Origin of the sequence: Vibrio ulleungensis, assembly GCF_016900875.1 — a bacterium.
Taxonomy (GTDB): domain Bacteria; phylum Pseudomonadota; class Gammaproteobacteria; order Enterobacterales; family Vibrionaceae; genus Vibrio; species Vibrio ulleungensis.
On sequence record NZ_JAFEUM010000002.1, the window covers coordinates 461372 to 519042 of the forward strand.

Annotated in this window: 58 protein-coding genes (2 of these 58 running past the window's edge); 18 read left to right on the top strand and 40 right to left on the bottom strand. The window is 45.6% G+C overall.

Features of this window, described 5'->3' with window-relative positions; genetic code table 11:
- The 15 genes from ybgF to JQC93_RS07020 form a co-directional block, all read right to left on the bottom strand.
- Nucleotides 1–471, bottom strand: the 5' portion of a protein-coding gene (ybgF, locus tag JQC93_RS06950) for a tol-pal system protein YbgF (protein WP_205157744.1). The gene continues 312 nt to the left of window position 1, outside the view; the window shows 471 of its 783 coding nt (coding positions 1–471); its start codon is at nt 469–471; the stop codon falls past the left edge of the window.
- 31 nt (nt 472–502) lie between these two features.
- Entirely contained in the window at nt 503–1048 is a 546-nt protein-coding gene (gene pal, locus JQC93_RS06955) for a peptidoglycan-associated lipoprotein Pal (protein ID WP_205157745.1), read from the bottom strand.
- Nucleotides 1049–1081: 33 nt separating this feature from the next.
- Complete coding sequence (gene tolB / locus JQC93_RS06960) at nt 1082–2392, bottom strand: Tol-Pal system beta propeller repeat protein TolB (RefSeq protein WP_236009425.1); 1311 nt, start codon at nt 2390–2392, stop codon at nt 1082–1084.
- A 52-nt stretch (nt 2393–2444) separates the two neighbouring features.
- Entirely contained in the window at nt 2445–3533 is a 1089-nt protein-coding gene (gene tolA / locus JQC93_RS06965; protein ID WP_205157747.1) for a cell envelope integrity protein TolA, read from the bottom strand.
- A 14-nt stretch (nt 3534–3547) separates the two neighbouring features.
- Nucleotides 3548–3991, bottom strand: a complete 444-nt coding sequence (locus JQC93_RS06970; RefSeq protein ID WP_205157748.1) for an ExbD/TolR family protein — start codon at nt 3989–3991, stop codon at nt 3548–3550.
- Between the two features lie 2 nt (nt 3992–3993).
- A complete protein-coding gene (gene tolQ / locus JQC93_RS06975; protein ID WP_084887454.1) occupies nt 3994–4683 on the bottom strand; it encodes a protein TolQ in 690 nt (229 codons plus the stop codon).
- Entirely contained in the window at nt 4673–5089 is a 417-nt protein-coding gene (gene ybgC, locus JQC93_RS06980) for a tol-pal system-associated acyl-CoA thioesterase (RefSeq protein WP_084887452.1), read from the bottom strand. The genes tolQ and ybgC overlap by 11 nt, the downstream gene beginning before the upstream one ends.
- A 453-nt stretch (nt 5090–5542) precedes the next feature.
- A complete protein-coding gene (gene cydX, locus JQC93_RS06985) occupies nt 5543–5653 on the bottom strand; it encodes a cytochrome bd-I oxidase subunit CydX (RefSeq protein WP_084887448.1) in 111 nt (36 codons plus the stop codon).
- A 12-nt stretch (nt 5654–5665) separates the two neighbouring features.
- A complete protein-coding gene (gene cydB / locus JQC93_RS06990) occupies nt 5666–6802 on the bottom strand; it encodes a cytochrome d ubiquinol oxidase subunit II (protein WP_205157749.1) in 1137 nt (378 codons plus the stop codon).
- An 11-nt stretch (nt 6803–6813) separates the two neighbouring features.
- Nucleotides 6814–8397, bottom strand: coding sequence for a cytochrome ubiquinol oxidase subunit I (cydA, locus tag JQC93_RS06995; protein WP_205157750.1), 1584 nt, complete (start codon nt 8395–8397; stop codon nt 6814–6816).
- A gap of 412 nt (nt 8398–8809) precedes the next feature.
- A complete protein-coding gene (ruvB, locus tag JQC93_RS07000; RefSeq protein ID WP_205157751.1) occupies nt 8810–9820 on the bottom strand; it encodes a Holliday junction branch migration DNA helicase RuvB in 1011 nt (336 codons plus the stop codon).
- A 3-nt stretch (nt 9821–9823) separates the two neighbouring features.
- On the bottom strand, nt 9824–10438 hold the full coding sequence (gene ruvA, locus JQC93_RS07005; RefSeq protein WP_205157752.1) for a Holliday junction branch migration protein RuvA: 615 nt from the start codon (nt 10436–10438) through the stop codon (nt 9824–9826).
- 192 nt (nt 10439–10630) lie between these two features.
- Complete coding sequence (ruvC, locus tag JQC93_RS07010) at nt 10631–11152, bottom strand: crossover junction endodeoxyribonuclease RuvC (RefSeq protein ID WP_084887433.1); 522 nt, start codon at nt 11150–11152, stop codon at nt 10631–10633.
- Between the two features lie 90 nt (nt 11153–11242).
- A complete protein-coding gene (aspS, locus tag JQC93_RS07015) occupies nt 11243–13021 on the bottom strand; it encodes an aspartate--tRNA ligase (protein ID WP_205157753.1) in 1779 nt (592 codons plus the stop codon).
- 186 nt (nt 13022–13207) lie between these two features.
- Nucleotides 13208–13927 carry a hypothetical protein gene (locus JQC93_RS07020; protein ID WP_205157754.1) on the bottom strand — a complete coding sequence of 240 codons (720 nt, stop codon included), beginning with the start codon at nt 13925–13927 and terminating at the stop codon, nt 13208–13210.
- A 245-nt stretch (nt 13928–14172) separates the two neighbouring features.
- Between JQC93_RS07020 and cmoA the strand changes: the two genes are divergently transcribed.
- Nucleotides 14173–14901, top strand: coding sequence for a carboxy-S-adenosyl-L-methionine synthase CmoA (cmoA, locus tag JQC93_RS07025; protein WP_205157755.1), 729 nt, complete (start codon nt 14173–14175; stop codon nt 14899–14901).
- 109 nt (nt 14902–15010) lie between these two features.
- On the opposite strand, the gene torA is transcribed toward cmoA, so the two are convergent.
- From torA to torE, 3 genes are all read right to left on the bottom strand, one after another.
- Nucleotides 15011–17470, bottom strand: coding sequence for a trimethylamine-N-oxide reductase TorA (gene torA / locus JQC93_RS07030; protein WP_205157756.1), 2460 nt, complete (start codon nt 17468–17470; stop codon nt 15011–15013).
- 20 nt (nt 17471–17490) lie between these two features.
- Nucleotides 17491–18675: a pentaheme c-type cytochrome TorC gene (torC, locus tag JQC93_RS07035; protein WP_205157757.1), complete on the bottom strand. Its 1185-nt coding sequence runs from the start codon at nt 18673–18675 to the stop codon at nt 17491–17493.
- Between the two features lie 73 nt (nt 18676–18748).
- Nucleotides 18749–18934 (bottom strand): trimethylamine N-oxide reductase system protein TorE, encoded by a 186-nt coding sequence (gene torE, locus JQC93_RS07040; RefSeq protein WP_205157758.1) that lies wholly within the window; start codon nt 18932–18934, stop codon nt 18749–18751.
- A 302-nt stretch (nt 18935–19236) separates the two neighbouring features.
- On the opposite strand from torE, the gene JQC93_RS07045 reads away from it, so the two are divergent.
- Complete coding sequence (locus tag JQC93_RS07045; protein WP_205157759.1) at nt 19237–19476, top strand: TIGR02647 family protein; 240 nt, start codon at nt 19237–19239, stop codon at nt 19474–19476.
- 6 nt (nt 19477–19482) lie between these two features.
- Nucleotides 19483–20337, top strand: coding sequence for an NAD-dependent epimerase/dehydratase family protein (locus JQC93_RS07050; protein WP_205157760.1), 855 nt, complete (start codon nt 19483–19485; stop codon nt 20335–20337).
- A 56-nt stretch (nt 20338–20393) separates the two neighbouring features.
- Here the strand turns inward: JQC93_RS07050 and mukB are convergent, their stop codons facing one another.
- From mukB to cmoM, 4 genes are read right to left on the bottom strand one after another with little or no spacing between them, the layout of a single operon-like run.
- Complete coding sequence (mukB, locus tag JQC93_RS07055; RefSeq protein ID WP_205157761.1) at nt 20394–24857, bottom strand: chromosome partition protein MukB; 4464 nt, start codon at nt 24855–24857, stop codon at nt 20394–20396.
- Nucleotides 24854–25582, bottom strand: coding sequence for a chromosome partition protein MukE (mukE, locus tag JQC93_RS07060; RefSeq protein ID WP_084887413.1), 729 nt, complete (start codon nt 25580–25582; stop codon nt 24854–24856). The genes mukB and mukE overlap by 4 nt, the downstream gene beginning before the upstream one ends.
- A complete protein-coding gene (mukF, locus tag JQC93_RS07065) occupies nt 25563–26900 on the bottom strand; it encodes a chromosome partition protein MukF (protein ID WP_205157762.1) in 1338 nt (445 codons plus the stop codon). The genes mukE and mukF overlap by 20 nt, the downstream gene beginning before the upstream one ends.
- An 8-nt stretch (nt 26901–26908) precedes the next feature.
- Entirely contained in the window at nt 26909–27682 is a 774-nt protein-coding gene (cmoM, locus tag JQC93_RS07070) for a tRNA uridine 5-oxyacetic acid(34) methyltransferase CmoM (protein ID WP_205158031.1), read from the bottom strand.
- 120 nt (nt 27683–27802) lie between these two features.
- On the opposite strand from cmoM, the gene elyC reads away from it, so the two are divergent.
- The 7 genes from elyC (at nt 27803) to JQC93_RS07105 (ending at nt 33201) form a co-directional block, all read left to right on the top strand.
- Nucleotides 27803–28570, top strand: coding sequence for an envelope biogenesis factor ElyC (gene elyC / locus JQC93_RS07075; RefSeq protein WP_205157763.1), 768 nt, complete (start codon nt 27803–27805; stop codon nt 28568–28570).
- 104 nt (nt 28571–28674) lie between these two features.
- The gene (gene torD, locus JQC93_RS07080; protein ID WP_205157764.1) at nt 28675–29325 is read left to right on the top strand and encodes a molecular chaperone TorD; all 651 of its coding nucleotides are present in this window, start codon (nt 28675–28677) and stop codon (nt 29323–29325) included.
- Nucleotides 29326–29458: 133 nt separating this feature from the next.
- On the top strand, nt 29459–30463 hold the full coding sequence (gene purR / locus JQC93_RS07085; RefSeq protein ID WP_205157765.1) for an HTH-type transcriptional repressor PurR: 1005 nt from the start codon (nt 29459–29461) through the stop codon (nt 30461–30463).
- A gap of 143 nt (nt 30464–30606) precedes the next feature.
- The gene (locus tag JQC93_RS07090; RefSeq protein ID WP_205157766.1) at nt 30607–31215 is read left to right on the top strand and encodes a TfoX/Sxy family DNA transformation protein; all 609 of its coding nucleotides are present in this window, start codon (nt 30607–30609) and stop codon (nt 31213–31215) included.
- A gap of 109 nt (nt 31216–31324) precedes the next feature.
- A complete protein-coding gene (locus JQC93_RS07095) occupies nt 31325–32011 on the top strand; it encodes a TVP38/TMEM64 family protein (protein ID WP_205157767.1) in 687 nt (228 codons plus the stop codon).
- Nucleotides 32008–32319: a DUF2007 domain-containing protein gene (locus tag JQC93_RS07100; RefSeq protein ID WP_205157768.1), complete on the top strand. Its 312-nt coding sequence runs from the start codon at nt 32008–32010 to the stop codon at nt 32317–32319. Before JQC93_RS07095 ends, JQC93_RS07100 begins: the two co-directional genes overlap by 4 nt.
- A 99-nt stretch (nt 32320–32418) precedes the next feature.
- Nucleotides 32419–33201: an alpha/beta fold hydrolase gene (locus tag JQC93_RS07105; RefSeq protein WP_236009387.1), complete on the top strand. Its 783-nt coding sequence runs from the start codon at nt 32419–32421 to the stop codon at nt 33199–33201.
- Between the two features lie 123 nt (nt 33202–33324).
- Here the strand turns inward: JQC93_RS07105 and glgA are convergent, their stop codons facing one another.
- From glgA to JQC93_RS07130, 5 genes are all read right to left on the bottom strand, one after another.
- Nucleotides 33325–34785, bottom strand: a complete 1461-nt coding sequence (glgA, locus tag JQC93_RS07110) for a glycogen synthase GlgA (protein ID WP_205157769.1) — start codon at nt 34783–34785, stop codon at nt 33325–33327.
- Entirely contained in the window at nt 34785–36524 is a 1740-nt protein-coding gene (locus JQC93_RS07115; protein ID WP_205157770.1) for a GGDEF domain-containing protein, read from the bottom strand. The genes glgA and JQC93_RS07115 overlap by 1 nt, the downstream gene beginning before the upstream one ends.
- A gap of 109 nt (nt 36525–36633) precedes the next feature.
- The gene (locus tag JQC93_RS07120; protein WP_205157771.1) at nt 36634–36984 is read right to left on the bottom strand and encodes a DUF3316 domain-containing protein; all 351 of its coding nucleotides are present in this window, start codon (nt 36982–36984) and stop codon (nt 36634–36636) included.
- 181 nt (nt 36985–37165) lie between these two features.
- On the bottom strand, nt 37166–37795 hold the full coding sequence (locus JQC93_RS07125; RefSeq protein WP_205157772.1) for a DUF2057 family protein: 630 nt from the start codon (nt 37793–37795) through the stop codon (nt 37166–37168).
- A gap of 69 nt (nt 37796–37864) precedes the next feature.
- Nucleotides 37865–38767: a porin gene (locus JQC93_RS07130; protein ID WP_205157773.1), complete on the bottom strand. Its 903-nt coding sequence runs from the start codon at nt 38765–38767 to the stop codon at nt 37865–37867.
- A 512-nt stretch (nt 38768–39279) separates the two neighbouring features.
- Between JQC93_RS07130 and dinG the strand changes: the two genes are divergently transcribed.
- The 4 genes from dinG to rsmS all read left to right on the top strand — a co-directional run bounded on the left by dinG (nt 39280) and on the right by rsmS (nt 42934).
- Nucleotides 39280–41352 (top strand): ATP-dependent DNA helicase DinG, encoded by a 2073-nt coding sequence (gene dinG / locus JQC93_RS07135; protein ID WP_205157774.1) that lies wholly within the window; start codon nt 39280–39282, stop codon nt 41350–41352.
- 8 nt (nt 41353–41360) lie between these two features.
- Nucleotides 41361–42134, top strand: a complete 774-nt coding sequence (locus JQC93_RS07140) for a sulfite exporter TauE/SafE family protein (RefSeq protein ID WP_205157775.1) — start codon at nt 41361–41363, stop codon at nt 42132–42134.
- A 61-nt stretch (nt 42135–42195) separates the two neighbouring features.
- Complete coding sequence (gene priC / locus JQC93_RS07145; RefSeq protein ID WP_205157776.1) at nt 42196–42753, top strand: primosomal replication protein PriC; 558 nt, start codon at nt 42196–42198, stop codon at nt 42751–42753.
- The gene (gene rsmS, locus JQC93_RS07150; RefSeq protein ID WP_205157777.1) at nt 42743–42934 is read left to right on the top strand and encodes a pleiotropic regulatory protein RsmS; all 192 of its coding nucleotides are present in this window, start codon (nt 42743–42745) and stop codon (nt 42932–42934) included. The genes priC and rsmS overlap by 11 nt, the downstream gene beginning before the upstream one ends.
- 135 nt (nt 42935–43069) lie before the next feature.
- Here the strand turns inward: rsmS and JQC93_RS07155 are convergent, their stop codons facing one another.
- The 9 genes from JQC93_RS07155 to htpX all read right to left on the bottom strand — a co-directional run bounded on the left by JQC93_RS07155 (nt 43070) and on the right by htpX (nt 50680).
- Nucleotides 43070–43609 (bottom strand): DUF3833 domain-containing protein, encoded by a 540-nt coding sequence (locus JQC93_RS07155; protein ID WP_205157778.1) that lies wholly within the window; start codon nt 43607–43609, stop codon nt 43070–43072.
- Complete coding sequence (locus JQC93_RS07160) at nt 43610–44194, bottom strand: chalcone isomerase family protein (RefSeq protein WP_236009388.1); 585 nt, start codon at nt 44192–44194, stop codon at nt 43610–43612.
- 15 nt (nt 44195–44209) lie between these two features.
- On the bottom strand, nt 44210–44749 hold the full coding sequence (locus JQC93_RS07165; RefSeq protein ID WP_205157779.1) for a DUF2878 domain-containing protein: 540 nt from the start codon (nt 44747–44749) through the stop codon (nt 44210–44212).
- Between the two features lie 8 nt (nt 44750–44757).
- The gene (locus JQC93_RS07170) at nt 44758–45969 is read right to left on the bottom strand and encodes an SAM-dependent methyltransferase (RefSeq protein ID WP_205158034.1); all 1212 of its coding nucleotides are present in this window, start codon (nt 45967–45969) and stop codon (nt 44758–44760) included.
- Nucleotides 45970–46108: 139 nt separating this feature from the next.
- A complete protein-coding gene (locus tag JQC93_RS07175; protein WP_205157780.1) occupies nt 46109–46900 on the bottom strand; it encodes a DUF1365 domain-containing protein in 792 nt (263 codons plus the stop codon).
- 15 nt (nt 46901–46915) lie between these two features.
- Nucleotides 46916–48202, bottom strand: coding sequence for an NAD(P)/FAD-dependent oxidoreductase (locus JQC93_RS07180; protein ID WP_205157781.1), 1287 nt, complete (start codon nt 48200–48202; stop codon nt 46916–46918).
- 50 nt (nt 48203–48252) lie between these two features.
- Nucleotides 48253–48996: an SDR family NAD(P)-dependent oxidoreductase gene (locus JQC93_RS07185; protein ID WP_205157782.1), complete on the bottom strand. Its 744-nt coding sequence runs from the start codon at nt 48994–48996 to the stop codon at nt 48253–48255.
- Complete coding sequence (locus JQC93_RS07190; RefSeq protein WP_205157783.1) at nt 48997–49416, bottom strand: nuclear transport factor 2 family protein; 420 nt, start codon at nt 49414–49416, stop codon at nt 48997–48999.
- A gap of 391 nt (nt 49417–49807) precedes the next feature.
- Complete coding sequence (gene htpX / locus JQC93_RS07195; protein WP_205157784.1) at nt 49808–50680, bottom strand: protease HtpX; 873 nt, start codon at nt 50678–50680, stop codon at nt 49808–49810.
- A gap of 219 nt (nt 50681–50899) precedes the next feature.
- Between htpX and JQC93_RS07200 the strand changes: the two genes are divergently transcribed.
- The gene (locus tag JQC93_RS07200; RefSeq protein ID WP_205157785.1) at nt 50900–51070 is read left to right on the top strand and encodes a hypothetical protein; all 171 of its coding nucleotides are present in this window, start codon (nt 50900–50902) and stop codon (nt 51068–51070) included.
- A gap of 84 nt (nt 51071–51154) precedes the next feature.
- On the opposite strand, the gene bioD is transcribed toward JQC93_RS07200, so the two are convergent.
- From bioD to bioB, 4 genes are all read right to left on the bottom strand, one after another.
- A complete protein-coding gene (bioD, locus tag JQC93_RS07205) occupies nt 51155–51832 on the bottom strand; it encodes a dethiobiotin synthase (protein ID WP_205157786.1) in 678 nt (225 codons plus the stop codon).
- The gene (gene bioC, locus JQC93_RS07210) at nt 51832–52590 is read right to left on the bottom strand and encodes a malonyl-ACP O-methyltransferase BioC (RefSeq protein ID WP_205158035.1); all 759 of its coding nucleotides are present in this window, start codon (nt 52588–52590) and stop codon (nt 51832–51834) included. The genes bioD and bioC overlap by 1 nt, the downstream gene beginning before the upstream one ends.
- Nucleotides 52591–52679: 89 nt before the next feature.
- Nucleotides 52680–53831, bottom strand: a complete 1152-nt coding sequence (gene bioF, locus JQC93_RS07215; protein WP_205157787.1) for an 8-amino-7-oxononanoate synthase — start codon at nt 53829–53831, stop codon at nt 52680–52682.
- A complete protein-coding gene (gene bioB, locus JQC93_RS07220; protein ID WP_205158036.1) occupies nt 53818–54870 on the bottom strand; it encodes a biotin synthase BioB in 1053 nt (350 codons plus the stop codon). The genes bioF and bioB overlap by 14 nt, the downstream gene beginning before the upstream one ends.
- Nucleotides 54871–55014: 144 nt before the next feature.
- On the opposite strand from bioB, the gene bioA reads away from it, so the two are divergent.
- The 3 genes in view from bioA to JQC93_RS07235 are tightly spaced (at most 52 nt apart) and all read left to right on the top strand, a layout consistent with a single transcriptional unit that may run on beyond the window.
- Entirely contained in the window at nt 55015–56298 is a 1284-nt protein-coding gene (bioA, locus tag JQC93_RS07225) for an adenosylmethionine--8-amino-7-oxononanoate transaminase (protein ID WP_205157788.1), read from the top strand.
- Between the two features lie 52 nt (nt 56299–56350).
- Nucleotides 56351–57265 (top strand): ABC transporter ATP-binding protein, encoded by a 915-nt coding sequence (locus tag JQC93_RS07230; protein ID WP_205157789.1) that lies wholly within the window; start codon nt 56351–56353, stop codon nt 57263–57265.
- On the top strand, nt 57258–57671 hold the 5' end (the start) of the coding sequence (locus JQC93_RS07235; RefSeq protein ID WP_205157790.1) for an ABC transporter permease. It continues 588 nt past the right edge of the window; the window shows 414 of its 1002 coding nt (coding positions 1–414); it begins with the start codon at nt 57258–57260; its stop codon lies beyond the right edge, outside the window. The genes JQC93_RS07230 and JQC93_RS07235 overlap by 8 nt, the downstream gene beginning before the upstream one ends.

Sequence of the window (57671 nt, forward strand, 5' to 3'; positions counted from 1 at the left end):
GTCATAATCGCGCTGCTTGATCACCAGGTCTACCGCGGTTTGGTACGCAGCTTTTTCAGCTTCGTTGTCGGTGTATGTTCCGGCAGTTTGTGGTTGTTCTTGAACATCGACCGGCACAGCAGCGGCTACGCCGTTTTGCTTAAGCTCAGCCAATTCTGTACGCATTTTGTCGAGTTCGATAAACAACTCTTTTTGGCGCAATACCATTTGATTTGAATCGTATTGACTTTGTTCTAATGCCCCACGTAGCTCACTGATTTCCAGCGACATATCGTCAACTTGCTGCTGTAAGTTTACTTGCAGTCGATTGCTGTTTTGTAGGAGGCGTTCGAGGCGTTGCACGGACGATTCGCTCGAAGAGCTCGCCGATGCTGATTGGGTCGTAGAATTGAGGTCCGATACTGGAGCTGGTGCAGCAAACGTAACGCTTGCTGCACTTACCAGTAACGAAAGCGTCATTAATCGCTTCATGTTACTGACTCTTATTTAAGTGTACTGAAGATTAGTATACTAGAACCGCGCGACGGTTTTTAGCGTAAGCTTCTTCAGATTGGCCTAGAATTTCTGGTTTCTCTTCACCGTAACTTACGATAGAGATTTGACCAGCTTCAACGCCAGATGCTTGTAGGTAACGAGAAACAGCCATTGCACGACGCTCGCCTAGTGCGATGTTGTACTCAGGAGTACCACGCTCATCCGCATGACCTTCGATTTTAACATCTAGGTTAGGGTTTTTGCTTAGGTAAGCTGCGTGAGCCGCTAGCATTTCTTCGTATGAAGTTTCGATAGTTGAGTTATCGAACGCAAAGTAAATCGTTTGTGATTCACGTAGAGCTTCTTCTTTTAGCTCTTGCTCAGACATTTGAGCAGACTCGTCGATTGGAGAAACGACAGTCGTGTCAGTTGTGCCGTCAGTTGCGCCAGCTTGTTGGTTAGTGGTTTGCTCTGCATCAGAAGCGTTAGCTGCGTCGTCACTTGAACTACAAGCAGTCATTGCTAGAACAGGTAGCGCAATAAGAAGCCCTTTAAGAACTTTATTAAGTTGCATTATTTTTTTCCTTTATACGTCAAGTTATCGGTATTACAAAAACGGTGACCAAGCTGGCGCTCTTACACGCCCAGTAGTGGCTGGCAGTCGTGCACTAAATCTGCCGTCAATAGAGACCATCGAAAGAACGTTTTTCTTGTTATACATTGAACTGTATATAACCATTCCACCGTTTGGTGCAATACTTGGGGATTCGTCCAACTGAGTTTTGGTCAGTATTTGAACAGCACCTGTTTCCAAGTCTTGTTTTGCCAGATTAAATCCATCACGTGACGCGTTCACCATTATGAGAAACTTGCCATCTGAAGTGATCTGACCACCAAGGTTCTGATTGCCTTGCCAGGTTATACGATTTGTCGACCCGTTCGACAAATTTACTTGATAAATCTGTGGTTTACCACCCCTATCGGAGGTAAATATGAGCGATTCGCCATTCGGATGCCAAAACGGTTCGGTGTTGTTTGAGCGGCCGCGAGTAATTTGAGTCAGTTTACGAGATTTAAGCTCCAATACGTAAGTATGGAGACTGCCGGACTTAGACAACACCATCGCTAGCGACTTTCCGTCTGGAGAGAATCGTGGCGCACCATTATGTCTTGGGTACGATGCCAATTTCTCGCGCTTGCCAGTGTAAATGTCCATTATATAGATTTCGGCTTGACCACTTTGAAAGCTTACGTACGCGAGTTGGCGGCCATCTGGAGACCAATCTGGAGACATTAGTGGTTGCTTCGAGCGAAGCACCATACGCTCGTTGTACCCATCGTAATCCGCTACGCGCAGTTGGTATGGGTATGTAGAGTTGTCATCGACAACTACGTAAGCAACGCGCGTTAAAAAGGCGCCGCGTTCACCCGTTAGGCGTTCGTACACAAGATCTGAAATGCGGTGCGCGTACTCTCTTAAACGCGATTCGGGAACCGTCGCGCGTTTAGTAAATAGGACGTGATCACGGGACAGCTCGAGCTCACCATTGGCATTAAGTGCTTTCGCATCACCACCAGTGAGTGCGCCACGCACCACATCGATCAATTGGTAATTAATTTCGTAGTCGCCGTTTGCGGTTGGCGTAATGGTCCCAGTAACAACAGCATCCACGCCTAAACCGGTCCATGCATCGAAGTTCACTTCGCTATCGGTATAAGGGGTTTGGGGCATCTTGCTCACGGCAACGGGGCTAAACTTACCACTGCGCTGCAAATCGGAAGCAATGACAGCTGAAACGTCTTGAGGTAACTCCGCACTGCCTGTCCATTTAAACGGTACAACGCCAATAGGCCTTGCCGAGTTAATGCCGTCGGTGATCACCAGTTCTAATGCTGCATAGGCACTGGGTACTGCCATGGCTACAATCAGCACAAGTGAAGTAAAAAAGTTCTTAATCACTATAACGTCCTTATTCTGGTACTACCGTCAAATTAATGTTGGTGAGTTGTTTTGCCACATCGGCTTCGGTTGGCAATGGGAAACTGCTCACTTGGCTAATGGCACTTCGTGTCGCACTGCACAACTGATTGTCCCCACTGATTACCTTAACTTGATTCACAATCGCGTCAGCCCCAGTCGGGATCAATCTAAGATTGACGCGACATTGCTTTCCCCGATAGGCGTCATCTATACGTAGTTTACTCTGGATAAGTTGCGTATAGATGGCAGAGTATCGAGCTAGCTCGTCAGCATTGCGTTGATTTCGAGCGCGCGCTGCTGCCTCGGCGTTAGCGGCGTTTTCTTCCGCCATGCCAGCAAAAATATTATTTAACGCTTCTTCTTGCGCTTTACGTTCACGTTCAAGTTGCTCAAGGCGCTGCTGTTCAATTTTGGCTTTCTCTGCAGCTTCTGCCGCGGCTTTTTCTTGAGCAATACGCTCTTGCTCAGCTTTTTCTGCGCGTTCGCGCTCTAACTGTTCTTTCTTCGCCGCCTCCGCCGCTTGTTGCTCTTTGGCTATGCGTGCTTTTTCGGCCTCTTCCGCTCGAATCCGCTCTTTTGCTGCGCGCTCTTCAGCTTCTTTAGCCGCAGCGATCCCAGCCAGTCTTGCAGCTTCTGCTTTGCGTGTCGCTTCTTCTTGTTGCTTACGCTCTGCTTCTGCTTGGCGGGTTTTTTCTTCTTCAAGTCTGCGCTGCTCTTCTTGCTGCTTACGCTTTTTATCTGCTTCCACAGCGGCTTTTTCCGCGCGCGCTTTATCTTGTTGAAGTTTGCGAATTCGCTCTTCTTCTTGCTTACGGTTCTTCTCAAGCTCCTCACTTTGCTTGCGAAGTTTGTCTAACCGATCCTGTTCAGCTTTAGAAGCTGCTTGGCGCTGCTCTCGAATTTGTGCAGCTTGTTCACGTATTGCGCTAGGATCGATCACCACCGCCTGTACAATTTGCCCCGATGGCTCTTTGGGTGACATATTAAAATCGGTCCCCCATATCAAAGCCGCCACGAGCAAAGCATGCATGACAAATGAGATAGTAATTGATTTGGTTAATTTATTGTTTTTCTTCATACAACCAACGGAAGTTATTCCTTAATATCCGTTAACAATCCTACTTTAGGAATGCCGGCTTGACTTAGTTCATCAAGCACCAATACAACTTCAGCATACGGAGTCGCGGCATCTCCACCTACCGCAACGGGTGAGTTTGGAGAAAGCGACATTTCTGCTTTTACTCTCACTATCACCTCATCCAAACTAAGACCGCGTATCATGTCTTCATCGTTTACGCTGAGTCCCAGCACACCGTCTGCTGCTATTTCGACAATGATAAAGCTGCCTACATCACTGCCATCGAGTTCTGACGCAGGTTTAGCGGTGGATGCTTGTGGCAACTCAACATCTACACCTTGCGTGATAAAGGGCGAAGTCACCATGAAGATAATCAGCAGCACCAACATCACATCGATGTAAGGCACCACATTAATCTCGGCAGTTAACTTGCGCTTTTTAGGTTGATAACCGGCCATGCTTAGTCTCTTTCTGTCGTGCTCATTGCTTGACGATGCAAGATGCTGTGAAACTCTTCAGAGAACGTTGCATAGGAATGTTCTAGTTTTGATACTTGGTTGCTCAAGCGGTTGTAGGCCATAACCGCTGGAATTGCAGCAAACAGACCCATAGCGGTCGCAATCAATGCTTCGGCAATACCAGGGGCTACCATAGCAAGCGTTGCTTGTTTCACTTCACCAAGGGCAATAAACGCGTGCATGATGCCCCAAACAGTACCAAACAGACCGATATAGGGACTGATCGAGCCAACCGTAGCCAAAAATGGCAAGCTGGTTTCGAGCTCTTCTACTTCGCGTGCCACTGACACTCGCATAGAACGGCCAGTGCCTTCCATGACGTAATCAGGAGAGTTGGGGTTGCTGCGTCGTAAACGAGCGAACTCGGTAAAGCCTGAATAGAATATTTCTTCAATACCATAAATCGAGTCTTTGCGCGCTTTTACTTCTTGATAAAGCTGCGACAACTCTTTGCCTGACCAGAATTTGTCTTCAAATTTTGCGGTTTGATCTTTGGCCGCAGAGATCACTTTACTGCGCTGAATAATCATGGCCCATGAAGCGACTGACATTCCTACTAGCGTCAGCATCACAAGCTGAACAAGTAAACTGGCTTCTAGGATAAGATCGATAAAATTAATTTCAGCTGACACTGGTCGTTAACTCCGTTACTAAATAGCTGGGTATAGCCATGGGCTTCATTTTCTGAGTGTTGACACATGCTACCTTAACTGTAGCACTACACAATACTCGCCCATTATCATTAACCATCTCCTGACAAAAAATCAGGCTGGCCTTTTTCTGTTCTTTAATCCAAGTGTTCACTATCAACGCTTCGTCGAGAGTGGCTCCTTGCTTAAAATCTATGTCCATATGGCGAACCACAAAGCCGGTGTGTTGCTCTAACAACACTTGTTGTGAGACACCTTTACTTCTTAATAGTTCGGTTCGAGCGCGCTCAAAATACTTAAGGTAATTAGAGTGATATACAATCCCACCGGCGTCGGTATCTTCGTAATAAATTCTGACCGGCCATTGAAAATGGGAAGTGCTGCTCACTTGTCATTCCTTGTAGGTTGTTAAAGCGGTTTTCACCAAATACCCCACTATATACAAAGAACTCAACATTGTGACTCTATTTACGCAAATTTTTGATTAGTGTGGAATAAATGCATGATAAATGTCCAAAAATAAGACAACCTCGATGGGGTCAGAGTCAATCTTCCGTCAAGGAACGTCAGTGGTTGCATATATTCGCGGGCAAGGTTTAACGATTTCGGACACTAAGTAACTACTGGTAAGTTGTCATATCAGCTTACAAAACAGTAGCGGGCAAGAAGCAATGAGAGGGCAATTTCGGTTAGAAACATGGCCGGAACGGATCGTTGGGTTGTTGGGGTCAGAGTCAATATTTATTCGGAACACCAAATTGAACTCCGAGCCTATTTGACTCTGACCCCACCCCCCCAACAAACCCAATAAAAAAGGCGCTTCTAGGAAGCGCCTTTTACATTACTCGTTGATGTCTTTGTCCATCATCTCACTGTGTTCTAGCCACAATGCGTTAATGATGCCAAAGGCACAGGCTAAAAGTACGCCCAAAATCCAAGCAAAATACCACATAGTGTTGTCTCCTTAATACAGTGAGTTCTTGTTGTCTTCAATATACTGGTCGTCCAAACGGCCAAACATTTTGTAGTAGCTCCACGCGGTGTAAGCCAAAATAATTGGCACCATCACTACAGCTACTGCCGTCATCAGCCCGAGTGTTAGCTCACTTGATGTCGCATCCCACATAGTCAGACTATGATCAGGGTTTAGAATTGACGGCATCACGAATGGGAACATGCTAAGACCTGCAGTAAAGATGATCCCTGCGTTTGCAAGAGACGAGGTCAAGAAAGCAAATCCAGCACGATCCATCTTCGAAAAGACAACAGCTAGAAGTGACATAGCAATACCAATAATGGGTGCTAACCACATCAACGGATACGCAGCGTAGTTATTGAGCCATGCGCCCTGCTCTACCGACACTTCCTTCAGCAAAGGATTGGACGGACCATTTGTGTCCATCACGCTAGTGATCACGTATCCGTCCATGTTTTTCACTATAAAGCCAGCCAAAACAAATAACACAACAGTCACCAGACCAAAGATCTGAGATAAGGTTCTAGCGCGTTGATGCACATCGGCCGTCGTTTTCATTTGCAGCCAAGTTGTACCTTGCATCAAAATCATCGACAAACTCACCAGTCCACACAACAGTGCGAATGGGTTAAGAAGGCCAAAGAAAGAGCCATGGTAGGTCGGCATCATAAAGTCGCTTAACTGGAACGGAACGCCCTGCAGCAAGTTGCCAAATGCCACGCCAAAAATTACTGGCGGTACAAATCCACTAATAGAGATACCGATATCCCAAGCCTTACGCCACGGTTTATCCTGAATTTTAGAACGGTAGTCAAGCCCAACAGGACGCAGCCACAATGCCGCTAGCGTCACTATCATGGCAAAGTAAAAGCCAGAAAACGACGTTGCATACACTAAAGGCCATGCAGCAAACAGCGCACCACCTGCTGTGATCAACCATACTTGGTTGCCATCCCAGTGTGGCGCTATCGAGTTAATCATGACACGGCGTTCATTGTCGGTTTTACCAATGATAGGCACCAACGCGCCAACGCCCATATCAAATCCATCGGTGATCGCAAAACCAACCAGCAAAACGCCAATCAGTAGCCACCAAATAAATCGTAGTACTTCGTAATCAAACATGTCGTACTCCCTTACGCTTCTACGGCTTTGTCGATGTTAGTTTCTGCATTACCTTCCTGCTCGAAGTGATAACGCCCAGTTTTTAAAGAGCTAGGCCCTTTGCGTGCGAATTTGAGCATCAGGTACACTTCTGCAATCAAAAGCACCGTATAGAACGCGATGATCACACCCAGCGAGCTCCAAAGCTGACCAGGCGTAAGTGCGGATGCGGCAACATCAACAGGCAAAATTTCACCAACGGCCCAAGGCTGTCGGCCATATTCTGCAACAAACCAACCGGCTTCAATCGCAATCCAAGGCAGTGGGATACTATACATCGCAGCTTTAAGCAGCCATGGTTTCTGCTCGATACGTTGGCGACAGGTTTGAACAAACGCCATGCCAAATACAAACAGCATTATGAAGCCACAGCCAACCATCAGACGGAATGACCAAAACAGTGGCCACACTGTTGGAATAGAGTCATCAGCAGCAGCTTGGATCTGTTCTTCTGTAGCATCTACAACATTGTCGGTATAACGCTTAAGAAGCAGGCCGTAACCAAGGTCTTCTTTTACCTCATCAAAATCGGCGCGCTGCTGTTCATCTGCATCACCCGCGCGAAGAGTCTCAAGCAATTGGTAAGCAACCATACCTTGGCGGATACGGTCAACGTGCTCTTCACGGAGATCGCGAAGACCCGTGACTTCCTTATCCAAAGAACGAGTTGCAATAATGCCCATCACATAAGGAATTTTCACCGCGTAATCGGTATGCATAGTTTCTTGGTTAGGGATACCAAACATGGTAAAGGCTGCAGGTGCAGGTTCGGTGTGCCATTCGGCTTCTATAGCCGCAAGCTTCACTCTTTGCACATCGCCTAGCTCATAACCAGACTCATCGCCAAGTACGATAACCGACAATATTGCCGCCATACCAAATGACGCTGCAATAGCAAAAGAGCGACGAGCAAACGCGACATCACGGCCTTTCAATAGGTAGTAGGAACTTATGCCAAGAACGAACATAGCACCAGTGGTATAACCCGAAGCAACAGTGTGGACAAACTTAACTTGAGCCACTGGGTTCATCACAACCTCAGCAAAGCTCACCATTTCCATACGCATAGTTTCGAAGTTAAATTCGGCGCCCACTGGGTTTTGCATCCAGCCGTTTGCAACCAGAATCCACAATGCAGAGAAGTTTGAACCTAACGCTACCAACCAGGTTACTGCCAAGTGCTGGCGTTTAGAGAGGCGATCCCAACCAAAGAAGAACAAGCCAACAAAAGTAGACTCTAAAAAGAAAGCAACTAATGCTTCAATGGCCAGTGGTGCACCGAAGATGTCACCAACGTAGTGGGAATAGTAAGACCAGTTTGTTCCAAACTGGAACTCCATGGTTAGGCCAGTGGCTACGCCTAGAGCAAAGTTAATACCAAATAACTTACCCCAAAACTTAGTCATGTCCTTGTAAATCTCTTTACCGGTCATTACATAGACCGACTCCATAATGGCAAGTAGAAATGCCAATCCTAAAGTGAGAGGGACGAAAAGAAAGTGATACATCGCAGTCAGCGCAAACTGAAACCGCGATAACTCCACTACATCGATCATAAAAGCTCCTTGCAGGCACCGTCCGCAGTCAACAACTGTAAATTAACTGTTATCAATAGTTAAAAATATTGTAAAATTAACTTTGGGCAGTAAAAAATTGGTGTTTTACACCGTAATTATAGCTGAAAACAATATTATAGGATTTTCAAATCGATTCAATTTGTTTCTTCAAATATTTTTGCATTGATTCAAATCAATTTGAATTACAACGAGTGCAGAAATTTTAACCAGAGATGATTTTAATCAATATATCAGGGAGGTTTAGAGAGATCGGTGGCAAAATTTGCGCCGATTTAGTGAAGTTAGGTAAACGCCGTACAAGGCTACTTGCAACAAATAGCCTTGTATTGGCGTGTGGAGCAACCCCCTTATACGGTTGCCCAACTACTGATTGAATCAGCCGTTAACTGTATTAGTCTGGGATGTCGAACCCAAAATGTTGATACGCTCTTGGCGTCGCAATTCGACCTCTCGGAGTCCGCTGTAAAAAACCTTGTTGTATTAGATAAGGCTCTAACACATCTTCGATGGTTTCACGCTCCTCACCAATGGCTGCCGCAAGGTTGTCTAACCCAACAGGTCCTCCCATGAACTTCTCAATAATGGCGAGCATCATTTTACGGTCCATATAGTCAAACCCTTGAGTATCTACATCAAGCATATTGAGCGCGCTATCGGCAACATCGACGCAGATATTACCGTCTGTTTTGACTTCTGCGTAGTCTCGTACGCGTCGTAGAAGGCGGTTTGCAATTCGGGGCGTCCCGCGTGCACGGCGGGCAATCTCGAGTGCACCTTCACCTTCAAGGTCGAGCCCTAAACAGTCGGCGCTGCGTTGGACAATATTTTGTAAATCGGCGGTCTTGTAGTATTCGAGTCGCTGGGTAATACCAAAACGGTCTCTGAGTGGTGACGTTAACGAGCCCGCCCTAGTTGTCGCCCCAATAAGTGTAAAGGGGGGCAAGTCTATTTTTATCGAGCGCGCTGCTGGGCCTTCGCCGATCATAATATCGAGCTGGTAGTCTTCCATCGCAGGGTACAAAACTTCTTCGACCATAGGACTAAGCCGATGAATTTCGTCTATGAACAATACATCATTTTCTTCGAGGTTAGTCAGCAGAGCGGCAAGATCTCCAGCTTTCTCTAAGACGGGTCCTGAAGTGGTACGAATATTCACACCCATTTCATTGGCTACGATATTTGCCAAGGTGGTTTTACCTAGACCCGGAGGACCAAAAATCAGTAGATGATCTAACGCTTCACTGCGCATCTGCGCGGCTTTAATAAAAATCTCCATCTGACCGCGAACATGATCTTGTCCTTGATAGTCTGACAGTTTTTTTGGTCGGATCGCGCGATCGATCACCTCTTCATCTTTGAATGTTGGGTTATCTGGGGCAATCAGTCGGTCGGCTTCTATCATTGTTTACACCATCGATTTTAAGGCTTCGCGAATCAACTGTTCGCTGCTCATGCCCGGTTTGGCCACTTGCGATATGACTTTGGATGCTTGCACAGGTTTGTAGCCCAACGCGAGCAATGCGCTAACCGCTTCGTCGTCGGCGCTTACTTGATTGCTTGATACTGAGTCAATTGGCGCAGCATCAGTCGCAGGCGTGAATAAGTCCCCTGCTCCCCAGCCTTTTAGACGGTCTTTCATCTCTACCACCAAGCGTTCGGCGGTTTTCTTACCCACTCCTGGCAGTTTAACAAGTGTAGAAATATCTTCACGCTCAACACAAGACACAAATTGACTGGCCGTCATTCCTGACAAAATACCCAACCCAAGTTTTGGCCCAACACCATTTGCTTTAATCACTTCGCGGAACAAAGCTCGCTCTTTCACGCTATTGAAGCCATACAGCAACTGTGCGTCTTCTCGAACTACAAAATGAGTATAGATGATGGCTTCTTCGCCGAGTTCTGGCAGCTCATAGAAGCAGCTCATTGGCATCTGCACTTCATAGCCAATGCCGTTAACTTCGATGAGAAGTTCTGGGGGTTGTTTTTCGACTAAAATGCCGCGCAGTCGTCCAATCACGCTTATCTATCCTAACCTAAAGAATGAGTAGGCTAGAATAATTGAGAACTGGATGTTTATCCAGTTCTTCACGCACATTTTGAGGTTAAAGTGACTTACTGCCTAAGTATTGTGCAAAGCTACGTGGCTTATTAATGTCAAATAGCAAGATATCAATACGCCAATACAATTTAGGAGTTGCAGCGAGTGCTATCAACGATAGCGCCCTTTTCTCGCGCTGCTCGCTTGTCCTGCAAGTGCCACCAGCGTTTTATTGGTATTGGCGTGACAAATTGCGACGCCGAGAGCGTCGGCAGCGTCAGCCTGTGGTTTTGCGGGCAGTTTAAGCATCTGTTGTACCATGTGCTGAACCTGCGTTTTGTCTGCAGCTCCGGTTCCTACAACTGCTTGCTTTATCAGCCTTGCCGCGTATTCATACACAGGTAAGTCGGCATTCACGGCCGCAACGATGGCGCTGCCTCGTGCTTGGCCAAGTTTAAGCGCCGAATCCGCGTTTCGCGACATAAACACTTGCTCTATCGCGAACACCTCTGGCTGAAACTGAGTAATGATTTCACTCACGCCTGCATAGATTTGCTTAAGACGTCCAGGGAGCTCTTTTTCAGACATTCGTATACAACCACTGCCTAAGTAGTGCAGATGTCTGCCTTGCTGCCTAATGACACCATATCCGGTAATTCGAGAGCCGGGATCAATGCCTAAAATAATACTCACTACGTTGGGTCACTCTAAGGGTTGTTCACTCAATTAAAACAAAAAACTCCCGTCAATGCGGGAGTTTTTGTTGGTTGCGTTAACGAGCGCTTATTCTGCGTCTTTCTTTTGTGCAGCAGTAACCGCTATCGCAAGCTCTTCCAATGCAGCAGGGTTAGCAACACTTGGCGCATCCGTCAGCAGACAGGCTGCAGCGGTTGTTTTAGGGAATGCGATCACGTCACGGATGTTGTCCGTACCGCACAGCAGCATCACCAAACGATCCAGACCAAACGCAAGACCTGCGTGAGGTGGCGTGCCGTATTTTAGTGCATCCAACAAGAAGCCAAATTTTTGCTGCTGCTCGTCCGCTTCAATGCCCAAAATATCAAACACTGTTGCTTGCATTTCAGCATTGTGAATACGAACAGAGCCGCCACCCACTTCATAACCATTCAATACCATGTCGTACGCGTTAGAATTTGCTGCGGCAGGGTTTGCTTTCAGCTCTTCTGGCGTTACGCCTAATGGAGAGGTAAATGGGTGGTGCATTGCGTGAAGATTACCTTCGTCGTCTTCTTCAAACATTGGGAAGTCCACAACCCAAAGCGGTGCCCATTTGCTTTCATCCGTCAGCTCTAGATCTTTACCAACTTTAAGACGAAGCGCGCCCATTGCTTCAGCAACGACATTTGCAGTATCGGCGCCAAACAAGATGATATCGCCAGTTTGAGCACCCGTGCGCTCCAAAATACCGTTAATGACCGTTTCGTTTAGGAACTTAGCCACTGGTGATTGAATACCTTCTAGACCTGCGTCCAGATCGTTCACCTTCATCCAAGCTAGGCCCTTAGCGCCGTAAATGTTGACGTACTCTGCATATCCATCGATTTGCTTACGCGTCAGTTTCGCACCACCTGGAACGCGAAGAACCGCAACACGGCCTTTCTCATTGTTAGCAGGGCCTGCAAACACTTTAAACTCGACATCTTTTACAAGATCAGCAACATCAACCAGCTCAAGCGGGTTACGTAAATCAGGCTTGTCTGAGCCAAAACGGCGAATCGCTTCGCTAAATGGCATTACCGGGAACTCACCAAGATCAACGTTTAGTAGCTCTTGCCACATTTCACGGATCATTTTTTCAGTAAGACCACGAACTTGGTCGGCGCTCATGAAAGAGGTTTCGATATCGATCTGAGTAAATTCTGGCTGACGATCAGCACGTAAATCTTCATCACGGAAGCATTTTACGATTTGGTAGTAGCGATCAAAACCAGACATCATTAGCAGCTGTTTAAACAACTGAGGCGACTGTGGCAATGCGTAGAAGCTGCCTTTGTGTACACGACTTGGTACTAGGTAATCACGTGCACCTTCTGGTGTCGCTTTGGTGAGTACTGGCGTTTCGATGTCTAGGAACGCGTTGTCATCCAAGAAGCGGCGAACAAAGCTTGATGCTTTGGCGCGCAACTTAATGCGATCGCTCATTTCAGGACGACGAAGATCGATGTAACGATACTTTAGGCGCTGCTCTTCAGTGTTAGTTTGGTTGAAATCCAGTGGCAATGCTTCGCTGCGGTTGATGATTTCTAAGCCGCTTGCCAAAATTTCTACTTCGCCTGTTGCCATATCTTTATTGATCTGGCTGTCTGGACGGGCACGAACTTCACCCGTTAGCTTAATGCAGAACTCGTTACGAAGTTGACTGGCCAATTCGTAAGCGCCAGTCATATCGGGATCCACTACTACCTGAACAATACCTTCGCGATCTCGCATATCAATGAAGATTAAGCCGCCTAAATCACGACGACGATTGACCCAACCGCACAACTCTACTGTTTGTCCTGCTAGGGACTTGTTCAGGTGACCACAATAATGGCTACGCATAGTGAATTCCCATTCTCAATTAGTGAAAAAAAACACTGCCAAATAACTGGCAGAAGAATGGTCTTTATACGCAAAAATGGAAAGAAAATCGACTAACTTAAATAGTTTTTATAGGGAAAACGCGTTTTCGTATACAAAAGCAGCGAAATGCAGAAAATCATGCATATTCGATTAGCTAGGTGGCGCTTAAACGCCGTGATACATTTTGCCCATCAACACAAAAATACCGGCACAAGCGAGATAGGGTGCTACATATTCAACCACCTTCCAAAAGCCTGGAAAGGTATTTTCTGCTGCTTTAGGTTGTTTTTGCTTTGTCTCAATGATTGTCACATCTGAAGCGTCTAAGTGAAGAGGTTCTTCTTCTGTCACTTGAGTCATTTTGGTAGCTTGGTAAGAAAAGTCATGGATCTCTTCATAGAGCTCTCCATAGCAGAAGTGCTCTTTTAACTTCGAGAGGGTGATTGTACGACCATTGAGCTTAAAGGTTACTTTGTTGCCGTTGGCGACATCCACTATTTTAGTCACACGATCATTATCAATGACTTTTTCTGTGCTCCAAGAGCGATCAGATTTATCGCGCTGAGGTAAATGTTCAGCGATGACTTCTGTACGTAGCGCGCCGCACAACTGATTAAGTTCAACTTGGTATACTGTGAGCTCGGGCAACGGTTTTGCAAAGAAAACTCGCAAAGCATCTAATGAGACTCGGCGTCCATTAAGGTAGTAGTTAGTTATGTACCCTTGACGATGCGGTCGACGGCGACGCGTCACGACATTCCCCATCACCACAATGCGATTATAAGGACTTGCGACAAAGTCTTCGAGAAAAACTTGATTGCGTGTAAGTACCGCGTCGGAGTGGCCAGAAATGGTATGGTTTTCAGATGATGTAATTTCTGTCATGGACACAACCGCGAATAGCAAACCTAAAGATTGAGATGATTAACTGAGTTGTCGGTCCGTGACAATTTGCTTCCTTAGCTCAATCATTCTAGCCATATAAAAAAAGGTAACCAACCATAAAAATTAATCAATATTAAGCACTTGATTAAAATAGGGGGCCTTTAGGTTAATTTATAAGCGAACCAATGTGACAATGACCGTGCTATCGCCTACAATCTCGCAGTTATTACTACACCTCCACCATTATGAAAAAAGATACGATATTTTCAGCACCCATCGATAAGATTGGTGATTTTACCTTTGACGCTCGCGTAGCCGAAGTCTTTCCAGATATGATCCAACGTTCTGTCCCTGGATACAGCAACATCATTTCGGCTATTGGTATGCTCGCAGAGCGCTTTGTTACACCAATCAGTAACGTGTACGATTTAGGCTGTTCACTGGGTGCGGCAACGCTATCGATTCGTCGACATATCGACTCTGTTGAAGGTGCGAAGATAATTGCAGTGGATAATTCTTCTGCCATGGTTGAACGATGCAAGCTCCACGTTGACGCTTATCGCTCACCCACGTCTGTAGAAGTTATCGAAGCTGACATTCGTAACATAGAGATCCACAACGCCTCTATGGTTGTGCTTAATTTTACTCTGCAGTTTTTGTCTCCAGACGATCGTTTTGCCCTACTAGAGAAAATTCATCAAGGCCTTAACCCTGGTGGCGTACTCATCGTGTCCGAGAAGTATGTGTTTGACGATAACCCGTCCCATGAACTGCTTATCGATTTACACCATGACTTTAAGCGTGCTAACGGATACAGCGAACTAGAAATTAGCCAAAAACGTTCCGCCATTGAGGATGTGATGCGTCCAGACTCAATTGCCCAGCACAAACAGCGTTTTGCAGAAATAGGCTTTAGTAGCGCAGAGGTTTGGTTCCAGTGTTTTAACTTTGGGTCGATGTTCGCTATCAAGTAAAAACATACCTGTACTAAGTAGCGCTAGATAAACGCTTCATTTTTTGCGTTTCCAGTAGATGCAAAAAAGCTTCGCCAAGGCGAAGCTTTTTCCGTTTTGTCCCTAGAGTTTACGATACTTCTATCGGCCCACCAAAGCTTGTGACCGGTGGCGCTTCACCCTTGAACTTCTCAAACTGCACCAAACAGGTGTTTGCCGATGTTGCTTGTGCCAGCTCAGACGACGGGATGTCTTGGGTCAGCGTATTGGGATCGCCGTAAGTATCCAGCGCCCCTATTTTCTCGTTCACAGGTCCATACCATGCGCCTTCTTCAATTCGTACTACACCAGGTGCGTAACCTTCATCTAACACGGCGCCCGCGAGTAATTGTCCACGGTCATTAAACACTCGGACTAGATCGCCATCTTTAATCCCTTTCGATTTTGCATCGCTTGGGTTGATGTAAATAGGCTCACGTCCTTGGACTGCATAGGTTGCACGATACTCTTCTGATTCACACATTTGTGAGTGCAGGCGCTTGTCTGGGTGACAAGACTGAAGCCAAAATGGGAACTTGTCGGAGCCAGGACCACCATGAGAGCGCTCTGATTTTTCAAACCACATAGGGTGTTCTTGGCAATGTTCGTATCCAAATCGTCCAATTTTACGACTGCTTATCTCGATAAAGCCTGATGGTGTGCCCAGCGCGTTAATTTCAGGATCTTCTCGGAACGCTGCATGGCGCGTCCACGGTTTGCCTTTTCCAAAGTCTAAGTGCCCTTTCTCCCAAAACTCTTCAAACTCGGGCATATCAAAGTTTGGGTTGCCTGCTTTACAGTCGTCATAGAGTGATTTAACCCACTCCATTTCACCCATTCCACGTGTGTAGTCCTTATCGCGACCCCAGCGTTTTGTAAGCTCAGTCATTATCTCGAAATCCGTTTTCGACTGAAACAATGGGTCCACAAGCTTGTGCATGGCAATGAGTCCGCGGCCAGAGTAAGCACCGTATCCATCAATATCGTTACGTTCAAACTGCGTACACGCAGGCAATACGATATCAGCGTGACGACAGGTCGCTGTCCAAGCGAAATCGATGGCGACAACGGTTTGCAGTTTCTTAAATGCTTCACGCATGCGGTTTCTGTCTTGGTGGTGGTGCCAAGGGTTGTTGCCGCTGAAAACCATCATCTTGATATCGGGTAACGTGACTTTAGAACCATTGGATTGGATCTGCTTTCCTGGCTCCAGCAACGAATCGACCCATCGAGCAACAGGTATGACGCTGCTGTATCGGTCAAAGTTTTTATTGGTATGCTTAGGCTCTTGCCCAGTATCGATGTTTAGTGGAAAGGCACCTGGCGCGCCAAAACCCGTTGAAGATACCCCAATCCCTGAATAGTGGTGGCCGTAAGAGACGCCGCCTCCTGGAAGACCAATTTGACCAACCATCGCGGCAATAACGGCGCCCATCCAATAGGGCTGTTCGCCGTGCTCTTGTCTTTGAATACACCAACCAAACAGTAACTGAGTACGCCCATTAACCAACATGCGAGCAAAATCGCGAATTTTATCTGGCGCGACACCGCAGATCTCCGACGCCCACTCTGGCGTTTTCTCCACTTTATCTTTGGTTTCACCCATAAGATAAGGCACAAACGCGTCAAAGCCTAAGCAGTAGGTTTCTATAAACTCTTTGTCGTGCAGATCCTCTGTATACAAAGTATGCGCAATGGCCAGCATAAATGACACATCAGTTTGCGGGTTCACATACAAGTGCTCGTTCTCAAGGAAGCGTTGAGTTTTATTTTTAACGGGATCAACTGAAATAACGTTGATCTTTTTCTCTGCCACTTTTTGTTTTAGTTGCTCTAAATACTCAAAACTTTCGTGCGTTTCACAGGTCCAGCCTACTTGTAGATTTTTAACCGGATCGTTTGCCCAAATGATGATGTTGTCACTGTTCTCTAGGATCAACTCCCACGAAGTACCTTGTGCATAAACCTCCGTAGAGCCTAGTACATAAGGCAAAATCGTCTGCCCTGCGCCGGTTGAATAATCGCCAACTTTTTTGACAGAATACCCGTGTAGGCCAACAGCTCGTTGCATATGGTTATTACAGCTGTGGAACTGACCGGTTTGACGCCAACCTGTTTGTCCAGCATGCAGCGCCCAAGGGCCATAGTCTTTTTGAACCCTTTCTAGCTCTCTGTAAAATAGGTCTAACGCCTCATCCCAGGTGACGCGCACAAAACGATTGTTCCCGCGACTGTCCGCGGCGTATTTGTGCTTTTTAAGCCAGTCTAAACGCACCATCGGATAACGAATGCGCGAAGGGCTGTAAATTATGCCTTTAATACCATTGAGCATGTCTGTTGGGTGCTTATCCAACTCTAATGGTTTAATTTCTTGTACTTTACCGGCCCAAACACGGGCACGAAATGCACCCCAGTGAGATCCTGACGTTTTCCATACGCCGTCGGTTACGCTAGTCTCGGCTAACGCAGACCCAATTAAACTTGGGCCAATCAGCGTGGCGGCACTGGTTGTTGCTACACCTTTCAGAAAGCTTCTTCTACTTAGTGACATCGTTTTACTCCCATCAAGATCTAGTGGTGGTCATCTGAAAAGTCAGATGAATGTTTCTGAAGGTATTTCAGTACCAATGCTTCGGTATCGGTATCAAAATTCACGAATGCGGACATACCATTAAACATCCCTGGCCAACTGTTAGTGCTAAAGTGCGCGGGTGCAGGTTGGGTGTGACAGGTTGAGCAGTTGGTTTTGTAAGATTCGCCAGCTCGGTCCCAAATAGGTTGATAGCCTTCTATTAGCGCTTCTGCTTTTAGGTACACTGTCGCGGTCACGCGCTGCCAAGGAAGACCCGTTAGATCATCTTCTTTTTCCTCGAAGCCTTCAACAATTTGATCGTTTTCAGCAGATTCTTTAAGCAAAGAACCGACGGCAATGTTCATACCAAAATCTTCTTGGAATACTCGTCCAAAGCCTTTTAGTTTACGCCACCCTGCTAGTTCAATTTTCAGTGAATCACCATCCACTTCCAATACTTTGACTTCGGATGCTGGGTTGAGCAGCCCCGCTTCCTTAGTAAGACCCGCGTCTTCATACATTGGAACATGGCGCACCGATACATAGCTGTTTCCGGCACTGTAAGAGGTGGCACTTGCAATTTGTTCTAGCTCACCCACGATCCCGCTCGCAGCTTCCATGTTTGCTGGCAACTTGTGAGCAATGCCTTTATGACAATCTACACAACTTTGATCGCGCTCAGCGGCACTTTTCATTTGTAAGCGGGCTGTTGGCCTCATTGACTCAAAGTCCATTGAGTCGTAGTTGTGACAGTTTTTACACTCTAACGATCCGTTCGAAGAGAATCGGTCCCATTCGTGCATTGCGAGGTCTAATCGTCGTGCTTCAAATTTTTCAGGGGTATCAAGATCACCGAAAATTTGCGCAAATACTTCTTTAGATGCTTGGATTTTACGGGCCACTTTTGCAGTCCATTCATGAGGGACGTGGCAGTCGGGACAAGTAGCGCGTACACCGGAGGTATTTTTCCAGTGTGGTGTGTGCTGCAATTCTTGGTACACATTGTCTCGCATGGTATGACAACTTACACAAAACTTTTCGGTATTGCTGAGTTCCATTGCGGTGTTAAACCCACCCCAGAACAGCACCCCAGCGATAAAGCCACCAAGCGTTAGCACGCCTAAGCTAATATGCACTGCTGGGCGTCTCATAGTTGCCCAAAGTTTCTTAATAAGAGCTAGCATAGTATTTCGATCTCACATCAATATGGTTGTACGCTGGCAAGACATCCAACGTGTTGAAGTTAAAAACTGACATTTACCCCAGAGGGCCGTGCGCCCCTGGTGGACCGTAAACAAAAACTTGCAGCATCCAAATTACAAAGCCGTAGCCGCCAACGAGGACAACGCTAAGTATTGGAAACAGGACAACGGCGATAAAAAAGAAAGCCCGCCATTCTAATGACTTTGTCTCGGCTGGAGAGACGTGCTCAGATTTGCTCATAGCTTGCTGTAACCTACAGTTAGAGTGTGTAACAAAACGTAAAGTGTAATTTTAGTTTATGCTGTCAAAAAGACGAAACAAAATGTGGCACATTCTTTCCACATGGATGTTTTGTAACCCATTTAATCTGTTTACAGTTAATCTAAACGTGGAAATAATTTTCCATTGAGCAACTTATCCACAATTTATGTGGATAACCGTTTTCATAAGTTTGTATTAGTGAGTTATTGTGACTCGCTCCACTGATTTCAGACCAATAAAACAGTACTGTCAGCGAAGTATTTACAAAAAGGAAAACCACTATGAAATATACACCTGAGCATTTAGCAGAGCTTAATCTACTGCGCCAATTTGACGTAAGCAGCGCTGCCACAGGGATTAAAGTGCATTCAGACGCTGCACAAGAGTTGCAAAGCGCCGCAAAAAGCCTTTTTGAGAAAGGGCTATGTACCCAAATTGATGGTGGTTACTTGACCGACGAAGGGATCGAAGTTGCAGAACATGCTGATAAAGTATTGCGCGTGCTGAGTACAAAAATCTAAAGATCTATGTCTAAAGTACTAGTTATAGGTGCAGGTTGGTTAGGGGATCCTCTGGCCAATCATTTCGCCGCACTTGGCCAGCAAGTCCTAGCCACCCATCGTTCGCGTCCCCCTTCTACTGCTCATTCAATACCTCTAAACTTACTGGAAGATCTCCCTGCTGAGGCATTACAAAGCGTTGCAAGCTTTAACCCTGACGTCATTGTTGGATGCTTTCCTCCAGGGTACAGGCATTTATCCGCTGACGATAAAGACCTAAACCCGTACATGGAGTGTTGGAAGAAGGTTTTAGTATTAGCAAAGCAGTGCCATAACCCAATAGTGGTGATGGTGAGCTCAAGCGCTGTTTACCCCGACTGTCTTGATGTCGCCACTGAACAAGATGCCAATGTGCACACGGCAACAGGTGTGAATGGGTTTTCTGACAAGTCGATGAAACTGCTCGCAACAGAGCAGCTAATTATTGAATCCTCTTACCGCTACTTAATTTTACGAAGTACTGGCCTTATAGGTCCCAATCGTCATCCATCGCGTTTTGTGGCTAAACTATCCACTGTGAGCCAAGCTGCGCCAGTGAACATGGTGCATTTAAACGATGTGATTGGTGCAATCACACATTGCATCAATTGGCTAACCACGCATCCCCATAGGCGCGGCGAAACAATAAACATCACCACCCCGAACACCTGTTCTAAAGCAGAGTTCTATCAGGCTGCGGTTGATGCTGCGGACATCGACCTACCGCTACCCACTGTATCCAACAAACCGGCCAAACGAGTCAGCGCCGGTAAACTCCTATCTATCGGATATCATTTTGAGTTTGAGCATGTTCTAGACGCGCTAAACGCCATCAAAGCGTGAGATACAAAAAAAGGCTGAAGAAATAATCTTCAGCCCTTTTATTACTTTCAAAACCTTTAAACTGGGTCTGCCACATTTTCCTCTTCAGGAAGATGGGAGCTATCCCCAATTTGCGCAAAGCCCTTTAGACCCACCACATGAACATGTTCGTGATCTTTAAATACTTTTCGCACCAGTTTGTAGGTTGTGCCTTTATCAGGGCTGATGTTCTCTGGCGCCGCAATCAATAGCTGCATATTGAGGCGGTGACACAACTCAAATAATGTCGCAATGGATTTGGCATCCAATCGAGCCGCTTCATCTAAGAACAGCAAACGACATGGCAAAATATCTTTACTGCGCAGTCGGCGAGACTCTTCTTCCCAGCTCTGAACGACCATCAATAGAATCGATTGACCTGTACCAATGGCTTCACCCGTTGACAAGGCGCCAGATTCGGCCTGTAGCCACCCGTCGGTACCACGATTAACTTCGACACTGAGCTCTAGATAGTTACGGTAGTCTAATAGTTCTTCACCCAACACCTGTGGAGAACGTTGACCTACATCCACATGCGGATTGACGCGTTGGAACAGCTTAGCCATCGCTTCAGAGAAGGTGAACCGAGCATTTTCAAACAGATCACTATGAAGGTTCTCGCTATCGTACAACCCCTTTAGCAAAGATTGATGCGACTCTCGAATCGACACATTCAATCGAACACCTTTAACTTGCCCAAAGGCAATGTTCGACAAGCCTTGGTTTAGCATTCGAATGCGATTTTGCTCGCGTTGAATGGTCTTTTTAATGATGGTTGCCACCGACTCTGAACTGATCGCCAAGCGCTGCTCACGCTGGTTAAGTTCTTCGGTTAGGCGGGCAAGTTCGATCTCCATCTCTTCAATGGCTTCAACAGGATCATCGGTATGGATAATGTCCTGACGGATACGTTGGCGTAGATACTGATACACGCTGATGTAAAACAACACTTTACGTTCAGGATGGCCCGTATCTTCGGACGCACGTAACGAATCTCTTAGGTCATCTTCGTTCGCTACTGCCAAACGCAGGGCACCCAATGATTTATCAGACATCGAGCGCAAGTCTGCTTCAGATAAATAAGCCAACTCACGTTTGTGTAAGCGGCGTTCTACATCGTGCTGTTTGGCCAGTTTAAGCACACTGCACCACCCGGCTTTTGCATTCACAACGTAAGTGCGCAATTGCTGATAGTCGGCTTGAGCTTTCTTCAATGATTTCACCAAAGATTTCAACTCTAGCTCTGTGGCTGTCGATGTACGCTCTAGTTCGCTCTTGCGTTGTCGGTAAGTGGTTAACTGCTCTGCCAACTGGTGCTTACGCGATTCGGCTTGGGTCAAACTGTGTTCATCAACCACAATGCCAATATGCGCAATTTCTTGTTTAAACTCTTGCAGGGTTTCTTGCTTCGCTTGATGAGCACTTTTCAGTGATGCCAAGATTTGGTTCGACTCTGAACAGCGCTGCTGCTGCTGTTTTTGTCCTTCACGAGCTTGAGAGCGATTATGCTCTGCTTGCGCCAATTTTCGCTTGAGCTGCTCACTCATTTCACTTTCTTTGTCTAGAAGCTCTACTGAGTCTGAATAGCCAAAGTGCGCGCGGCGCTCCAAAATATCGGATAACGCAAACAGCACGCTTTTGGTTTTTTTCAACTCACTGTCTAGCGAATTGGCAAGTGTTTGTTGTTCGTCAAACAGTTCGGGATCAACGCTTAATGAGCCCACCAGTGGTTTGAGTTTGCTAATGGATAGTCCATGCGTCTCTACAAACCGAATCTGTTCGCTCACAGTCTGTAACTGTTCGGCTATTTCTTGCTCGCGCTGTGCGAGAAGCGCTCGGTCTTCACTGTCAAAAATAGGGGCAAGTTGGTCTAGCAATCTAACTACTTGAGAAGCTCGCTCTATAGCACCTTTGCAGTTTGATTGAACAGTGCTTTGCTCTTCGAGTCGACGCTGCACGGTATTAAGCTCTCGATTTAACTCCATAATCGCTTGCTCAGGGTCGTCTTCAAACGCGACTTGAACATGCTCGGCCACAAATTGATTAAAGCTTGCACATAGACGCTGGTATTTCTGCTCATCAAACGAGGCGATTGCGTGAGCTTCTTGCACTTGCTCACGCTCGTCACGAAGCTGCTCTAATCGCGCATCACGAGCTGCTCGACCAAATATTGGAATGGCCGGGAAACGAGAATAGCGCAATTGTGAAGAAGCGACTTGAACACACACTGCACCTTCCAACTCTTCGACCGCAAAACCGCTGTCATCAAAGGCATCAACATCACCTTCTAGCAGGTATACATCGTCAGGACAGTCATCAAACTCTTGCAGCTTCTCTGCAATACCGTCTAAGTTGGAGACGACAATGGCATTTCGTGCAGGACCATACATCGCGCTGAAATACGGAGCATCTTCAATGGCAATATCGTCATAGATTTCAGACAGTAAAACGCCACCGACAGAATCTGCAATTTGCTTTAACCTTGCATCGTTGGCACCACCTGCCGCGCCTAGCTGTTCAATTGAGGTATCCAATTGTGTACGGCGCGCTTGAAGCGTTAACTTAGATTGAGCATTGTCTTGCTGCTGTTCCATCGCCCATTGCATGGTTTGCATGACGGCGTTGGCATCGGCCATCGGTGTCTCAATTTGCTGATTGAGTGAATACAGAGCATCGTTTGCTTGGATCCATTTTGGTGCCAAGGATTGATATCGCTTAACCTCAGCTTGCAGTGTTTGGCGTTTTTGCTCGAGTTCTGCCCGCTCTTCACGGGCCGATTCTAACTGCTCTTCTGCCGAATACTGCACTTCTCGTTGCTGCTCTTTTTCCAACTCCAAATCCGACGATTGCGAAATCTGAAGTTGATACTCTTTGGCGAGTTTCTCAAGCAACTGCTGCGCTTTGTTTGCCGTTGCTATGCGCTGTAAAACATCTTTTTGCTGAGACTGCCAATGCGAGCGTTGACTCAGCGCCGTCTGTCCGTCTTGGGCTTTTTGTAATAGTTGATTCGCCACTTCGTGAGCGTCGATTCGGGCGGTATTTGGTGCAATGCTATTGACTAGCTCAAATGCCTGTTCAAATTGTTGCTGCGCAGCTTGGCTAATGTCGAGCTTATGTCTCACCGCCAACAACTGCTCAGTAACTTGTGCTTCTTGGTCTTTGTATTGTTTTGAAAGCTCAGTAACCTCGTCTAAGTCCAAGAGGTCACGCTCGAGCAAATCACTGGCTTTATTTAACGCCTCTATGGCCTGTTGAAACTGCAGAGCACGAGTTTGCTGGATATCGAGAGCTTGTTGATAATCAGCAAGTTGCGTTTTTAGCGAGTCGACTTCGCTTTCACTCAGTTCAAGCTGCTCTTCCTGAGAGTAAAGAAGCTCTTGCGCTTCTTCAACAACCATCATCTGCTCTTCTAAACGCTCGCTGAGCTCTTCGAGATCATCTTGATAACGATGTATCTTTTCTTGTTGGCGAAGCGCGGTTTGCATCAATTGCAAGTGGTCACTGGCAGACTGAAGATCTTGCTCTATAAAACGCTCTTGCTCAGCCATGTCGCTGAGCTCTTGAGTGACCTTATTCAACAAATCGTTTCGGCTGATCAAATCACCCTTTTGAGACATCACAGCTTGACGATGTATAAGCACCTGTTCAATTTTCTGCGAACGCTCATTAGCATGGCGCATGTAGTCCGCCGCTACATAATTAGTAGATTCTGTCAGTAGATGTTTGAACAGATCTCGATCTCGCTGGGTTGTATTGATCGCTTCTAGCGTGGCTCGGTTTTCCCGCAGCGCTGTTTCCATGTCTTGGAACGCTTTTTTAACCCCACCATTTTGCGGCAACAAATAGTCGCGCAAAGAACGCGTAATCGCGCTTGAAATACCACCGTATAAAGAGGCTTCGATGAGCTTGTAGTACTTTGAGCGATCGCTACTGTTGCGAAGCTTTTTGGGCAATGCGCCCAACTCAAACATTTGCGCATGGTAATCCACAATAGAGTTAAAGGCTTTAAATTGCACACCTTCAATATTCGCAACAAACTCTTTTAATTCATTAAGTTGACGCACTCGAGCCTGACCGTTTTCTAGGGTCTCGGTTAATAACTCGGCAGGTTTGATAGCACTTGGCAATCCTTGAATAAGCAGCGGTTTGATGTCGACCTTTTTATCGCGCCCAGCAACTTGCTGCAGTTTTACCACAAAAAGCAGACGCTGATTGCGCGAGTTGATCACTTCAAGGACCGAATAACAGACACCAGGCTGCAATTTACCGTAGAGGCCTTTGTCACGAGACGCGCTAGAACTGCCTGCCTCTGTGGTGTTTCTAAAGTGGAGCAGTGACTGATCGGGAATGAGCGCTGTAATAAATGACGCCATTGTGGTGGATTTACCCGCCCCGTTACCACCGGAAAGTGTGGTGACTAAGTTGTCAATATCAAAGGTACGAGCAAAAAATCCGTTCCAATTGATCATGGTTAGCGATTGATATTTACCGCGCTCAATCATGCTTCACCTTCCAGCTGCTGTTGATGTGTTTCTGTGTCATGGTTTATTTCGGTCTGCTCGTCCAGTAACGATGCCTGTCTGTGCTTTGGCTCAACAACGGCTTCACCATCTCGGATCAGGCGCAGTTGTGCTTCTTTAATGTCTTCACCAGAGCGAACATCCGCGCCAAAGCGGAAGCAAGCTTCACTGATACTAAACTTGTTGGTATCGCCAATAGGCAGTAGCATGCCTACACGCTTGAGTCGGCGAAGAGAGCCGCGCACTTTTTCAAACAGTTTTTCGCGATCTAAGTCGGTCCCTGTGGCCTTTAAGCCAACAAAGCGCATTAGCCTTTTCTCGTCAGCTATAGCGAGAAGTTCATCATAAAGATCTTGGTTACTGAATACGCCTTCTTGAGCAAGCCTTTCTGGGCTTAAATACAAGAAACACAATACCTTACCAATCAACATATCCAGTTCAGACATGACGCTTTTACCAATCAAACTGGTTGAACGAGGTCGTAAATAGAAAAAACCTTCTGGCGCGCGAACCAACTCACAGTTGTAGCGTCGATAAAAGGTGCCTAAGTCAATTTCGTAGTCTGACAGCAGCGCGTAATTGTCGAGGTCATCCCTTGAGATATGACGACCCGCACGAAGGGCACTGTCGAGGGCTGGAAATAGAGAGTTTGCCAGCGCTTTGGCTAAGTTTTCAGTTAGCGCTGATTCAGAATTTGTTGATAACATTTGCTTGTACCTTTGCGCCTCGATTGTTTATAGATTGCCATTCAGGTTGGATCGCCGCGTAGTCAGACTCTGAGAATCCGAGTCGTACGGCCTGATCGACCACCATTCTGGCGATATCGAAATGTTGCGCGTGGGGATGTTCAGCCAGGTAATCTTTTAAAACCTGACCAAGATCGATGGAACGGTGTTGATGCTGATGTGCACTCAACTTGTTAGAGATGGCTGTATACAGCTGATCGTTCACTTGACTGTATTCTTGATACTCTACTTCAAGAGGTACCATACCTGTCACCTCTTGATCGCGAAGTACCATAGACTCGTCACGGAGATCGAGCAGCTTTTCAGCGTCTGCCACAACCAATTGCCACGGCAGAGATTCAAAATTTTGTATAGATTCACGCAGTCGTTGACTGAACGCGCGATTCTTATCCATATCGATAACCGTACGAATGTATTTATGAATGTGCCTATCGTAGCCAATCCATAAATCAATCGCCTGCTGGCCCCAGTTTACTATGCGATCCAACTTAGTTTGTAATCCAAACAGTAGGTTACCAATATAATCCAGTTCATCTTGTGCATAGACCGCGTCTTGCAAGTCCATGAGGTAGGTTTGCAACTCATCACCCACAGCATGCAACGAAGACTGCAATTCGTTGAGGTTGTCGGATGTTTCGGTGAGCAGTTTTTCACACTCAGAAATGGCTTCGCGCCAATCAATATTAAGCAGTTCGGCAATTTTGTTTTTAACTTCGCCTTGCTGTTCATCCATGACTCGCTGATTGAGATCTATTTGGTCAAATATTTCGTTGACCGAATACTTCAAAATGGCGTACACCTCTTTTCGCCAGTCTTCTTCAGTCACCGCTTGGACTGCATTGTCTGCGGCCTTTTTTAGCTCAGCAGAGACTAAAGAGAGCTGGATAGACAGCTTAAGCTTAGAAAAAGCCCGATGACGCAGGTAGTAGTCGGTGATGCCCACAGCAAGAGGCGACAGTCGATAGATTGCCGCTCCTTCTGAATGTTCACTGGTAAAACGACTAATGAGGCGCTGCTTCACCATGTCGTTAATGGCATTGTTCGCTCGAAAAGCGCTGGATTCGCCGGTATCGCTAAAACGGTCACTGACCAATTTGAAGGCATCGTGTAACTCACCTTCTCCTAACTCTTCATCGAGTTTTTCTTGGCTAAGCAGCGCGATAGCGATCAAAAAGCTCAGCTTCTCTGGTGTAAGATTGACGGAAAAGTCATGCTGCTGCACCCAATCCACCACACCTTCTAGCGAGTGATCATCCGCTGAATCTAAATGATGACTCATTTTAGTTCCTATTGTTTCTTTGCCCACACGTGGATATAGCGTCCCATCGAGACATACGGCTCTTTACGACACAATTGTTGCTCTAGCTCGAGTACGTCATCATCGGTGTAATCACCGAGGTACTCACGATCGCCAATGTAGTCACTAAAGCAACGTATCCCAGATTTACCGAGAATGCTGAAGCCTTGTGACTCGATCCATTGATAGACTTCTTCAGGAAGCAGCCCACGTTGTGGTTGTAATTTAAATCGTTTGCGATGTGGCATTCCTTTCAAAACATGAGGCAGGTTGCCACACACAACATTTTTGTACACTAAGCCGTGATGATTATAAAACATGACAGACACGATCCCACCAGTCACTACCTCCGAGAGCAAAGACTTTAGCGCAGTTTCCGGATCAGCAAGCCATTCCATCACAGCATGGAACAACACGATGTCAGATTTGGGTAAAGACAACTGCGAAAGTTGTTGTACAGAAGTGTGTAAATACTGGTACTGTTTATCCAATCCGTTAGCGTGTATATCCTTTTTGGCTAAAGAGAGCATCTCTTGCGACACATCACATAAGGAGACATTATGACCCTGCTTTGCCAGTTTTTGAGACATCTGCGCTAGCCCGCCTCCTGCATCTAAGATATTCAGAGTAGAGGAAGGGAAATGTGTGAGAATATCGCACAAATCTTGCCACAGTATGACTTGACGAATATCGCCTTTTTCAGAACCGTAAATATTTTTAGCAAATTTGTGGGCGATATCGTCGAAATTGCGATCGTGACTCACCATTTTTAGAGTATGATGTTCCAAAAATTAAGTTGAGCCTATTGTGGCACATTCATTGGGCGAGAAAAAAGGAAATCCTCGTTTTTGTAACTAACTGAGCAATTTTCGGACTGCATTAGAATGTTTGAAGCAAAAAAAATAATATCTTCACTGTTGATGCCACTGCCAGCCTTGTTAATCCTTGGGTTTATTGGCTTGGCGCTGATCATGTTTACTCGCCGACGTCGATTCGGTTGCATGGTCATTTTCACTGCATTAGCAGGGTTATTCAGCGTCTCTTACTACCCTGTATCGTCTTCTTTATTGATGCCTATGGAGCGTCAACACACGTCGTTTACCGGCTCTGCCGACAGTATCGATTACATCATGGTATTAGGACACTCTCATGTAGTGGACAATTCCATTAGCCCTGTATCTGAGTTATCTCGTACTGCATTAATGCGCTTAGCTGAAGGTATCTCCATACATCGTCTTTACCCAGGTTCAAAACTGATTTTATCGGGCTATTCTGGTGGGACAGATACAAGCCATGCTCGTATGATGGCCAAAGTCGCAATTGCATTGGGTGTGTCTAAGTCGGACATCGTGCTGTTAGAATCTGCCCAAGATACTGCAGAGGAAGCACAGCAAGCTGCCGGTTTCGTTCGTCAAAAAAGTTTGGTGTTGGTGACTTCTGCAAGCCATATGCAGCGATCCTTAATCGAGTTTGAACGTGTCGGTTTAGACCCTATACCGGCCCCGACCAATTTTATGGCACAGCGTGACATTGAGCAGCCATGGTCAAAATACACTCCCCGCGCCAGTTACCTAGAGCAAACCGAGCTCTATTGGCACGAGAAGCTTGGCCAGTGGTGGCACTGGATGAAAGAAACTGTCAGCAACCAGTGATCGTTTGCAGCACGCAAAATCCTTTTAATCAGTATTCCGTGCTTTATGTTTTGACGGTTTCAGTTACACTTTAGCTATGCAAAACAGATTAACGGATTGAAAAGGTGCAAGAAGTTAAAGCGTTTAACGAGCAACGCGCAGAAATTTATTGGTGGCTGTCGAGCCTTTTGAGTCAAGAGTTGGCACAATGCGAACTCGACAACTACCATACGCCAGAAATACGGTCATTTTTAACCGGTCTTGCACAAAACCCCGCGTTAAAGCAAGCTGTAGACGAAATGATCACGGCGCTCAATCGTTTAAAAGATAGAAATGATGCTCAACTGGAACTTGCCGCCGATTTTTGTCAAGCCTTTCTAGCCACAGATAAAAGTAGCGCCTTACCTTATGCGTCAGTGTATCTAACTGAAAACAAACAGTTACATGGCGAACCCGCACAAAAAATGGCCGCACTGTTGGCCGAGCATAATGTCAGTATCGGACAAAACTTCAATGAGCCCGCCGATCACATCGCAATCCAACTCGACTTTTTAGGGCACTTGATCATTAAAAGTAATGAATTGGAAAAAGAGGCTCATTTAGAAGATGCCTTTGTGCAACAGGCTGAGTTTCTCGATCACCATGTGCTAAGTTGGGTACCTCAATTTTCGGAGAAATGCCGCCAAGTCGATGAGTTTGGGTTCTATGCTGCGGTTTGCGAGCTCGTGGTTCGTTTCTGTGAATTGGACCTACAATATCTTGCTAAACCGCAATGACATTTAGCCTAAAAACCGATATTGTGTGACCCCATAAAAACTAAGCTATTATCTTCACGCAAACGTTTTCTTTTTTGAGTTGGGGTCCTCTTTTACCAACCCCAGCTAATTTTCGCTATTGACAGGAAATACTATGGCAACAATCAAAGACGTCGCAAAACTGGCGGGCGTATCCACCACCACTGTTTCGCATGTGATTAACAAAACTCGATTTGTAGCCGAAAGCACCCAACAACGAGTTATGGAAGCCGTTAAAGAGCTCAATTACGCTCCTTCTGCCGTAGCCCGTAGTCTTAAGTGTAATTCAACACGAACCATTGGCATGCTGGTTACCCAGTCGACCAATCCGTTTTTTGCGGAAGTGGTTGATGGAGTAGAGAGCTATTGTTACCGCCAAGGTTACACGCTCATCTTGTGTAACACAGGCGGAATATACGAAAAGCAACGCGATTACATTCGAATGCTTGCAGAGAAACGCGTCGATGGCATGCTTGTTATGTGCTCTGATTTAACAGAAGAACTGCGTGAAATGCTGGATGCACATAGTGATATTCCTAAAGTGATCATGGACTGGGGTCCTGAAAGCTCTCGAGCAGATAAAATTATCGATAACTCGGAAGAAGGCGGTTACCTTGCAGGTAAATTCCTTATCAAAAACGGTCATACGGACATTGCTTGTCTAACAGGACAAGCCGAAAAGTCAGCATGTATTGAACGTGTCGCTGGCTGTCGCCGTGCCATGGAAGAATCAGGCTTAACACTGAATCCTGAATGGATTTTTGAAGGTAACTTTGAAGCCGACACTGCGGTTGAGATTGCAGATCGCATCGTAAACTTAGAAAAACGCCCGAGTGCGGTATTCTGCTTCAACGACATCATGGCACTTGGGTTAATCAGTCGCCTTGAACAGCGAGGATTAAACGTACCTCAAGATGTATCCGTAATAGGTTACGACAATATTGATCTTGCAGGCTACTTTAGCCCGCCGCTTACTACTGTGCACCAACCAAAGCGTCGTGTAGGCAAAACAGCGTTTGAAATTTTGCTTGAGCGCATTAAAGATAAAGAGCACGAAAAACAAATCTTTGAAATGCACCCTGAGATTGTAGAACGTCAGAGTGTGCGCAACTTAAAGTAACGTCACCCCTCCCAATTTAAAGACCAGCACCCTGTGCTGGTCTTTTTGTTTGCGCGAATTGACGCAGCCCTAACAATAGTTTCATGTTCATCACTTATTCTCAGTAACGCATTAGTACCATCATGCCTACGGAAAAATAAGACATGGATAGAAAGCAGTTAACCCAAGCCTTAAACGTACTCTCCCCTCTTGGTGACACGCTAAAAGCGCGCTCAATGTTCGGTGGATTTGGCCTATTTGTCGACGACGTTATGTTCGCCGTTTTGGTCGACAATGGTATTGCGCTTCGCAGTAATACCGCACTACTCCCTAATTACCTATCATTAGGTATGGTTCCTTATTGTTATCAGAAAAAAGGGTTCCCAGTCACCACTAGCTATTATTTAGTGCCTAAAGCTACCTGTGAGGATATCGACCAGGTTTTGTCTTTGGCGAGAGTGTCTCTCCAGCACGCTAAAAACGACAAACTCGCCTCGGTTCAAAAAAAGAAACGGCTTAAGGATTTACCCAACATGCGTCTAGCCACAGAGCGTATGCTGAAAAAAGCGGGCATTGTCTCAGTTGAACAGTTGCAAAATGTAGGCGCCAGTGACGCGTATAATGCAATCCGTATAAGCCACGACGTCGAGCCAAAGACTCAATTGCTATGGGCACTTGAAGGTGCGATTAAAGGCATGCATTGGTCACTCATTAGCCATGAACGACGCAAACAATTATTAGAGAGAGTGTCGGGTTCTTTGACGAGCGCTTAGATAAACCTCAATTAAAAAGCCAAGCAATACAAAAAGTTTGTATTTCCATGAAATTTTCCACATAGTGCCTCTGTCTACTATGGAAGACGCATCGTCATGGAGCTGTAAGATGAACAAAAAACTATTTCTTGGCCTAATCTTTGTTTTAGTCATTATTGGACTAGGTTATTCATTTGGTGACCTATTCACGTTAGAAAACGCTAAGCAACAACACGAAGCGTTAAAACAAACTATTGCAGATAACTTTGTTCAATCTGCTGCAATCTATTTCGCAGTCTATGTAGCAGTCACTGCATTCTCGATTCCGGGCGCCGCTGTCGTCACACTGCTAGGCGCCGCCCTATTTGGCTTTTGGACAAGCTTGGTGTTGGTGTCGTTTGCCAGTACCATCGGTGCTACCATCGCATTTATTAGCAGCCGCTACTTGCTACGAGACTGGGTACAAAGCAAGTTTGGTGACAAGCTAGGCTCTATTAATGAGGGCATTGAAAAAGACGGTAGCTTCTATCTATTTTCGCTGCGATTGATCCCAGTGTTTCCGTTTTTCCTAATCAATTTATTAATGGGTCTTACACCACTTAAAGTGTCTCGATTCTATTTAGTCAGCCAATTAGGCATGCTGCCTGGCACCATGGTGTATTTGAATGCAGGTACTCAGCTGGCCGAGATTGATTCGTTGTCTGGGATTGCGTCACCAACCGTAATTGGGTCGTTTGTATTGCTGGGCCTGTTCCCGATTATCGCCAAATGGATCATGCAAAAAGTGCGTCCAAATTTGGATGAAAAACACTCATGAAACTCTACAGCGCCGCCAACCCTACCGAAGCGCATCTATTAAGTGAGCTTCTTCGCTCTCAACGTATTCAAGTTGAAGTTCGCGGCGATGCACTTTTCTCGCTCAAGGGTGAACTGCCATTAACCGATGACAGCGACCCTTATGTCTGGTTATTGGACATTACTCAGCAGCATCAAGCAGAAAAAATAGTGCAAGAGTTTGTTAATCAAGCCAACGACACCTCACAGCCCAGTTGGCGCTGTGAACACTGCGGTGAGGAGAATGAACCGCAGTTTGGTGCTTGCTGGCAGTGCTCTACAGCCCATTAAAGACAAACGTTCAATGTGGTAGCAATAGTTAGACAGTGATCCTTTTGGTCCTTTACTACGATATAATGAGAAATAAACTCATTAGGTATTAGAAGAAATATGCTTTATCACAAAATCTATTCACACCCGACCAGTCAAGAGTGGGTCGTGTTTGTACATGGTGCGGGTGGCAGTTCTTCGATATGGTTTAAACAGCTTAAAGAATATAAGCAACATTTTAACTGCGTTCTTATAGACTTGCGTGGACATGGCCGCTCACAATCATCAACGAAAGCGTTCGTTACAAGTCACTACACCTTCAAAATGGTCTCTCAAGACGTTATTGAAGTTCTTAATCATCTCAACATTACCCAAGCTCACTTTGTTGGTATTTCGTTGGGCACCATCATCATTCGAAGCATCGCTGAGCTTGAGCCAGAACGCGTTAAAACCATGGTATTGGGGGGCGCGATAACCCGTTTAAACGGTAAATCTCAATTTTTAGTTAAACTAGGCGACTTAAGTAAAAACGTACTGCCCTATATGTGGCTGTATAAGCTTTTTGCTTATATTGTCATGCCACAGCGAGGGCAAATAGAAAGTCGCCACCTGTTCGTTAGGGAAGCGAGAAAGCTATGCCAAAAAGAGTTCAAACGATGGTTTAAGCTGGCTGCTGACGTAAACCCTATGATGCGGTATTTTAAAGAAAATGAGCTCTCTATCCCGACGCTTTACTTAATGGGCGAGCTTGATTATATGTTTATTGCGCCAGTCAAAGAGATGGTAGCAAAGCATCAACATAGCGCTCTACTCGAACTGGCTGAATGTGGCCATGTGTGCAATGTCGAAAAACCTAAACAGTTTAATCGAGCTTCGATCACGTTTATTCATTCACACTCTTAAAGATTAAGTTTTGCTCATAAAAACGCCGAAGCTGATACAGCTTCGGCATTGTCTATTGGGCAAGCCTCAATTTAAGAGTAAGAGACGTTGTAACAACGGGCACTCAAATTACAGAGCTTTTGATTACCGCGATTTTTGCATTGCTGCTTGATACATGGTGTCGTACTCTTTAGCTGCAATATGCCAACCAAAGTCCGACTTCATGCCCCGCAGTTGCACATCGCTGTACCTTTTTGGATCTTGCAGGTAGAACAAGATGGCGCGCTGCAACGCAATCAGAAGCGCACTTGATTCTGGTGCATCAAATACAACACCCGTTGCATTGTCGCTATCTTGGTCAATATCTTTAACGGTGTCTTTTAGTCCACCAACCCCACGGACCACCGGTAAGGTTCCATAAGCCATACTATATATCTGATTTAGTCCACACGCTTCGAACTCAGAAGGCATCAAAAAGAAGTCTGAGCCTGCTTCAACCAAGTGCGCGTATTCGTTATCGTATGCTTCGACAAACTTAAACTTATCTTGATGCAAATTAGCGTGCCACTCCAAGTCTGTCGCAATTTCCGGATCGCCAGTACCGACGATAACCAGTTGTACATCCAATAACAAAAATTGCTCTAGAATGGGAATAATGTAGTGAAAACCTTTTTGATACGTCAAACGGCACACCATACCAAACATCGGTGCATTGGACTCTGGAAGGCCTAATTTCTGTTGCAGTGCTCGCTTAGAAGCCTTTTTACCCGCTTTTAAACTAGCTTTAGTTGGCTTGTAAGTTTGAGGCAGATAGGCGTCTGTTTGAGGATCCCATTCGCTGTAATCACACCCATTCACAATACCGCTTAAATCCTCACTTCGAGACAAAAAGTCGTTACACAAGCCATGAGACCCTAGTTGAGTTTTCAGCTCTTCAGCGTAATTAGGGCTCACCGCATTGATCTTATCTGCATAGTGAATAGACGCTTTAAGCATACTAATCCCATCGTGACCAACACGTATTCTATCGTCATGAAGGTTCACCAACTCTTGGATGGAAGAGAGTTCAGTTTGCGCAAAATTGCCTTGAAAGACTGCGTTATGAATAGTGATTACAGAACGCATGGACTGATAAAAAGCATCGTGCTGATAGCGCACTTTTAACAATAGCGGGACCAGTCCAGTATGCCAATCATTAGCATGTACGATGGCTGGCTTTAGCTCAAGTTTACTTAGACAATCTAGGCTTGCCGAGCTAAAAAAGCTGAAACGTTCCGCGTTATCAGGGTAAGCCTGATTATTCTCTGCGTACATTTCAGGGCGATTGAAATAGTGATCGTTTTCAATCAGATAAACGCTCACCCCATCGAATAGCATATGCCTAACTTGATATGGCGTATGAGGCCAGTGAGTGAGTTGTGTAGAAAGAACAACGTCACTTTCATGTTGCTCTGTAATTTTTGCGTAAGCAGGAAGCGCTATGGCGACCTCTTTACCTTGCTCTTGTAATGCCTTAGGAAGCGCTTTTGCAACGTCGGCAAGACCACCACTTTTTACGAGACCAGCGAGTTCACTGACCACGTACCAAAGGTCTATATTTTTCATTATGCGTGATTCCCATTACTACGCTGAGGTTCCAAATCTTCCCATAATTTAACACAGTTTCGCCCTGCATGTTTAGCGCTGTATAACGCTGAATCAGCTCGGCTTAAAGCCTCTTTCAAAACACTAGTATGGTCAAGCTCGGTGCCACCAATCGATACACTCATTAACATCGAGACCACTTTATCTTCGGACGAGACTTCAATTTGGCGGGCGGTACGTCGCAAACGCTGTGCGACATCTTCAAGATCGATATCTTTGTCTAAACGGATTAACACCAAAAACTCATCACCACCCCATCGACTCGCGCTGTCGTAGTCTCTGATCATGGTGTTGATGCAATTTGCGACCGACACTAATGCCTGATCACCTTTATCATGTCCCAATGTGTCATTGATTTCTTTGAAGTTATCGACATCAATACACAGAAGTCCAACTCGATGCCTATCTCGGCGAATATGATTGATTTCTTGGCCAAGTTGACGCTCCATACCACGTCTGTTGAGCAGTTCAGTGAGTGAATCGACATTGGCTAGCCTATCCAGTGCTTCTGTACGCTGTTGCACTTTTTCTTCAAGTTCAGCGCGGCTGACTTTAAGTGCTTTTGCCATATTTTCGAAATTATCCATCAACGCGCCGATTTCATCACCTGGCTTGCGTGAAAACACTACCTTAGAGAAATCCGTATTGGGCTGAGTAATGATCCAGGTTTTTTCTTCCAACTCGGTAATGGGGCTGGTCACCCAACGCTGCAGCATCAAGTTTACAATAACTACAAGCAGGATGATGATCCCTCCAAGTACCACATACAGCGAGGTAAACTTACTACTTGGAAATATGACCTCCATATCGATTACCGTTAACTCGTACCAATCGAGCAACTCTATATGGTCTATTACGTAGAGATAACGTTTATTGTTTTGAGTTATGATGGTGCTGACGGTTTTTGATGAGTCTTGAGCCGATATGAGCTCTCTCTTTAACTTCGCATATTCCACATCATTCATGATGTAGTCTTCGATAGGTAACAGTTGATACTGGCCGGTGATGATGTCGTCTTCAAAATAGGGGTCACGTTTACGGTAAATCTGAATGATTTCATCAGCATCAATAAAAATGGTATCGATGCCTTCGTGACGACCACCAAGCAGCGGCTCTAAGCCACGGCTAAACTCCATTCCAGTACCGACAACGCCTATTACCTCGCCATTTTCATCTTTTAATTGATGATCAATCCATAAACGATTGATGTGCAAGTTCTCGTCATAACTACTTAAAATACGTGAAGTTTTTTCTGATTCGACAAAGCGGAAAAACCATCGATCAGTATTTTTGGTGTCATCAAGTTGATAACGAAATAACTGCTCTTCGAAATCGTTGGTTTTATTGTTTGAGTAGTAGCCAAGATTAGCAGTAGACGCCACATAGAAATTGTTGCCTTTAAAGGCCCAGCGATAGGTTTCTAAAAGGGGTTGGATCGCTGCATATAGTTGAGGATCCGTTGGGTTTGCCACCCAGTTTAGTAATTGTGGCTCTTTGGCAAATTTGCGCATCAAACGCGCTTCTTCCATGATAGGAGAAAACGATTTTTCTTGATCGTACTGGGCTATAGCTTCGCCATATTTGACCAAGACGTCCGCCACCACTTCCTCAGCAAATTTTTGCACTGAGTTAAATACCGTCACCTCGATGAAAATCATCATGACGACAAGTAATGCGGTGAACTTTACATTGAGTTTCATTCAAATCCGTTTGAACAGTTTTCCCGTTACTATTGTAACGTTTTTGTAAACACAAAACAAAAGAGCTTGGCACTAGCCAAGCTCTTTCTCATATTCGAATCAAACTACACTATTTCTCATCGCGATAGGTGTAGGAATAACCAATTTCGACCTGTGCAAAATACTCTGTGGTTCCATCATCTGCTTCTTCAGAAATAACGTTCATTTCTGTAGAATCGAGACTCATACTACGACGGTCAATTTTGCGATGTGGTGTTGGTAGGCTTTGCGCCAAATCAATGTCTCGTGTCGCGCTTAATTTTTCAATATAGGCAGCACCGAGAGTTTCAGCTTCAGCTTGTGTTGCAACAGCATCGGACATAAAAATGGCATTTTGGTTAGTATGAATACTTTCCATCTCGCCTGCGAATGCTGCAGAACTCATCAATAGTGCAGCGCTAAGTACTGTAAGTGCTCTCATAACGTATTCCTCACAAAGGTCCACTCCAAAAATGTCGGTGGAAATCTTGCGTGTCCATCTTAATCACACACAAAATATAGGATTTACGTCACACAATTGTAAGGTTGTTTACATTCATTTACACACTTAACGTGATCGTTGACACTAATTTACATTCGAATCGCGTTGAGCCATGCCAGAGTTATTCAATATCGATCAGCCATTTTTTAAAGGCCTTTCTATTTTGTTCATTCAATAGTAAATAATGCTTTTGGGCAGCGTCTAAATCACTTAGCATTTCTGTATCTGAAGTTTCAACTTCACCAACCATGGTCGAAGTCGAAGTGATGATCCCCAAAACCTGGTCTACAATGATATCATTCTTGCTATTGTAATCTTCGACAACCCGCTCAATATCCCCATAAGGAAGCATACCAGGCCTACCTGGGATAAAATTAACAGTATAATCGACTGGCTCGCCATTTTGATCTTCAAGTTTCCATTCTATTTTGTCATTATTAAACGCGTGACTCGCTTGTGCGTACCTCGCATACTTTGGCGCGAATAAGTTAATCGTTGTTTGATTAGACACGTCAATCTCGAATACCTTTACTTCCGACTGAATTCGTTTTTTCTTGTTCCCTTTTTCAGCTAATTGATAAGAGTAGCGAGCCACTAATTGATGTTTGCCAGGTTCAAGATTCACAGTGTTATTACTGTAGGCTACGCCATTAAGTGCCATTGCAGAAATTGGCTTATCAATTACTAGCTCTGCGGCAGATACGTTGGTTGCCACCATTAAGGTGAATATAAAACACGATTTCTTAAACATTTCACATCCTTTTAATACAAAAAGGGTTGCCGAAGCAACCCTTTACAAGTTCAAACCTACAAAGGTTGATTAGAATGACATAGTCATACCGAGTGAACCACCAGCACCGTCGTCTTTAACGTTTGCGATATCGTTACCAGCGTAACCGACTTCAGCGTATAGACCTACTACGTCGTTCAATGCGTAGTTAGTATTCAAGTATACGTTGTAACCAGAGTTATCACCTTGGTTACCATACTGAGTACCTAGATACCAGTCAAGACCTGCTGAGAAACCAACCCAAGCATCAATGATTGATAGTGTATCTGTACCATCTGTATCAGTCGCTGCGTATGAAGCACCTACAGAGAATACGTCAGCAGTGTAAGTACCTTTAACACCATAAACTCTTTCGTCAACACCTAGTTCAGAGCCAACACCAGCATCACCACGTAGGTAAAGACCGCCAAAAGTAGCGTCTAAGTAAAATGCAAAGTTGTCGTCTTTACCACCTTCAATACGGTTAAGGTCGTAAGAGAAACCTGCACCAAATGCTTCACCAGTGTACATGTACACAATGATGTCTTCTACATTAGGTAGTTCACTGTTATCGAAATCAATACCTAGGTCTTTACTTTGGTTGTTACCAAGGTCAAGTACGTGAGAAGTTTGACCAAACTCGATAGTGTGGTTCTGGTAGAATTTAAAACCAGCAACGATATCGGTAGAAACAACGTCACCTGAATCGTATTCCATTTCTAGACCATACTTCAAGAAAGCAGTCCAGTCATCGCTGATTACTGATTCTGCAGCAAAGCCAATTTCCGCACCATCGTATTCAATTTTGGCATCGTCCTCATACGGGTCAAAAACCAATTTCACTTCAAAGTCAGCATCTGTAGTTACAGATACGTTACCTGTGTTCATAAGCTCTGCTGCGTTAACAGAACCAGCTGCAGCTACAACTGCAAGTGCTAATAGAGTCTTTTTCATTTTAATCCACTGCCTTTTTCTTAGAGTTGGGAATTCCATTTCATTCCCTTTTAGTTTTCTTGAGAGCTAATTGAGCAGTTCCACACTGTTCCATCAGCGCCTTCAAAATTCGAAAACAAGATTGCGTCATCTGCTCAAGGTTGTCAACGGCATAAAAAAATAACAACAAAAAAATATAAAGACTTTAAAAACAAGAGCTTGCAGTCACTTTGTTGATCTACAACACTTTTTGCCCCCCTATTTCGAACACTTTTTCAGCGCTCATTTTTCACCCCATTAGAGAGTGATAAACTAAACAAGGTGAATAAATAACACCAAAACAACATAAAATGCCAAAAAAAAGTGATAAGGCACATAATATTTCGTAGTTTAATAACAAGTAAAAATTATTGAAGTTGTGAATATTTTTGTGATTTAGCTCAGAAAAACATTTATTTACCTTCTCTGCAGCCCTTTATTTATGGGGGCTTCAGCTGTGTTATCATGTCCCTAACACAACGCAGGTCACACTAATGCTTAATCCAAACATCCAACAATCTATTCGCAAAAGTTACCAAAACTTACAACATCAGTTACCGCACTTTATTCCTAGAAGAGCGCAAAACTACCTTGTTTCCGAGATTGCAAAGACGCTGGCAGGCCAGTACAACAACGATCACCGCATTTTAGTTGGTGAGGCAGGTACCGGCATTGGCAAATCTTTGGCGTACTTAATGGCCGCTATTCCTGTTGCAAAACAAAACAATCGGAAACTGGTCATTTCTACAGCAACCGTGGCATTGCAAGAGCAGCTGATTAATAAAGACCTACCTCTTTATCGACGACTCACCGATTTTGAGTTTAGTTTTCAATTAGTAAAAGGACGGCAACGCTATTGCTGCGCAGAAAAGCTCGCAATAGCTTCTGGTGCAGACGAAGGCCAACTAGCAATGTTTGAGTTTAAGCCGCAGCAAAGTGATACTGAAACTTTGCAACAGCTATACGATAAATTGAATCAAGGAAAATGGGACGGCGAAAGAGACTCCTTAGAGTCACCGATAAGGGATGAACTGTGGAACTCCATTGTGAGTGATAAGCACAGCTGTAATAACAGTTTGCCTGCACATCGCCACTGCCCGTTCCAAAAAGCTCGCAGTGAACTGGATAGAGCGGACGTGTTGATCGCCAACCACAGCTTGGTGATGGCCGATTTAGATCTTGGGGGAGGCATCATACTTTCGGAACCTAACAATACCTTCTATATCTTTGACGAGGCTCATCACCTGCCTAGGGTCTGTCGTGATCACGCCTCGGCATCAGCCACTTTAAAAGGAGGCGCGTCTTGGTTAGAGTCGTTAACCAAGCAGCTACCTAAGATTATTGGGTTAACAGACGAAAGCCGATCGAGTCGATTTAAAAACGAACTGCAAAGTCAAATTGCGCAACTTATCCCGCAACTTAGCCAACTGAGTAAGCGTTTTGACCCCAATGAATTTGAAGAAGGAGTCTATCGTTTTGAGCATGGTCTCCTCCCTGACTGGCTACAAGCAGAGAGCAAAGAGCTTAAAGGCCACAGTGAAAAAGCACTGCATGCGGTTGGGAAAATTTCGGACCTTATCGCCGAGCGAGTCAAAGATGGTCAAGTCTCTAGCCGACTCGCAGAGCCTGCAATGGCAGAATTAGGTTTTTATATTCACCGTTTAGAAAATTTAACAAAAGTTTGGCAGCTCATGGCAGAACCACCTCGTGATAAAGGTGCCCCACTCGCTCGCTGGTTGGAGTACATTGCGGATAAAGATGACTTTTTGGTCTCTGTTTCGCCACTGGAAGTCGGTTGGCAGTTAGACAGAATGCTTTGGAGTCAGTGTGTCGGTGCAGTGTTGGTATCGGCCACATTACGCGCGCTCAACTCATTCGACTATTTTGCTCGTGAAGCAGGGGTATCGCTGGACGAGAAAGATGGGGTTCGCTATTTGGCCTTAGCATCACCCTTTGATTATCCAAATAACGCCGAGTTATTAGTACCCTCGTTTCCATGCGAGCCACAAGTTGAAGCCTACACAGAGCATCTATCAGAATTGCTCGACACCTGGATAATGCCCGATAAAGCCAACCTGATCCTTTTTTCGTCCTACTGGCAAATGAACAAAGTCGCCGACTCTGTCCAAAAACGTTGGACCAAATTAGGCTGGGCACTGCAAGTGCAGGGAGAAACCTCAAGAAACGCGATTTTGAAACGTCACGGCAAATTGATCAAGCAAGGAAAAACCTCCATTTTGTTTGGAACAGGGAGTTTTTCTGAAGGATTGGACTTACCAGGCGCGCTACTTGAAAACGTCGTTATTACCAAAATACCCTTTGGCGTCCCGACTTCACCTGTAGAACAAGCCCACACCGAATACATCACCGACAAAGGTGGCAATGCATTTATGCAAATTGCAGTGCCTGAAGCCAGTAAAAAGTTGATTCAAGCCGCCGGTCGCCTACTGCGTAAAGAAAAAGATTCTGGTAGAGTTGTGATCTTAGACCGCAGGGTTGTCACCAAACGTTATGGAAAGTTGCTGCTTGATTCGCTGCCTCCTTTCAAGCGCACCATTCATAAATAGAGATCAGTATGGAATTTATTGAGCCAACCACGCTCATCATTTTAGCTTGTGTGGCATTTGCCGCAGGATTTATTGACGCAGTCGCCGGTGGCGGCGGTATGCTGACTGTACCCGCACTGCTTTCATTGGGGCTACCTCCCCATATCGCGTTAGGCACTAACAAACTCGCGGCAACGTTTGCCTCTTCTACGGCGGCCATCACTTACTATAAGAAAAAGCTGTTTGATCCTACTCTTTGGAAAAGTGCGTTTATCGCGACTTTGATTGGTGCGACGGTAGGGACCCTTATTGTTGATCTCATTTCTACTGAGCTATTAGAGAAGTTCTTACCACTGGTCATTCTCGCGGCTGCAATGTACACCGTGTTTCACAAATCACATGATGCCAACACCAACGTGCTACCGGAGCCGAGTAAACGACATACCAAGCAGCAATGGCTACAGGGATTAAGTTTGGGGTTCTATGACGGTGTCGCGGGACCAGGTACTGGGGCATTTTGGACCGTCAGTAGCATGGCGCTATATCGTATTAATATATTACTTGCGTCCGGCCTAGCAAAAGCGATGAACTTTACCAGTAACTTCACCTCACTGGTGACTTTTGCCATTTTAGGCCACATAAACTGGGTCTTAGGGTTAACCATGGGAGTCTGTTTGATGGCTGGCGCTTATTTTGGCGCGCATTCTGCGATCAGGTTTGGCGCCAAATTCATTCGCCCCGTGTTTGTCACTGTTGTTAGCGTATTAGCCATAAAGTTGGCGTTTGAAGCTTGGTTTATTTAAGCTGCGAATATGCGCTTGTTGCATGCGCAAACCGAGAACACTTTTGTCATAAAGGTCGATAATGAGCAATGTCATGGTCAACAAACTGTCAGCGTTATCTCAGTCACTGAAAATCCAAGCGCAGACGTTTGATCAAAATAACCCTCCACGTTCGAAAATGGCCTTTGATGACTGGGTGTTTAACCACAGCCACCGCGTCCTCACCCCGTATTTTAGCGAGATAGAGCATAATATTGCTGAGCTATCACGCTGCGTAGAATTGCAACAGATTGAAGAAGTTGAATACTTAGGCGAGATCGTTGAGAACCAATTGAGCGCAGTAATAAAGCTTCTTCACAATCCAGTAGCCCTTTACCAAGCTAAGCCGACCACGACCTTATATGACGAGCTCCATCAGCTCAAAGTTTGGGAGGCGCGCCTTACCACATTGGTTTCAACGAAACGGCAAGAGTTTCACCGTTTTGGCCGTGCCCCTCATGCCGAATCCGCACTACTCGCAACAGAACAGCGACTAATGAGGTGCCAACGAGCTATCGAACAGCTTAAAAATAAATTGCCAGAACGAGAAGAGAATCGAGAACAACAGAACTACGCACGAGACGACAAACATGAGCGATGAAAACACCGAAGATGGCGTGAAAGCGAATAACCACCCTTTGCAATCCGCACCTAAAGATGTGCAACTTGCGGTTGACCTTATTTATCTTTTGGAAAGCAACAATATTGATCCTGCTACAGCACTAAGCGCTTTGGAGATGGTCAATGCAGACCTATTGAGAAAGCTATCCGAAACACGCTAGTAAAATCCCATTTAGCCGAATTACAAGGCTGCAACGGCTAGTCTAAGGTAAAAGGCCAATGAAGGAGTTTGTGTTTGCTTTAACCGTGCACACTAGCCTCTCTGCGCTCTTATACGCTCGCCTGGCAATCTCTGGTTACTGCTTTTGAAAAAATAACGTTAGAGTCGCCACTTCAATGCCAAACTTTCTTATCGAGGTCAAATTGAACACGTGTTTATCGTCTTGGCGGTAAAGCCAATCGTCAAAATACACATTGATGGTTGAATCTCCATAAGGAAGCTCGAAATCATAAGACCAACGTAATGCGTTTCCTTGCTCTTCGCCACTTGCCTCGCCAATGATGTCTTCAGCTCGACCACTGTAACGGCCATTAGGAAGTTTTGTTATAACCCAAATTCTCTGATCAATCTCACCGTCATCAAACACAAAATCTTCAACCAGCGTTAAGGTGTCTCCGTCGACAGTACCTTTAAGAGCTACATCAAAACGACGCGTCTGCTTTCCGCTTCGTTCTTGGATCATACCCCATGCGGCTGTATCGCCTTCGAAGTACTCAAACAAATCAAAATTCGGACCGGCTTCTCTGTATTCAGTGAGGTCAGCGCTACAGCCAACCAAGAGCATTAACCATCCTAAAGCAAGCAGACTAAGTCCCTTTTTTCGTATAGTAGTCATCTATTTTTTCCCTATTAAAGCCAAACGATGGTCTGGATATTCCGTGTTGGGTGATAACCAAATAGCAAGAAAAGCATCATTGAACTGTTCAGAGTCTATTTTTCCCAAGGCAGTAAATGGCGCAAATTTTCTGGAAAAATAAAACTCGCCGCTTTGTCCATCTGTCACGTACAACAAGCGGTCATCTTCTTTTACTCCAGGGAACAGCGTCGTTAATCGGCTAGCCCAACGATTCGCCAATGCCGGTTCAACACCTTGCAGAAGCCACTGCTTTACCGTTGCGCTGACCAATTGATCACTGCTTATCGAACGTTCATAACGGATTTGAAGTGCAATAGGGTGAGGTGTCACATCATCGCCCACTTGGTACTGACCATCAGGAGAAAGCAATCTTGACGTGTAAATATCGAAGAACAGTACATTTAAGTCAGCTTCTCCGACCATTTTCCACTGTTGCCATTGCTCGCTCACAGGCTGTTTGGCTGCATCGCTTGCAACGGACACATTTGCGCCAAACGTCAGCAAAGAAACAGATACTGCAAAAGCAATCGAGCGAATAAGGGATGTGAGGTGACAAGTTGCCATAGTGAGTTGCTGCGTTTAAATAGGATTGTTCTCTTTGTACGCAGTGCGCTGGCGATCGGATCTCATTTGGATTTGATTAATTGTAACAATAATGGCGGATAACACTGTCCATGCAGCAACAAGCGCTATCGATGAATGCCATATACCCCAAGGCAATTCAACAGCACCAAAGCGAGCACCTGCGATATAACTTAATGTGCCGCCACCAGCGCCAAAAATGACGACTATCAACGGCTTCACTTTTTGGATAACTGGCTTCATCATCACCGCATACCAAGCGAACATACACCATAACAACACTAACCAACTTGGCAAACCGATAATGGTAGCCGCTTCAAATTGGAAAACACCCACTCGAACATGGATAAAATCAATCGTTAGTCCAAACCCTAATAAGGCGACTAACTCAAAAGAGATAACGCGGTTGCGCCAGCTCCAAAGGTACGTGGCGACAACCAGGATAAGCAGCGGCCATATCAACGTTTCCCGTCCCAACACGGCCATAAACCATAAAAGCTGAAACCAGATGGAGCCAATAATGACTGAACGTTGCATAAGTCCCCCTACGAGGCCGCTTTATCAAAAGTAAGTTGAACGGTGCTGATGCTTTTCGCGCGAAAGCCCCCTTCACAATACGCTAAGTAATAGCGCCACATCCGGATGAAACGCTCGTCATAGCCTTGCGATTTAACAGACTCTATCGACAAGTTAAACCGTTTGTCCCAGTCTGCTAACGTTTGAGCGTAGTCGAGGCCAATGTCATGCAGATCCCTCAACACCAACTGACTGTATTCTGTTGTAGAGGCCAATAAAGACGTCGTCGAGGGTAAAAAACCACCAGGGAAGATGTATTTTTGGATAAAATCAACATTGCTGCTGTAGTGGTCATAACGTTGATCCGCAATGGTGATCGCTTGAATCGCCATCTTGCCACCCGGTTTCAATAGTTGATTACATTTTTCAACATAGGATTTTAGAAACTGTTTACCGACCGCTTCTATCATCTCAATCGACACTAGCTTGTCGAATTGCCCTTCAAGATCTCGATAGTCCTGCTCTAAAAGGGTAATGCGGTCTTCTAAACCCAACTCGTGTACACGCTGTTTGGCATAAGCAAGTTGCTCTTTTGAAATGGTCGTCGTTGTGACATGGCAACCATAGTTCTGTGCCATATAAATGGCCATAGCGCCCCAACCAGTCCCAATCTCTATCACGTGCTCACCGTGTTGCAAGTTAAGTTGCTGACAAAGACGATCCATCTTGTTGACTTGAGCCTGCTCTAGTGTGTCTTGTGTGCTTTTATAAATAGCTGATGAATATAACATCTTAGAGTCTAAAAAAAGCTCATATAGGTCGTTGCCTAGGTCATAGTGTGCGTGAATATTTTTCTTAGAGTTGGCCTGCGTATTTCGATTCAGCCAATGGGCAACTTTGTATGCGGATTTCTTGATCCAACTGGATTTTTGACTAATCGCATCGAGTGTCGCTAAGTTGAGCGCCATCAACTCCATGACTTGAGCCAAGTTAGGACTGCTCCACCAACCGTCCATGAAAGCTTCACCAGCAGCAATACTGCCGCCTGTAAGCATTCTACGATAAAAATCTGGATGATGTACTTCTATGGTGACAGACAAAGGATGATCACTGTCTCCAAAAACCTGCGTTTGTGTGCCCTCACCCTGAATAAACTGCTCAATCAACGTAATGCTGCCATGTTGTAGGAAAGCCATTTTTGACAGCATGAGTTGTCTTGCAGCGGACTGCATACGGCTCATCCCTGCGTGTACGCTTCCGACCTCTACAGATCCAAGTTGGCTACGTTCGTTGAGTGTTGCACTTTTTGTTTGGGTGGATATTGACGACATAGTACTTCCCTTTATTGTCATGCAGGTTTTTGTTAATAATTGGCTGTAGCTATTTTTGTTTCGCTGGGTGGGTGTATAAAGGAACCCCTTTTCTCCACAGCTTGAAAGCGTGCCAATAAATACCAATGACTACTTTTACTGTTAAAACAGGCATTTTGATCAACTGCCACACCAAGTTTTTTGAATTAAGTGGTTCTGCTTTGAGTTTCAGCGTTGCATCAAATACCTTGCTGGTACTCAATGGCGGTTCATCTTCGCCAGCGCGGTTGGCCGCTGGCTTATGACACTCTAAGTGCACCATGAGAGTGTTGGTTAACGGCTTGAGTTTCCACCGATAGCGTTGGTCTACGGGATTAAAAGGCGACACGTGAAAGGCTTTCTGTTGCTGCCAATTCATGTGATCAATCCCAGCATCGGCATTCACAGCGTAGTAATGGCGCTCGTTCCACGGCGTGTTGCTGACCTCCGCCAACATATAGCGCCACTGCCCGCTCTCGTCGTAGAGGTAGTAAAAGTTGACTGGACTGAAGTAGAGACCCAAGTATCGAAGGTGGCACACCATCTTGACCGTTCCGTCGATCTTCTCACCAGTCAACGCATACACTTTGTTTTGAACTGCTTGTTTTATATCGCCTGTAGAGCCGACATAATCGGAGCGCTTAAATCGTGCCCAATGCCACCAACGATACCCAAATCCCCATACGTTCTTGGCTAGGTCATCGAGTTCATCCACATCAATACAAGGCATAAACAATGGATAATCTAGGTGATGAGATTGAGGCGTAAAGCGCCTATGTGAGACTCTCCCTACCATTAATGTGCTGTTACCATCACTACTCATCAGAATCTCCTGCTATCAAGCAACGCCTCGAGGTGCATCGGTGGTTTGTAAAGAACGCTCAAGCTCTTCAACAACATCTAATGCGCTGCGTACGCCATCTTCATGAAAACCGCTGTGCCAATACGCGCCAGCAAACCACAGTCCATTCACCCCTTGAATTTCATCTCTGCGCAGCTGTGCAGCTCTAGACTCAAGCGTAAACACCGGATGATCGTAACTAAACGTCCTAATGACTTTGCTTTTATCTATACGTTCGCTGCTATTAAGAGAGACACAGAACGTGTGTTCGCTCTCTATGTGCTGAAGTATATTCATGTCGTATGTAAGGGCGGGCTTTCGCGCTGCCTGACCCTTTTGTCCATCTAGGTAGTAATTCCAAGATGCCCAAGCGGCTTGACGCTTTGGTAGTAAAGAAGTATCGGTGTGCAATATAACTTCATTTGCTTGATACGCCATATCTCCTAGGATTTCTCGCTGAGCGATACTCGCCGACTCACCCAAAATAGCCAAAGCCTGATCAGAATGGCAGGCAAAAATTACCTGATCAAAACGCTCTGTTTTGCCGTTAGAAGTCACTGATACGCCAGCACTGTCGGTTTCTACACGCTCAACAGGACTGTTAAGCCTGATACGGTCTTTAAAACCTTGAGTCAGCGGTTCAATATAGGCTTTGGAACCACCATCAACGACGTACCATTGAGGACGATTCTTGATATCAAGAAGTCCGTGGTTTAGGAAGAACTGCAAAAAAAAGCGCAGTGGGAATCCTCGCATATCGGCCAACGTTGAAGACCAGATAGCAGCGCCCATAGGGAGTATGTAGTTATCACAAAAGTAGTCACTAAATTTGTGAGTCTGCAAAAAATCGCCTAGCGTTTCAGATGTGACTGTATCATCGTGTGCTGACGCTTTAGCCAGTTTGTTAAACGCAAGTATCTCGCGGATGAAGCTGTAAAACCGAGGATTGAACCAGTTTCGTTTTTGCGCAAACAAGGTGCTTAGAGAGTGACCGTTATACTCTAATCCGCTGCTGTCGTTGCGGATGCTAAAGCTCATTTCAGTTGGCGTACCGGTTACGCCTATTTCGTTCATCATTTTAATGAACCGAGGGTAAGTTCGGTCATTGTAAACAATAAAGCCGGTATCGACGCGATAGTCCTTATCATGCCACTCAAAATCGATTGTGGCTGTATGGCCGCCAATGTAATCGCCCGCCTCAAACAAGGTAACATCATGCTGTTTGTGAAGATAATAGCCGCTCGTTAGCCCTGAAATCCCTGTCCCGATTATTGCAATTTTCATCTGATTGTCCTCAATTCTGTCTGATGGTGTTTGGGAGAAGCTCGCATCGCTTATGGCTGTTTTAATAAACGCCCAATAAGTGCGTGTTGCCAGCTGTATGGCAACGTCCCTAACAATCTAATAATGCTGGTAAAACGTCGCGGGAAGTAGAGATTACTCTTTCCTTTACTCAAACCATCAATCAAAGATTTAGATGCCTGCTCAACTGAGATGATCATTGGCATGGCGAAATTATTTTTATCTGTCAGAGGTGTTTCCACAAACCCCGGGAATATGGCCGACACATGAACTTGCTTAGCTGCGAGGTCCATGCGTAAGGTATGAGCGAGATATTTTACTGCGGCTTTTGATGCCCCATAAGCTTCGGCTCTAGGCAGTGCGAGTTCACTCGAAATCGAGCCCACGATGGCCAATCGATGTCCTGCTGTAAATTGGTCCTGAATGGCTTCAATACAATTACTTAACCCAATGACATTGACAGTAATAACGCGTCGAAACAGCGCGGCGTCCATGACACCGTCATCTATATATTCGCAGTCACCCGCATTGAGCACCCACAGCGTTGGGCAGGGCTCTAATCCGCTGAGAGCTTCTCGGCACGCTTTTGCATCTGTGATATCAAAGGCTAAAGTCGCAATGTTCGGAAATTTAAGCGCAAGCTCTGCAAGCTTAGCTTGATTGCGTCCACACGCGACTACGTTCCACCCTTTCTTGGCGTAATCTTGAGCAACCTGCTGGCCAATGCCAGACGTCGCTCCGGTGACCAATACGGTCTGATGATTTATCTCAAACATCTACTGACCCAATCTCTGCTTGATGGTTCGGATTACACTGCCTAGAACAGGTAAGTTTTCATACAGCATCTCTCCCATGTCGAAATAGTCACGGTGATGGATCACTTTGCCTTCAGCGAATTTGATGTGACTTACGCCTTGAACCGCGACCGACTTCCCACCCTTGAGCTTTGGGTGAGACAAATGCATCGTCCACACTAAAAAGCCGCAAGCGTCAGACTGATGCTCACTGTGTATCTCGAAGTCACAGCTGTTCACGTTGAGATAAAGATTCTCAAAGTAACGTTGTAGATTGCTCCAACCGTTAATAGTGTGCGCTGAGTCCTCAAAAATAACTTCTTGGTGGTAGATGTCTGAAAGTGAGTTGAGATTGTCCTTACTCAACTTACTGTAGACTTGAGAAACCGTTGAAATGTCCATTTTCATATCCTAAGTGTTTGCTTCTGTAGTTATCTACGAATCAAAGAGAGCTTTTGGATCAATTGGTTAGTAAAAAAAAACCTTTTACCCTTTAGGGGTACTACATTGTTGCCAACAGCACCACTTTTTTATGCAATTTCTTGGCGATTCAACGCACTATGCAGGGGTATTTTAAGCCGCACTGTCTAAGGCTTCGACAGGCTCTCATCGGCGCAAAAATGACAAAATCATTGAATAAATAATCCACAGCACGAGAGAAACCGTTAATGCTAAAGATAATGAGAGTTATGTTAGGTAATGAGTGGATTGATGATAAATATCTGAAAATTGAGGCAAAAAAGGGCATTTACATCGACAGTAAATGCCCCAATTTATAGGTTAACTCGTAAATTTAGAAATTACGACGGCTACGCAACGCATCTATGCGTTTGTCTAGCGGTGGGTGAGTCATCAGTAACTCACTCAAGGTTTGCTGTTTACCGTTAATGCCGAACGCCATCATAGAGCCTTCAAGTTGCGGCTCGTAGCTTACTTTAAGCTTTTCAAGTGCTGCAATCATCTTGTGACTGCCCACTAGTTCAGCAGCACCCGCATCAGCAGCAAATTCGCGTTTACGGCTGTACCAGCGTGTTAGGAAACTGGCCAATATACCAAACACCATTTCTAGGACAAAAGAGACGCCGAAGTAGACCATCATGCTGCCGCCACCATTTTCATCACGATTGCCTGCCACGATATTGGCAATAAAACGTGATAAGAATATTACGAAGGTATTTACGACCCCTTGCATTAGGGTCATCGTGACCATGTCACCGTTAGCGATGTGACTGACCTCGTGTGCTAGTACAGCTTCGGCTTCATCTCGTGACATATTGCGCAGTAGACCCGTTGATACGGCAACCAATGAGTCGTTGCGCTTGGCCCCTGTGGCAAACGCATTAATGTCTGGAGAGTCATACACCGCCACCGTCGGCATGCCAATACCTACTTTCTGAGATTGCTGCTTTACTGTTTCGATTAGCCAGTGTTCTGTTTCGTTGCGAGGACTATCGATTACTTGTCCACGAACTGAGCGAAGAGCAATCGATTTGGACATCATTAGCGAAATAAATGACCCGCCAAATCCAAATAGTGCTGCAAAGACTAACAAGCCGGATAAACTGCCTGGCTCAACATCTGTTACTGCATAAACAATGTTTAATACGACGCTTAGCACTAGCATTACCGCTAAGTTAGTCGCCAAAAATAAAGCAATACGCTTCATTGAATCTCTCCACAATCATTTTACTTATGTGTATATATTGGCGCGCTATTTCGAAGTTACAAGGTCTAGTTACAATATGATACTAAAATGAACGTTCTAACTCTTATAAACGGTGCGCCTAACTATGCTTAGACTTTGGTCTTATTGCTCCTCACGTATGGGGTGGTAAAGTCAGGTCACAAGACAGAGAGCAATAGATTCTCGACAAGGAGAGATAATATGGAAGCCAATGCAAGCCATCAAATGGCCATCGATTTACTTATGTGCCATCTTGGAATTAGCGAAGAGGAAGCGGCCGCGCAATTGGGTCTTGAGGATCGTGCTCAGCTTCAACAACAGCAAATTGCAGACGTTCAAGCCGCTTTTATGGGACTAGAAGAAAACAACTAACACCACCCTATAGTCAGAACATACCCTTTAACAAAAAACCACGCATTTGCGTGGTTTTTCAATTGTTGGTGTCAACAAAATTGATTATAGAATCAGTGTTAAATCGATATGCTTGCTCAAATCACGCTTTTTGACGCTCGGCATGTAAGGGATCTCCCCCAACTTGGGAGCATTGATTTTCTGCTCTAGCATAGTGATTATTTCGCGGTAGTGTTTCTCACCTGGGTTCACACGATTCGCCACCCAACCAACAATATTAAGGCCATCCCGCTCGATGGTTTCCGCCGTTAACATCGCATGACTTAAGCATCCCAATTTAACACCTACCACCAATATGACCGGTAAGTTGTGCTGTTGAACCCAACTAGACAGGCATTCACTGTCCGATACTGGCACTCTCCATCCGCCAGCCCCTTCAACCAATACGAAGTTGGCTTGCTGTTTCAGCTCTTGGAGTTGATTCGATAGTACGATCTCATCAATATTAACGCCTTCCAACTTTGCCGCTATGTGTGGCGAACAAGGCTCTAAAAGCGCGTAAGGATTTACCTTGTCATAGGCAACGGACACATTAGCGGCGTCTTGCAAATGCAGTGCATCTGAGTTTCGATTGCCTTCCGGAGTAACCTCACAACCCGCAGCGACAGGCTTGTAGCCAATGGTTGTCATACCCATTTTATCCGCAGCTTGCAAAATCGCTTTTGAAACTACCGTTTTGCCGACATCGGTATCCGTTCCAGCAATAAATAGCGTGTGTGTCATTAAAGAATTCCTAAACAGACTTGATAGGTTGCAGGGAGACCATCTGGTTGAGCAAATCGCTGATAATAACGCTCGACATCACGTAGAGTTTCTCGCGAAGTTAGCCCTGTACTGCGGCCATCTACATGTGTTGCACCAATACCTTTTAAGTCTTTCATTAGACTCAATGCACTGCTGTACCAGATCACAAATTGACGACAGTGTAATGAGTTGTCCCATGGAGAAACTTGCTGTAACGCAATTTTTATCTTATTTGTATGACAAAAAGTATTCACATGTTGATGTTGGTCAATTTCAGCCCACGCTTGTTTCAACTCGTATAATGACCCTTCACTTAGACTGGTAAAAAGCGCTTGTCGGTTTGGTTTAAGCACCCTCTTCATTTCTTTTAGCGGATGCGAAAGCTCGGTACACCATTGCAAAGCCAAACTACTGACAACACCATCAAAGCTATGATCAGCAAAAGGTAAACACTCTGCATCAGCTTGTACAAAACGTGTTTGTGTTGAGGAAAGCCTTGCTTTTGCCTGATCGAGCATCGCTTGAGATAAGTCGACGCAGGTTACATGTGCTCCCCGCTCAATCAACTGCTGAGCTACATATCCGGTGCCGCAACCGAGATCGAGAAAATGCAATCCAGTGAGATCGCTCGCCACTTCTGACATAAGCCAATCGGCAACGTCACGTTGAAATTGCGCATGGGCATCATACGTTTTTGCTGCGCGATCAAAGGCGTGACTAATTGCCTCTTTCGCCATACTCGATTGCGTCAGGTATTCATCGCGCAAATCGACGACAATGCTATCAATGTGGTTTTGAGCCTCTGCTTCGATACAACTGACCACAGTTACTCCTCTACAACTTGATTGAGGGCTTGGCACAACGTTTCAACCTGTTTATCGCTATGCGCCGCCGTTACAGTGATACGCAACCTAGCAGTATTAGGTGGAACAGTAGGCGGTCGTATTGCCGTCAATGCAATACCATGCTGTCGCATCGCACTTGCCACGGCGACCGCTTGATCAGCATCCCCAATGATGAATGGTTTAATGGGTGTGGACGTATCCACATAGCCTGCTAAATGACCCAATTTATGCCCAATTCTATCGCTATGCTCCGCAAGTTTTTCCCTTCGCCATGTCTGAGACTGGATCATTTTGGCCGCATGATTTAATGCAAAGGCTTGCGCTGCAGGAAAGGCCGTAGAATAAACATGATGCTTGGCAAATTGCGTAAGGTAGTCGCCCACTGAGTGGTTACACATAATTGCAGCCCCAGACAAACCAAACGCTTTACCAAAGGTCACAATCAGTAAATCGGGACGCACATTGGCTTGCTCACAACTGCCGCCACCAGTCTCGCCCAACACGCCAATACCGTGTGCATCATCAACCGCCAGCCACGCCTGCTGGTCTGTCGCTTGTTGCAACTCAGCAAGAGGCGCCCGATCGCCATCCATGCTAAACACACCTTCAGTAACAACCAGCGCTGGACCAGACTTAGCTGCGTTAATACGCTCTCTTAGATGCGCTACATCATTGTGCCGAAAACGCACCATTGTCGCGTCACACAACTGCCCTGCTTCCATCAACGATGCGTGATTAAGCTTGTCTTGGATCAGCGTGTCGCCTTGGTGCATTAACGAAAATAGCAGCGCTTGATTAGCGGAAAAGCCCGAGCTAAGCAGTACCGCTCGATCAAAACCTAACCAATCGCACAACGTATCTTCCAGTAGTCGATGCGCATTAGAGAAGCCAGACACCATCGGCGAAGCTGCGCTTCCGTTACCGTAAACGTCTATCCCTTGCTGAAATGCCTTTTTAAGCTCCGGATCGTTTGCTAAGCCCAAATAGTCGTTATTGGAGAAGTTGAGTAAGTTACGTCCTGCAATGCTTACCGTGGTGGAGTTTCCTCCATCACACGGGGTCAGAGTGCGTGTCAGCCCCTTTGAGTGACGCGCATCAAGTGCCTGTTGAATTCGCTCGTTAAACGCTGGCATCGTAGAACAAATCGTTCTTAGTGGGCCTTGACGCCACGCGCTCTACGACCTGATCCAGTAACTCGCTCTCTTGGACTTCATCGGGTTTTTGAGCCTTTTCAACACTGTTAATGCCCAGCTTTTTAAACAGCAACATATCGCTGTCTTCATCTGGGTTTGGAGTAGTTAATAGCTTGCAGCCATAGAATACTGAGTTAGCACCTGCCATAAAGCAGAGCGCTTGCATTTGCTCGTTCATTTTCTCGCGGCCAGCCGACAAACGAACCGCAGAATGAGGCATCATGATTCGCGCACAGGCGATCAGTTTAATAAAATCAAAGGGTTCAACGTCTTCGGCATTTTCTAGCGGTGTGCCCTTTACCTTAACCAACATATTGATAGGGACACTTTCTGGGTGGACGGGTAGGTTCGCCAACTCCATAAGCAGTCCTGCGCGATCGTTTACTCCTTCGCCCATTCCTATGATACCGCCAGAGCAAATTTTCATGCCCGCGTCGCGCACATGGGACAGGGTATCCAAGCGATCTTGGTATGTCCGAGTCGTTATGATGTTGCCGTAAAACTCGGGAGAGGTATCCAGATTGTGGTTGTAATAATCAAGGCCCGCATCTGACAAGCGCTCTGCTTGCTCAGGTGTGAGCATACCTAGCGTCATACAGGTTTCTAGTCCAAGGTCTTTTACACCTTTAATCATGTCTGAAAGAAGCGGCATGTCTCTTTCTTTGGGGTTTTTCCAAGCCGCGCCCATACAAAAACGGGTTGAGCCAGACGCTTTGGCTTTTTGAGCAGCATCCAAAACGCGCTCGACTTCCATCAATCGCTCTTTATCGATATCGGTGGTGTAACGAGCACTTTGCGGACAATACTTACAATCTTCAGGGCATGCGCCGGTTTTTATCGACAGCAATGTGCTCACTTGCACATAGTTGTGCTCCTGATACTGGCGGTGCACAGTTTGAGCCTGATACAGCAAATCCATAAATGGGAGATCAAGAAGCGCATTTACGTCTTCCAATGTCCAGTCGTGCTTGAGTTCCAAATTCGCTTCCACAATGCGTCCTTTCTTATGATTTTCGTTTTAATATTGGCTAGTCTACCGAGAGTAGGTAGACTGTCAACTTTCATAGAACACAAAAAGTTTACAGGTGGTTAAAAGTCCACCGATTGTAATTTGGAATTTTACATGGATTTAGAGTTTGACCGCCAGCATATCTGGCATCCCTACACCTCTACCTTATCTCCTCTGACCTGCTATCCAGTGGTCAGCGCCAAGGGTGTACATCTTCATTTAGAAGATGGAACGACGCTGGTCGATGGCATGTCATCGTGGTGGTCAACCATCCACGGCTATAACCACCCTGCTCTTACTCATGCCGCAAAAGATCAGCTGGATAAAATGTCACACGTTATGTTTGGTGGTCTTACGCACCAACCCGCCATTGAGCTAAGCAAAAAATTGTTAGCAATGGCACCCAACAACCTCGAACAAGTGTTTCTCGCCGACTCGGGATCTGTCGCGGTAGAAGTCAGTTTAAAAATGGCCCTGCAATACTGGCACAGTAAAGGAGAGCGCCGTTCGAAATTTGTGTCACTTCGTCATGGCTATCACGGAGATACGTTCGCGGCGATGTCAGTGACCGATCCAGACAACTCGATGCACTCGCTGTATAAAGGTTTTTTGCCAGAACACTTGTTTGTCGACTCTCCCTCTTCTGTATTCGGCGGAGAGTGGGATCCATCAGATATAGACCCCCTAAAAGCACTGCTGGCTGAGCGAAATTCAGACATTGCAGCCATTATATTAGAGCCTATCGTTCAAGGCGCTGGAGGGATGCGCTTTTATCACCCAAATTATCTAAAAGAAGTTCGTGCCCTGTGCGATCGCTACTCGATCTTATTGATCTGTGATGAAATAGCTACTGGCTTTGGTCGCACCGGTAAACTGTTTGCGGTAGAACACGCTGATATAAAGCCCGATATTTTGTGTGTCGGTAAAGCGCTAACCGGTGGTTACATGACGCTTTCCGCGACGCTCACCAGCAAGCAAGTAGCCGATATCGTTTGTGGCGGTGAGGCAGGATGCTTTATGCACGGTCCAACTTTTATGGGTAATCCCCTAGCGTGCGCCGTCGCGTGTGCAAGCCTTGAACTCATCGAATCTGGACAATGGCAGTCGCAAGTACGCGACATTGAGCAGTTCCTTAAGCAGAAAATGCCAGCTCTGCTAGAGTGTGAGTATGTTCATGATATCAGAGTGTTAGGTGCTATCGGAGTGATTGAAGCTACGCATCCAGTCGCGATGGAATCCATACAAGCGTTTTTTGTAAAACAAGGCGTTTGGGTCCGCCCATTTGGAAAACTCATCTACATAATGCCACCTTACATCAGCAGTGAGTCCGATTTACGCTTGCTGATAGAGGCTATTGAAAAAGCGGTTTCCAACAAACAACATTTCGTGATCAACTAACACTACCTCGCTAATGCAAGGGGTCATAACGACCCTGTGAAAGGAATCACACATGGAATACATCCTAGAGGCGCGCGATTTAGCGCGCCATTTTGGCACGCTAAAAGCCGTTGATGGCGTTAGCTTTGGCGTAAAAACAGGCAGTTGCTTCGGTCTACTCGGCCCCAATGGCGCAGGAAAAACTACCACCATAGAGATGCTTGAAGGCATTGTAGCCCCCACCTCTGGGCAAATTTTGTATCAGCAGCAGCCGATCAATAAAACCGTATACGAGAAACTGGGGATCCAGTTTCAACATACCGCGCTGCAAGACTTCCTTACTGTGAAAGAAACACTGACTCTGTTTTCTGCGTTTTATCCGCATACCACTCCTATTGAGACGTTGATAGAGCAGTGTCAACTCAGCGAGTTTTTAAACCAAGATCATCGAAAACTGTCCGGCGGTCAAAAACAGCGCTTATTGCTCGCACTGGCATTAATCAATGACCCTCAACTGCTATTTCTGGATGAACCCACTACAGGGCTCGACCCCCATAGCCGTCGGCTATTTTGGGACCTGATTAATGATATCAAAGCATCTGGAAGAAGCATTCTCCTAACCACACACTACATGGATGAAGCCGAATATCTCTGTGACGAAATTGCAGTTATGAGCCGAGGGAAAATCATCGAACAAGGCGTGCCTAATCAGCTTCTACAACATCACTTTAGCGGGGCTTTAGTGAGCTTGCCGGAAGAAAACTTCAGCACTACCGCCTCAAAAGAGGCCATTAGGGCCAGTAACGGGCGTGGGTATATCCAAAGCAATCATGTTGAGTCTACATTGTCGACGTTGATAAAACAGGGGATCAGTTTAGAAGGTTTACAAGTTAAGTCAGCCACACTCGATGATCTGTTCTTAAAACTCACCGGCCATTCACTGGAGAAAGATAGCCCTAACTCACAGGAAGAGACTCAGCATGTTTAAACGATTTTTAGCCATTCTCATTGCCCGAAACTATGAGTTCACCCGTGATCGCTCTGCCTTAGGCTGGAACTTGGTCTTTCCTGTATTGATGGTGGTGGGGTTTGCCTTTGTATTTTCCAATGACAACCCTACGCTCTATAAAGTTGGGGTGTTAAACGAATCAAGTTCACACCCTCTTCAAACTTTAGAATATTTGGAATTCATTCCTTACGACGACGAGCAACAAGCGATGCTCAAGCTTAGCCAGCATAAAGTGGATTTGGTCGTCTCAGGACAGTCACAACAGTATTGGATTAACAGTAGCTCAGCCAATGGGTACATCGTTGAGAAGCTACTACTAGGAGAAGACACCCAATATCAAAAAGGGGTCATTGACGGAAAACAAATTCGCTACTTAGACTGGGTT

What these genes read in the sequence shown, in the direction of transcription:
- mukB (WP_205157761.1), bottom strand. Translation starts at nt 24,857, where the DNA reads ATGATTGAGCGCGGTAAATATCAATCGCTAACCATGATCAATTGGAAC.
- cydX (WP_084887448.1), bottom strand. Translation starts at nt 5,653, where the DNA reads ATGTGGTATTTTGCTTGGATTTTGGGCGTACTTTTAGCCTGTGCCTTT.
- JQC93_RS07095 (WP_205157767.1), top strand. Translation starts at nt 31,325, where the DNA reads ATGAACAAAAAACTATTTCTTGGCCTAATCTTTGTTTTAGTCATTATT.
- tolB (WP_236009425.1), bottom strand. Translation starts at nt 2,392, where the DNA reads ATGGCAGTACCCAGTGCCTATGCAGCATTAGAACTGGTGATCACCGAC.
- JQC93_RS07045 (WP_205157759.1), top strand. Translation starts at nt 19,237, where the DNA reads ATGAAATATACACCTGAGCATTTAGCAGAGCTTAATCTACTGCGCCAA.
- JQC93_RS07050 (WP_205157760.1), top strand. Translation starts at nt 19,483, where the DNA reads ATGTCTAAAGTACTAGTTATAGGTGCAGGTTGGTTAGGGGATCCTCTG.
- glgA (WP_205157769.1), bottom strand. Translation starts at nt 34,785, where the DNA reads ATGAAAAATATAGACCTTTGGTACGTGGTCAGTGAACTCGCTGGTCTC.
- mukE (WP_084887413.1), bottom strand. Translation starts at nt 25,582, where the DNA reads ATGTTATCAACAAATTCTGAATCAGCGCTAACTGAAAACTTAGCCAAA.
- JQC93_RS07115 (WP_205157770.1), bottom strand. Translation starts at nt 36,524, where the DNA reads ATGAAACTCAATGTAAAGTTCACCGCATTACTTGTCGTCATGATGATT.
- torE (WP_205157758.1), bottom strand. Translation starts at nt 18,934, where the DNA reads ATGAGCAAATCTGAGCACGTCTCTCCAGCCGAGACAAAGTCATTAGAA.
- JQC93_RS07185 (WP_205157782.1), bottom strand. Translation starts at nt 48,996, where the DNA reads ATGTTTGAGATAAATCATCAGACCGTATTGGTCACCGGAGCGACGTCT.
- elyC (WP_205157763.1), top strand. Translation starts at nt 27,803, where the DNA reads ATGTTTGAAGCAAAAAAAATAATATCTTCACTGTTGATGCCACTGCCA.
- JQC93_RS07130 (WP_205157773.1), bottom strand. Translation starts at nt 38,767, where the DNA reads ATGAAAAAGACTCTATTAGCACTTGCAGTTGTAGCTGCAGCTGGTTCT.
- pal (WP_205157745.1), bottom strand. Translation starts at nt 1,048, where the DNA reads ATGCAACTTAATAAAGTTCTTAAAGGGCTTCTTATTGCGCTACCTGTT.
- JQC93_RS07180 (WP_205157781.1), bottom strand. Translation starts at nt 48,202, where the DNA reads ATGAAAATTGCAATAATCGGGACAGGGATTTCAGGGCTAACGAGCGGC.
- ruvB (WP_205157751.1), bottom strand. Translation starts at nt 9,820, where the DNA reads ATGATAGAAGCCGACCGACTGATTGCCCCAGATAACCCAACATTCAAA.
- bioC (WP_205158035.1), bottom strand. Translation starts at nt 52,590, where the DNA reads ATGGCGAAAGAGGCAATTAGTCACGCCTTTGATCGCGCAGCAAAAACG.
- bioD (WP_205157786.1), bottom strand. Translation starts at nt 51,832, where the DNA reads ATGACACACACGCTATTTATTGCTGGAACGGATACCGATGTCGGCAAA.
- JQC93_RS07200 (WP_205157785.1), top strand. Translation starts at nt 50,900, where the DNA reads ATGGAAGCCAATGCAAGCCATCAAATGGCCATCGATTTACTTATGTGC.
- JQC93_RS06970 (WP_205157748.1), bottom strand. Translation starts at nt 3,991, where the DNA reads ATGGCCGGTTATCAACCTAAAAAGCGCAAGTTAACTGCCGAGATTAAT.
- JQC93_RS07125 (WP_205157772.1), bottom strand. Translation starts at nt 37,795, where the DNA reads ATGTTTAAGAAATCGTGTTTTATATTCACCTTAATGGTGGCAACCAAC.
- bioA (WP_205157788.1), top strand. Translation starts at nt 55,015, where the DNA reads ATGGATTTAGAGTTTGACCGCCAGCATATCTGGCATCCCTACACCTCT.
- JQC93_RS07165 (WP_205157779.1), bottom strand. Translation starts at nt 44,749, where the DNA reads ATGCAACGTTCAGTCATTATTGGCTCCATCTGGTTTCAGCTTTTATGG.
- htpX (WP_205157784.1), bottom strand. Translation starts at nt 50,680, where the DNA reads ATGAAGCGTATTGCTTTATTTTTGGCGACTAACTTAGCGGTAATGCTA.
- torA (WP_205157756.1), bottom strand. Translation starts at nt 17,470, where the DNA reads ATGTCACTAAGTAGAAGAAGCTTTCTGAAAGGTGTAGCAACAACCAGT.
- aspS (WP_205157753.1), bottom strand. Translation starts at nt 13,021, where the DNA reads ATGCGTAGCCATTATTGTGGTCACCTGAACAAGTCCCTAGCAGGACAA.
- purR (WP_205157765.1), top strand. Translation starts at nt 29,459, where the DNA reads ATGGCAACAATCAAAGACGTCGCAAAACTGGCGGGCGTATCCACCACC.
- cydA (WP_205157750.1), bottom strand. Translation starts at nt 8,397, where the DNA reads ATGATCGATGTAGTGGAGTTATCGCGGTTTCAGTTTGCGCTGACTGCG.
- bioF (WP_205157787.1), bottom strand. Translation starts at nt 53,831, where the DNA reads ATGCCAGCGTTTAACGAGCGAATTCAACAGGCACTTGATGCGCGTCAC.
- JQC93_RS07175 (WP_205157780.1), bottom strand. Translation starts at nt 46,900, where the DNA reads ATGAGTAGTGATGGTAACAGCACATTAATGGTAGGGAGAGTCTCACAT.
- JQC93_RS07160 (WP_236009388.1), bottom strand. Translation starts at nt 44,194, where the DNA reads ATGGCAACTTGTCACCTCACATCCCTTATTCGCTCGATTGCTTTTGCA.
- JQC93_RS07170 (WP_205158034.1), bottom strand. Translation starts at nt 45,969, where the DNA reads ATGAGCCGTATGCAGTCCGCTGCAAGACAACTCATGCTGTCAAAAATG.
- dinG (WP_205157774.1), top strand. Translation starts at nt 39,280, where the DNA reads ATGCTTAATCCAAACATCCAACAATCTATTCGCAAAAGTTACCAAAAC.
- JQC93_RS07105 (WP_236009387.1), top strand. Translation starts at nt 32,419, where the DNA reads ATGCTTTATCACAAAATCTATTCACACCCGACCAGTCAAGAGTGGGTC.
- JQC93_RS07090 (WP_205157766.1), top strand. Translation starts at nt 30,607, where the DNA reads ATGGATAGAAAGCAGTTAACCCAAGCCTTAAACGTACTCTCCCCTCTT.
- JQC93_RS07230 (WP_205157789.1), top strand. Translation starts at nt 56,351, where the DNA reads ATGGAATACATCCTAGAGGCGCGCGATTTAGCGCGCCATTTTGGCACG.
- JQC93_RS07120 (WP_205157771.1), bottom strand. Translation starts at nt 36,984, where the DNA reads ATGAGAGCACTTACAGTACTTAGCGCTGCACTATTGATGAGTTCTGCA.
- JQC93_RS07100 (WP_205157768.1), top strand. Translation starts at nt 32,008, where the DNA reads ATGAAACTCTACAGCGCCGCCAACCCTACCGAAGCGCATCTATTAAGT.
- rsmS (WP_205157777.1), top strand. Translation starts at nt 42,743, where the DNA reads ATGAGCGATGAAAACACCGAAGATGGCGTGAAAGCGAATAACCACCCT.
- JQC93_RS07155 (WP_205157778.1), bottom strand. Translation starts at nt 43,609, where the DNA reads ATGACTACTATACGAAAAAAGGGACTTAGTCTGCTTGCTTTAGGATGG.
- mukF (WP_205157762.1), bottom strand. Translation starts at nt 26,900, where the DNA reads ATGAGTCATCATTTAGATTCAGCGGATGATCACTCGCTAGAAGGTGTG.
- JQC93_RS07020 (WP_205157754.1), bottom strand. Translation starts at nt 13,927, where the DNA reads ATGACAGAAATTACATCATCTGAAAACCATACCATTTCTGGCCACTCC.
- torC (WP_205157757.1), bottom strand. Translation starts at nt 18,675, where the DNA reads ATGCTAGCTCTTATTAAGAAACTTTGGGCAACTATGAGACGCCCAGCA.
- JQC93_RS07190 (WP_205157783.1), bottom strand. Translation starts at nt 49,416, where the DNA reads ATGGACATTTCAACGGTTTCTCAAGTCTACAGTAAGTTGAGTAAGGAC.
- tolA (WP_205157747.1), bottom strand. Translation starts at nt 3,533, where the DNA reads ATGAAGAAAAACAATAAATTAACCAAATCAATTACTATCTCATTTGTC.
- priC (WP_205157776.1), top strand. Translation starts at nt 42,196, where the DNA reads ATGAGCAATGTCATGGTCAACAAACTGTCAGCGTTATCTCAGTCACTG.
- JQC93_RS07140 (WP_205157775.1), top strand. Translation starts at nt 41,361, where the DNA reads ATGGAATTTATTGAGCCAACCACGCTCATCATTTTAGCTTGTGTGGCA.
- cydB (WP_205157749.1), bottom strand. Translation starts at nt 6,802, where the DNA reads ATGTTTGATTACGAAGTACTACGATTTATTTGGTGGCTACTGATTGGC.
- cmoA (WP_205157755.1), top strand. Translation starts at nt 14,173, where the DNA reads ATGAAAAAAGATACGATATTTTCAGCACCCATCGATAAGATTGGTGAT.